The sequence below is a fragment of the Rhizobium sp. CF080 genome (genome assembly GCF_000282095.2).
GTDB lineage: Bacteria > Pseudomonadota > Alphaproteobacteria > Rhizobiales > Rhizobiaceae > Neorhizobium.
Genome location: NZ_AKKC02000002.1, coordinates 55936 through 113606, shown reverse-complemented (window position 1 = coordinate 113606; position 57671 = coordinate 55936). Strand labels below are relative to the sequence as shown.

Here is a 57671-nt window from a genome sequence, read left to right as displayed (position 1 = left end):
GCCGACTGGTGGATGCGGACATGAGCGAAGAGTCGACCCGGCTCAAGGCACTTCAGACCCAGCAGCAACTTGCGATCCAGTCGCTCTCGATCGCCAACACCAGTTCCGAGAATATTCTGTCGCTCTTCCGTCAGTAAGCGGCGCTCTAGGCTAGGAGCGGTTTCGTCCCGCTCTGCTGACGTGAACAGCAAATATTCCGGAGAGAAGACCGCGTCCCGAAAGGGGCGCGGTTTTTCGCGTTTGGCGCGTGGCTTGCGCGAAACCTGCACGGCTGTCGGATAACGCCGTTAAGACTTCATTAACGTCTTGCCAATCCTCAACGGGCTTTGATAACTGTCGAATTAACGATTTGTTAAGAACGACAGACCGCCCGCATCTGTGATGCTGAGTGGCGGTACGCATGATGCCTCTCGTCGTTTCCGGTGAAATACTCCGGATTTCCAGACCATTTGACCGAGGCACGGCCGATGACCAGTATCCTGACCAATACCGCCGCTATGGCTGCCCTGCAAACGTTGCGCTCGATCGACCGCAGCATGGAAGTGACTCAGGCGCGGGTTTCCTCGGGCATGCGTGTTCAAACTGCTGCGGACAATGCCGCCTATTGGTCGATCGCAACCACGATGCGCTCCGACAATCATGCGCTCTCGACGATCCAGGACGCGCTTGGGCTCGGCGCGGCGAAGGTGGATACCGCCTACACGGCGATGGAAAGTGCCATCGACACCGTCGTTGAAATCAAGTCCAAGATCGTTGCGGCCTATGGCGTCGGTTCCAATCGCGGCAAGATTCAGGAAGAAATCGCCCAGCTCCAGGAACAACTGAGGAGTATCTCGGATTCGGCGACCTTCTCCGGCGAGAACTGGCTCCAGGACTATATCAGCGACGGCGGTACGAATGCCCAGGAAAGGCCGGTCGTCAAACAGGTCGTTGCGTCGTTCACCCGCACGGCTTCCGGCGAGGTCGCGGTCAAGACTGTCGACTATACGCTCGATTCCAAGACCGTCCTTTTCGACCTCAATGGCGGCAATCTCGGTATATTGGATTCGTCGGTCGAGTTCGTTGCCGAGAGCGAAGTCGCCGTCGACGTGACCACCAGCAACGGCACGATGGGTGCGACGAACGCGTCCTATGCGGTTTCGTTCCTGACGGAAAGCCAGCTGACGGCTTTGGGTACGGATATGAATACAACTGACGCGAGCATCTATGCCGTCGGCGGTAATTTTTATCTCAAGGTCGCGGAAGGCAAGTGGGCTCAGGTGACGACGACCGATCCGGCTACGGCGCCAGCGGTCACCACCCCTGCGCATGACGACGGTACGACAAAATATTATGTCGCCGTGACCGCCGCGAACAATCTCAACAACCGAAAACTTGGCATGTCCGTCACGACTGTTGATATCAACAAGCTGGATGACTTCGTCGTGAAGATGAACACCATGGTCCCGGGCTCGGCGCCGAATACAGACGCCGTGCTTGATATGATGGAGCGTTTCCTCGACAAACAGCTTCTGGCCATGACCAGCGCGGCTTCGAGCCTCGGCTCGATCCAGAAGCGCATCGATCTGCAGGAAAGCTTCGTAGCCTCTCTGACCGACGTGATCGACAAGGGTGTCGGCCGATTGGTCGATGCGGATATGAACGAAGAATCGACACGTCTGAAGGCGCTGCAGACCCAGCAGCAGCTCGGCATCCAGTCGCTTCAGATCGCCAACACCAACGCCGAAAACATCCTCCAGTTGTTCCGGCAAGGCTAAGAATAGGCGGCGCAGGTCGCTCGGTCGTCGCATGAAAGTCATTCGAACCTGTCCGCGAGGTTCGAGGCGGTGCGGCATCTTCATCCTCGCGCAAGTTTAACTTCCTACCGTTCCGCTAAAGTCCGGCGAAGTGTCTTGTGTTCGCCGGGGACAAACGAATGGCAACCTTGTCGGGATGATACGATGATTGCAGCGGTGACGATTTGCACTTTCGGGAGGCTCATGACGAGCCCCGTACGAAAGGCGATGGCAGGGCAGGGGGATGCACGATGAGTGCTTCGCTCGCCCGCTACCTGAAGGATTTCAGCGAGCCGCAGACCCTGCCACTGCCCTTGCTGGCCGATGGTTTCGGCGATGGCCTTGAAGATGATCTGGCGCTTCCCGCCCTGGTCGAGGAGCCTGTCGACATCGAAGCCGAGCGCGCCGAAGCTTATGCGAAGGGTCATGAAGCGGCATCCGAAGAGCTTCAGCAGCGTTTTGACGAAGAGCGGCAGGCGCTTCTGACTGCGCATGCGGAAGAAATGGCGGCGCTGCGCGAAAAGTATGAAACCGAAGCGGCTGCGGCAATCGCGACCGGCCTTCAGGACATCGCCGGGCTGACGGCGCAGGCGGTCAGCGACCAGACGGCGAGGATCCTGTCGCCTCTCCTCGATGAAGCACTGGTCGCCAAGGCGATATCCGACATGGCGGATATCATCCGGAGTGCCGTGCTTGAGGGCGACGTTGGAACGTTGACGGTGCGCGGCCCGCTGCATCTGTTCGAAAAACTCAAAACTGCGCTTGGAGAGCCTACCCCGCTCCTGCGCCATATCGAAGCGCCTGACCTCGATATTGCGGTCGACATCGGCGAGACCGCCCTTGTGACCCGCATGTCGGCATGGCTGGCGAGTCTGAAGAAGGTATTGGGATGAGCGAAGGCGAAAACCATCACCACGGCAAGAACGAGGTCGTCATCGTCAAGCGACATGGCGGCGCACACGACGAAGGCGCCCATGGTGGCGCCTGGAAGATCGCCTATGCCGACTTCATGACTGCGATGATGGCGTTCTTCCTCGTCATGTGGCTGGTCAACGCCGCCAACGAGGAGACGAAAGCCTCGATGGCGAGCTATTTCAATCCGATCAAGCTGTCCGACGAGACCCCGGCCTCGAAGGGATTGGAAAAGCCGGTCGACGCGGCCGAGGGCCAGGAGAACGGCGAGAAGTCGAAGGTCAAGGCCGAAGGCGACGTCCAGGGCTCCGCGGCGGCGACCGGCGAGGATATGACCTCGACGTCCGGCGACGAGCCCAATTATTCCGAGGCCGATTTCTTCGAAAACCCCTATTCCGTTCTTGCCGAGATCGCTCAGCAGGTCGGCCAGCAGGCGAATGTCAGCGCCAAGGGCGAGGGCGGTGCCAGTGACTCAGGCCCCGCGACCGGTGCCGACGGCGGTCAAGCCTATCGCGACCCCTTCGATCCGGACTTCTGGACCAAGCAGATGCAGACGACGCGCGCCGACGGCCCCGAAAAGGCCGTCAAGACCACGGCGAGCGACGATCCGCTCGCTCAGATGGGGCAGGCGCCGCAATACCAGCAGGTGCCGCAATCCACGGAAGCCAAGACACAGTTGCAGCAGACCCAGATGGCTGTCGCCATTCCCATCCCGCGCCCCGATCCGACGCAACTCGATAAGCCGCAGACGCCTTCGGGCGCCCAGGCCGCCAAACCGGCCAACCTCAACGGGCAGAAGCCGGAAGATGGCGCGAAGGCGGAACAGCAGGCAGAACTGAAGGCTGCCGACGAGCTGAAGAAGGAAATCCAGCAGCAGATTTCCGGTGTCGCCGGCAAGCTGGCGGAGGGTCTTGTCGTGACGCCTGCAGAAGGCGGCCTGCTGGTATCGATCTCCGACCAGACAAATGATCCGATGTTCAACGTCGGTTCGGCCGTGCCGCGTCGAGAAATGGTGCTGGCGATGGAGAAAATCGGCCAGATCCTCAAGGATCGCAAGGGTAGCATCGTCCTGCGCGGTCACACGGACGGCCGTCAGTTCAAGGGTACCGAGAACGACAACTGGCGCCTTTCCATGTCTCGCGCCCACAGTGCCTACTACATGCTGGTGCATGGCGGCCTGGCGGAGGATCGCATCAAGCAGGTTTCCGGATTCGCCGACAGGCGCTTGCAGGTGCCGGCCGACCCGCTTGCCGCGGCCAACCGGCGTATCGAAATCCTGCTCGAGGCGGACGAGGGATAGTGATGGCTGTGGGCATAAAGTCCTTAGTTGCGGCGGGCCTCGTTTTCGGGGTCTCGTTCGCGCCTGTGGCGTCGGCTCAGGATCGTGCGGACCTTGCGCCCTATGCGATGCTTCGGTCCCTGCAATTCGTGCAGGATTCCGTCGTGCTCGGCGATCATTCGGCCGCCGAAATGCAGCGCTTCATGCTGGGGACGATCGATCAGCGCCTGCGGACCGCCGACCCGTCGATCTTCGAAGATCCGCGCAACGTCGATGCCGCACTGATCTACGCCATGAGCGGTGGCAATCCCGCGACGCTCGAATATCTCGCCTCACGCGACGTTGCAGGCAATTTCGATAATCGTGTTGCCGACGGGTTGAGGAAATATCTCGGCGGGCGGGGAACGCTGATCGAAAAAAGCCTGAGCGAAATGGCCAGGGAATATCGGGACGAGAAGATCGGCCCCTACCTCTCCCTGGTCAGCGGAAACGTGATGGTCGCCAAGGATCCCAAGGGTGCCCTGGTCTTCTATGACTGGGCGCGGTTGACGGCGCCCGGCACGATCATCGAGGAAGCCGCGTTGCGCCGGTCCGTCGCGATCACCGTCGATGCCAACATGGTGGAGCCGGCGCTCTCCTACTCCCGCAAATATGCGCGGCGTTTCATCCATTCGCCCTACGCCAGCCAGTTCGCCGACTTCTTCGTGCAGCTGGTCGTCGGTCATTTCGGCGAGATCTCGGAAGACGATATCGACGGAGCACTGGAATTCATGGATGCCGACCGGCGTCGTGAGATTTTCCTGCGCGTCGCGCGTTCTGCCGCAATCGCCGGCAAGAACGATCTTGCCCGCCTCGCCTCCGCAAAGGCCGAAGCGCTCGCCAAAAGTCCGACGCCCGAGGCGCTCGCGAAGCTTTACGGCGGTTTTGCCAATATCCCGACGAAGGACATCGGGGCGGCCATGCAGGCGATAGCTGACGTGCCCGAGGAAACGCTTACACCGCGCGACCGTGCTTTGCGGCAAGCGGCAAAAACAGTGGCGGAGCAAGTCGTTAGCCGGCCGACCGCCGACAGCCTCGCACAAGATAAATCTATCAAGCTGACTAATACAGAAGACGCGAAATCTCCAGTCGCGTTGCCCAGAAATGAGATCGCTGGGCCTGCCTCCGCCACGGAAGGTCCGATGGCCGGCACCGCTGCCAGATTCGATCCGGCCTTCCAGACATTCGTCGATAGCGGTCGTTCGAAATTGAGTGCTATCGACGAAATGCTGAAGGAGGAGAACGCTTCCAAATGATTACTGACATTCTTGGTGGTGGTAAGACTGGCGCAGCCGACGCGGCTTCGTCGACGAAGCAGGGTGTTGCCGGTCGCAAAGGCGATGGTTCCGCCGGTGGCTTCTCCGATGCTCTCTCCGGTTTCGACCGTGATATGTCTTCGCAGCATGCCGATGACGTTCCGGATGAGGACGCTCGCGCCTCCTCTGCGGAAGAGCGCATGACAGGCGACGTGAAGCAGGGCAAGCCAAAGCCGATCATCGATATCAAGCCGGAATCCCTTCGCCGCCCGGCGGAGGAAACGGAGAAATCCGTCGGAGCCTCCAAGTATGAAGCGAAGGAGCCCGAGGAAAAGCAGATGATACCTGCGGAAAAGAAACTTCGCGAAGCCCTGGAGGCTGCGAAAGCCGTTGCGCGCAAGTCGGACGAAGTTCATGGCAAGCGCGCGGCTGCATCCAAGAAGGACGCGACGGCCGACGCGGAGGCGGAGGGTGCCGAAGATCTAGACGTCTCCATGTTGGTCGCGGATGACGCCAAGATCGCTGACATGCTGTCGCTGTTGACCGGCGAAACCAGTGTCGGCGAGATCAGCGCAATGGTATCGAAGAATCCTACCGGGCAGCAGCCGACCAAGCGAACCAAAGGTCAGGAGGGCAGTGGGCGCGAAGTCGATGCCCTCGCCGCGACGGATCCTAAGCACGCGAATGTGCGGGCCGAGGCCGAAGGTGACCCGCTGTCGACGCCGGTGGATACCGAGACGAGTGCCCAGGGCTCGCGCCTTTTCCGTTTCAGCAATGCGCGTGCCGACCAGCATGTCGATATGGCTGTCGGTGGTCGGGGCGAGCGCAGCACTGTGGAATTCAGATCGTCGTCGAACAGCGCCGCGGAAAACGTCACCGTGCTCGACGCACGCCGGTTCCTTGGGCTGGCACCGAATTCGAACGGCGCCAATCTTACGGCCATGCTGTCGGATGATACGGAGTGGGCAAGCGCCATGAGCCCGAGTGCGGCGCTTTCGAATGCTGCTGCACAGAGCAGTACCGGCAACGTCGTGAACACGTTGAAGTTGCAGATGAATCCGCACGATCTTGGCTCGGTGACGGCCACGTTGCGGCTTCACGGCGAAGAACTCAACGTTCATCTGACTGTCGAGACCCGGGCCGCCTATCGGCAGCTCAGCGAAGACAGCGGTGGCATTCTGGATGCGTTGCGCGCCCAGGGCTTTGCCGTCGACCAGGTGACCATCAGCATCGCCCCGACTGCGGATTCCGATGGTACCGGCAGCCAGCAGGGGCAAGCGGGCCAGACCGGCCAGCAAGCCATGGCTGAAGGCGGGCGGCAGGGCCAGGCTGCCGACCGCGGCCAACATCAGAATGGCAACCGCCAGGCCGCTGATCAGGGAACGAGGAATACAAATGATGCGGCATCGGACAATGTGGCGGGCACCGTTCCTGGCGGCGCTCGTCCTGGTCAGCTCTACCTTTGACGCTGGCGCCGGGTCGCTCTTCAGTTCTGGAGGTTGGGGTGCGCAGCAAGGCGCTGCTGCGCCCGCCGGGCCTCCCAGCAGGGCCGCACCTTCCAACGACGCGACTGTGATACGCCGTATGCCCGTCAGAACGCCGGCGAGCAACACACGGTCCACAGCCGCAACTGTCGGTTCCGGCGTCTGCGAGCGAGAAATACAGGCTGCCGCGGCGAAGTATGGCGTACCGGAAGGCATTCTCTATTCGGTCGGTCTTACCGAGACGGGCCGCAAGGGCAGCCTCAGCGCCTATGCCATGAACGTAGAGGGAAAGGCCTATTTTCCGCCCTCGCAGCAGGCAGCAATGACGACCTTTTATGACGCCAAACGGCAGGGCATGAAGCTCATCGATATAGGCTGCATGCAGATCAATCACTATTTCCACGGCGAGAATTTCTCCTCGCCGGAGGAGATGTTCGATCCGAAACGGAATGTGGAATACGCGGCAAAGTTTCTTCGAAACCTCCACGACAAGCATGAGACGTGGACGATGGCGGTAGCTCGATACCACGCTGGACCGAATAACAATCCCGCGCAGAAGCAATATGTCTGCCGGGTGATCAGCAATCTCGTGGCAACGGGCTATGGAGAGTGGACGTCCAACGCGTCTCGGTTCTGCACCAGCTGAGCAATCACGGGTTGAATCTTTAAAATAAAGAATCGCAAAATTGCAGCGATTTGCGTTTATGGCGAAAATGGCCACGCAAGTCTTCTTTTACGATGCGTTAATTTTTCCACCGGAAATTTGTGTCCGAAAATGGTGCACCCACTATATCTAGTGCAAATCGCGGTGCAGTTCTTAATCAACTATTAATTTGTTTGGTTAACTTCACACAGCTTGTCTCGGATTCCGCCGATTCGTACCCATAGACGCATTGAAACACCACAAGTGATTCGGAGGCGGACGAATGATCGTAGTGGTTGATGAGCGTGAGCTCGTGAAAGACGGATACACATCTCTTTTTGGACGTGAAGGAATTCCTTCCCAGGGATTCGATCCAAAAGAATTTGGCGAATGGGTGAGTACGGCGGCTGACTCGGATATTGCCGCGGTCGAAGCTTTCCTGATCGGTCAGGGCGAGCGTGCGCTCGAGCTGCCGCGGGCCATCCGGGATCGGTCCATGGCACCGGTGATCGCAGTCAGCGATCAGCCGTCCCTGGAGGCGACCCTTGCCTTCTTCGACAGCGGCGTCGATGACGTAGTGCGCAAGCCCGTCCATCCTCGCGAAATCCTGGCGCGTGCCGCCGCGATTCGTCGTCGGTTGAAGGCGATCTCGAATTTCACCGACATCGGTTCGATCCGGGTTTTCTCCGACGGTCGCGATCCGGAAATCGACGGCGATGTCTTCGCGCTGCCGCGCCGTGAGCGCCGCATCCTCGAATATCTGGTCTCCAACCGCGGTCGTCGCGTTTCCAAGACTCAGATCTTCAACGCGATCTACGGCATCTTCGACGAGGAAGTCGAAGAAAACGTCGTTGAAAGCCACATCAGCAAGCTGCGCAAGAAGCTGCGCAAGAAGCTCGGCTTCGATCCGGTCGATTCCAAGCGTTTCCTTGGTTATTGCATCGACTGGAACTGATTTTTTTAAGAGGGCCTTGCCGCATATTTTCGGCGGGGAACGTAGGCAGACAGCTTCACGCAAGGCCCACCACTTACTCTCTCCATCAGACAAAAAGGAGATTTCCTATGAGTATTTTCGGCACCATGAAAACGGCAGTCTCGGGCATGAACGCTCAGGCGAACCGTCTCGGTACCGTTGGTGACAACATCGCCAACTCCAGCACCGTCGGTTACAAGCGCTCTTCCACGGCGTTCTCCACGCTGGTTCTGCCTTCGACCCAGGGCTCCTATTCTTCCGGTGGTGTCGAAACCAACGTTCGCTACAGCATCGCTGAACAGGGCGGTATCCAGTACACCACGTCCTCGACCGACCTCGCCATCCAGGGCGAAGGCTTCTTCATCGTCAGCGATCCGAACGGTACTCCTTACCTGACCCGCGCCGGTGCCTTCGTAAAGGATTCCCAAGGCTACCTCAAGAATACCGCCGGTTTCAACCTCATGGGTTATCCCTATGGTTCAAACCCGCCGGCCGCCGTCGTCAACGGCTTCAACGGTCTCGAGGAAATCAACATCAACGACTTCGGGATGGTCTCTTCGCCGTCCACCGCTGGCAGCTTCCCGGCCAACCTGGACAAGGGAGCAGCAATCGTTGCCGCCGGTAGCCTCCCAAGTGACAACGTCGCCGGCAGCGTGATCACCAACAAGAGCTCGCTGACTGCCTACGACCATGCCGGCGCGAAAGTTCTCTACGACTTCTATTATACCAAGACTGCCAGCAATGAATGGGAAGTCACGGTCTACCGTCAGGATCAGGCCACGAACGGCGGCTTCCCATATATTGGGGCGGCTGGCACTGCGGCCAGCGCCATCAAGTCGACCGCAACGCTGAGATTCGATCCGAACACCAACAAGCTGGAGGCTGGCGCTTACACTCCGGGCAGCGCCGGTCCTCCGGTCGTTCTCCCAAGTGGTTCCGACAAGGAAATCGTCATCACCGACCCCACCGACGGTGCAACGCCGGCCCAGGAAATCACGATCGATTTCTCGGATATGACGCAATTCGCAGCCGCCTTTACCCCTGGTAAGGGCATCATCGATGGTAACGCGCCGAGCCCGATCACCGACGTCGAAATCGGTGGTGACGGCCTGGTCACGGCAGTATATCAGGATGGTGGCCGTCGCCCGATCTACCAGGTTGCCCTCGCAACGGTTCCGAGCGTCGACAAGCTGCTCCCGCAGAACGGCAACGTGTATCTGCCGACCAATGATTCGGGGGTCGTCACCATCGGCTTCCCGCAGGCTGGCGCCTTCGGCCAGATCTATTCCGGCGCGCTTGAAAGCTCTAACGTCGATATCGCCAGCGAGCTGACCGAAATGATCGAATCGCAACGTGTCTACACGGCGAATTCGAAGGTCTTCCAGACCGGTTCGGACCTGATGGACGTCCTGATCAATCTGAAGAGATAATCGGACGCATAATCGAGAGAATAAGTCTCAAGAGGTTAGTAAAAAATGTCGCTCGCATCAGCATTGTCTACGGCACAGTCGATCTTCACCAACTCCGGCACGCAGTCGGCCGTCTCGGCGAAGAACATCGCTAATGCACAGAACCCCGACTACACCCGCCGATCCGCAATGGTCGTGACCGGCGGCAACGGGGCCATGATCGACGACATTGCACGATCCCAGAGTGAGCCGCTCCTGCGCCAGACGATCGCAAGCTCGTCGATCGCGAGCGGCCAGCGGACGGTGCTCGACGGCCTCACGGAGATCAAGAACCTGATGGGGGGGAACGACAACGAGCTCTCCCCCGCTAACCTGATCGCGGCTTTCCGGAACGACCTCGATGCTTTCGCCGGAAAGGCGAACGACACCGGCATCGGCATCTCCTTCATTTCGAGCGCACGGGACGTCGCGACCGGCCTCAACACCGCTTCCAACAAGCTTCAGCAGATCCGCAAGGATGCGGACGACCAGATCAAGCAGAATGTTACCGATCTGAACGCGCTGCTCGCGAAGTTCGAGACCGTCAACAATCAGGTCAAGAACGCGGTCGCGAGCGGCACCGATCCGAACGACTCTCTTGATGAGCGCGATGGTCTCGTCAAGAAGATCTCAGAAATCGTTGGGGTCACGTCTTACACGCGCAGCGGCAATGACATGGTGCTTTACACCTCGGACGGCGTGACGCTGTTCGAGACGGTGCCACGCAAGGTGACATTCCAGCAGACCACCGCCTTCGACGCATCGACGACCGGCAACGGTGTCTATATCGACGGCGTGGCGCTCAAGGCCGGGGATTCGGGCAACACGACTGCCAAGGGCTCCATCCAGGGGTATATGCAGATCCGCGACAAGATCGCGCCGACCTTCCAGAGCCAGCTCGACGAAATCGCCCGAGGTCTGATCACCTCGTTCGCGGAAACCGGCCCGACCGGGGCGCTGACCCCGATGACGGGTCTCTTCACGTACAAGGACGGCGCCGGCGTACAGCAGACGGCCATTCCCGCCGCAGGCACGATCGTTCCAGGCCTCGCCTCGAGGATCTTCGTCAATCCGGTGGTCGTTCCGCCTGCAGGCACGCCGGACAAGGTGCGCGACGGTGGTATCAACGGCGCGACCTATATCGTCAACACGGGCGGTAGCAGCTATGCGGACCTCCTCGACAAATACAATGAAAATCTGACCGGCCCGATGAGCTTCGCTCCGGCCACGGAAATCGCCGACGCAGCGGATCTCCTCTCTTTCTCTGCCGACTCCATGGGCTGGCTTGAAGAGCTTCGCAGCACGGCGACTGCCGCTGACGAGACCAAGACGGCCATGCTGTCGCGCAGCCTTGAAGCTTTTTCCAGCAACACGGGTGTCAGTCTCGACGAGGAACTGTCGCTGCTTCTCGATATCGAGCAGTCCTACAAGGCCGGAGCCAAGCTTATGTCGACGGTCGATGATATGATGAAGGCACTTTTGGATATTGCGAGCTGATCATGAAGACCTCTTTCATTTCAACATTGTCTATCCAGACCACGATGCGGAACTCCATCGCCAGCGTTCAGCGCGAGATGGTGAAGGCGAACCAGGAAGCCGTGACCCAGAAGCACGCCGATCTCGGCGTCGCGCTCGGCGCCAATACGTCGCGCGCACTCGATCTTTCCCGCGACATTACCCGCACGGACTCGCTTCTGACCACCGCCGCGCTCGCGACGCAGCGTCTCGAAACCGCCGAACTTTCGCTGAGCAGCATGAACGAACAGGGCTTGAAGATTCAGAGCGCGATCTTGACGCTCGGAAGCTCGGCCGACGAAACGAGCCTTGCGACTGCGCGTCTGGCCATGTCCGACGCGCTGGATGCCTTCACGAACTTCGCCAACACCGCGGTGCAGGGCGAATATATCTTCTCCGGCATCAATTCGGACGTGAAGCCGATGGAGGATTATTTCGCGCCGGGATCGCCGGCCAAGGCCGCTGTGGACGCCGAGCTTACTCAGTACCTTTCGGACAACGCGATCCCGAGCAAGGAACAGATGACGCAGGCCCAGATGAACGACTTCCTGGATGATCTGGAAGCCAAGTTCAATGGTTCTGCGCCGTTGACAAGCCCCCCGCATCCGGCGGCGGTTGCCGGTCAGGACTTCTGGAAGACCTTCTTCTCGGATGCCAGCGACGAGAACATGAAGAGCCGCATCAGCCCGACGGAAGTGGTCGAAAGCTCGACCAATGCCAACAGCCAGGGCATGCGCAACTTTGCCTTCGCATCGATCATCTCTATGGAATATCTGCAGACCGGCATGGACAAGGATGCCCGGGCAGCCGTGGCCACGCGCACTACAAGCCTTATCAACAAGGCGATGAACAGCGAGGGCAGCATTAACCAGCAGCGGACCTCGATCGGTATCTATACCGAACGCGTCTCCAAGGCTGAGGAAAGGTTGCAGGCCCAGAAAGATATTCTGACGACCAGTCTTGGATCGATGGAGAACGTCGATCCGGAAGAGGCCGCAACCCGTCTCAACACGATGAAGACGCTTCTCGAAACCGCATACACAGTAACGGCGAAGATACAGCAGTTGAGCCTAGCCAACTTCCTTTGATGAATAAAGGAAGGCTCGTGACGAAGGATACATGAATGTACCAATTTTCATATGCCGAGATCATGGAGGACGGCGTTGCCAACGCCAAGGATCGCGAACGGCAGGCCCTGGACCGCTCTATCGACCTTCTGATCGCAGCACGCGACGAGAAGGCCTATACGCGCACCACGGTTGAGGCTTTGTTCTATACCCGGCGTGTCTGGATCCGCTTCGTCGAGGATCTGAAACATCCGGACAACGAGCTAGCCAACGAACTTCGAGCGGATCTGATCTCGATCGCAATCTGGATATTGAAGGAATGCGAGAAGATCAGAAATCGTGAATCGACCAATTTCCAGGGTATTATTGAAGTGACCACCATCATCAGGGATGGACTTAAATGAAAAGTACGCTTCGCATCTCTTTGAAATCCGGCGAGCGGATATTCATCAACGGCGCGGTTCTGCGCGTTGATCGCAAGGTCGCGCTGGAATTTCTCAATGACGTCACGTTCCTGCTGGAGAACCACGTTCTTCAGCCGGAGGATGCGACCACGCCGCTTCGGCAGCTCTACTTCATCGCCCAGATGATGCTCATCAATCCGGACGGCAAGGAACAGTCGAACGCGCTGTTCCGCAAGTCGGTGGCCATGCTGCTCACCTGCTTCACCGACGATGAGATGCTGGCGGAACTCAAGCGCATCGACGGCATGGTTGCATCGGGCCGCGCCTTCGACGCTTTGAAGGCAATCCGCGCGCTCTACCCCATAGAAGACCGCATCCTCAACAATCGGGAAATCGCGCCGGCAACTGTCGAGCGGATTCGCAAGGAGATCGCACCATGGCGGTAGACTCGATCAATACCAATAATCCCTATTCCTCCGGCAACGGCGCCGCGGCAGCGTCCGACGCGTCGGCCGCCGGCCTGAACTACGACAACTTCCTGCAGCTCCTCATCGCCCAGATGAAGTATCAGGATCCGACCGATCCGATGGATGCGAGCGAGCAGATTGCGCAGCTAGCCACCTTCTCGCAGGTCGAGCAGTCGGTGAAGATGAACTCGAACCTGCAGTCGCTCATCCAGGCGAACTCGTTCTCGCAGGCCGCCGATATGATCGGCAAGTACATCACCAGCGCCGACGACAAGACCACCGGCCTCATCAAACAGGTGGAAATCTATTCCGATGGTCTGGTAGCGATCACCGAGAACGGTGATAAGGTCCTCGTCCAGCCGGGAATCATTCTTTCGAATCAGGCTCCGGCGGCGGATACCGACACTGGGGACGACTCGGCATGACGCCGAAACATTAAAGCAGACGGAGCCGGCGCAATGAATGAAGCCGATGCCCTTGATATCATGCAGGCGGCGATCTGGACGATCCTGATCGCCTCTGGTCCCGCGGTCCTTGTTGCGATGGTCGTGGGTGTCGTTATCGCCTTTCTTCAGGCTCTGACGCAGATCCAGGAAATGACGCTGACTTTCGTGCCGAAGATCGTCGCCATCATGATCACGATCGGCATTACTGCGCCGTTTATCGGCGGCCAGATCAATCTTTTTGCCAATCTGGTATTTTCGCGGGTGCAATCGGGGTTCTGACCCCGTTGCTGCCCGCTTATTCTTTTTCACTTACCCACCTTCGCGCAAGCTTCGCCCTTTAGGCAGGACATGAACTGGCAGGAGTACTTCCTGCCGCCATCTCATGAAGAGACGGGGAAGTCATGGCGCAACCACCTTCACTATCCATTCCGAAAGTAGCCCCGAGCGGTCGCGATCTCGGATTTGCGGGCGGCATTGTCGCCATCCTCTGCATCCTCTTCCTGCCGATCCCGCCGTTCCTGATCGACCTTGGCCTTGCCTTCTCGATCGCGTTTTCGGTGCTGATCCTGATGGTGGCGCTGTGGATCCAGAGACCGCTGGACTTCTCGTCCTTCCCGACCATCCTGCTTATCGCCACCATGATCCGATTGTCGCTCAACATCGCGACGACGCGCGTGATCCTGTCGCATGGCAACGAGGGGCATGGCGCGGCCGGTAACGTGATCCAGGGCTTCGCGGGCCTCGTCATGTCCGGCGACTTCGTGATCGGGGTGATCGTCTTCATGATCCTCGTCACCGTGAACTTCATCGTCATCACCAAGGGCGCCACCCGTATCGCGGAAGTCGGCGCCCGTTTCACTCTCGATGCCATCCCCGGCAAACAGATGTCTATCGATGCGGATCTCTCGGCCGGCATCATCGACGAGAAGGAGGCGCAGCGCCGCCGTTCCGAGCTGGAAGAGGAAAGCTCCTTCTTCGGGGCCATGGACGGTGCGTCGAAGTTCGTTCGCGGCGACGCGATCGCCGGCCTTATCATCACCGCCATCAACATCTTCGGCGGCATCATCATCGGCTACTTCCGCCATGACATGCAGATCGGCGAAGCCGCCGACGTGTTCGTCAAGCTGTCGGTCGGCGATGGTATCGTCACGCAGATCCCGGCGCTTATCGTCTCGCTCGCCGCCGGCCTCCTGGTCACCCGCGGCGGCACCGCCGGTTCCACCGACAAGGCGGTCGTCGATCAGCTGAGCGGCTATCCGCGCGCCCTTTCGATGTCAGCCGGTCTGATGGCCCTTCTGGCGATCGTCCCCGGTCTGCCCTTCCTGCCCTTCATGGCACTCGGCGGCCTGATGGGTTTCGGTGCCTGGCTCGTTCCGCGCCGCATCGAGGCGGAGAACAAGGCTCGCCGCGAAGACGAGGAACAGAAGGTCGTCCAGACCAAGGAGGCCGAGAAGGATTCGGTCAAGTCGGTTCTCAAGACCTCCGAAATCGAGCTGGCTCTCGGCAAGCAGGTCTCGACCCGACTACTCGGCGCCCATCAGGAACTGGCCTTCCGTGTCGGCAAGATGCGCAAGAAGTTCGCCACGCAATACGGTTTCGTGGTGCCGGAGATCAAGGTTACCGACGACATTTCGATCCAGGAAAAGTCCTATCAGATCCGTATCCACGGCACGACGATCGCCTCCAACGCTCTGCGGGTCGGCGACGTCCTCGTGGTGACCGGATCCGGCCGCAAGCCAAGCATCCCGGGCGACGAAATCCGCGAACCCGCCTTCGGCATGCCGGCTGTGTCGATCCTCGAAACCTTCGCTGAAGACTTGAAGCGTGAAGGCTTCCACCCGATCGACAACGTCTCGGTCGTGTTGACCCACTTGTCGGAAGTCATCCGCAACAACCTGCCCCAGCTTCTGTCCTACAAGGACGTCAAGATTCTGATCGAGCGTCTCGACCCGGAATACAAGAAGCTGGCCGATGAGATCTGCTCGTCGCACATGTCCTATTCCGGCCTGCAGGCGGTGCTAAAGCTTCTGCTCGCGGAACGCGTTTCGATCCGCAACCTGCATCTCATCCTGGAAGCGGTGGCCGAGCTTGCTCCCCATGTCCGCAAGACGGAGCAGATCGTCGAGCATGTGCGCGTGCGGATGTCGCAGCAGCTCTGCGGCGACCTGGCCGACAACGGCGTGCTGCGCGTACTTCGTCTCGGCAACAAATGGGACATGCTGTTCCACCAGGCACTGAAGCGCGACGGCAAGGGCGAAGTGGTCGAATTCGACATCGATCCGCGTACGCTTGAGGAGTTCAGCGAACAGGCGACCAAGGTCATCCGCGAATTCATGGACCGCGGCCTGCCCTTCGTGCTCGTCACGTCGCCGGAAACGCGTTCCTACGTGCGCATGATTATCGAGCGGCTGTTCGCGACCCTGCCGGTTCTTTCCCATGTAGAACTCGCCAAGGGCCTCGAAATCAAAATACTCGGCGCCATTTCGTGATAGGCTGTCCGCAAAGGACGATTCTCACATGATTACCGACCCGCAGGGGACCATTCTTGCACTTTTCCTTGCGTTTTGCCGCATGGGCACGTGCGTGATGGTTCTTCCGGGGCTGGGAAGCGGCCGCGTGCCGGTTCAGGTCCGGTTGTTCGTGGCGGTCGCCCTGTCCATGGCGGTGCTGCCGGTTCTCTGGGATCAGATTTATCCGAAAGCGTCGGAGCCGACGGCCACCTATCTTGGGCTGATCTTTACGGAAGCCTTAATCGGTGCGGTCTATGGAATGATCGCCAGGCTCTATACGCTCGGCATGCAATTTGCCGGCACGGTCCTGACCCTGTCGATCGGTTTCACGGCGCCGGGCGGCCACGACATTTTCGAAGATTCACAGGAAAACCAGCTCACCATTCTGCTGACGCTGAGTGGCCTTCTGCTGCTGTTCATGATGGATTTCCACCATATCGTGTTCCGCGCGCTGGTCGATTCCTACACGGCAACGCCGGTCGGTGCGGTGATCGATCCGCGCAAGATACTGATCACTCTGACCGATACATTGCGTGCGTCGACCATCATCATGTTGCGGCTGGCAAGTCCGTTCCTGATTTTCGGCCTGATGTTCAACGTGGCGATCGGCCTCATCAACAAGATGGCGCCGCAGGTCCCGATCTTCTTCATCTCGACGCCCTTCCTGCTGATGGGAGGGCTTTTCCTTCTTTATCTGTCGATCGCCGCCTTCATTCGCCAGTATGCGGATGGTTTCGCGCCGATCTTCCGATCTTTCTAGGAGAAGGTTATGGCAGGTCCCGTGAAGCGGTCGGACAAGCTCAAGCGTCTCGTGGCGGTCCAGCGGCATCTTGAGGTGATGGCCGAGCACGAGCTTGCGGCGACAACCCGCTATCGTGCCGAGGTCAACCAGTCGATGGAGGAAGTCATCGATGCGATCGGTTCGATGAACCCGGTCCACCGGCAGTTCTCGCAGCATTATTCAGAACGTTTCGGCCGCCTGACGACTAAGGAACGCCAGCTTGCCGGCGTTCAGCAGATCCAGGAGATGAAGGTTCTCAAGGAGCGCACCAAGGCTGATCGCCTGGAAGAGAACATGAAGGACGCCCGAGATCACGAAGACCGCGAAGCGGCCGACGACTCGATCTATGAGCTCATCGATATTACGCTCGCCCTCGAGCAGATCAAATAGACTGGCCAGCCTCCAGCAAGCTTCGAACTTCATAGTCTCGTCATTGCACTGATCGCCGTCTCGAATCGAGGTCGGACGGGATCATGTGCCATTTCAAACTGATGCTGCGCTCTTGCCTCTTCAAGGACGCGATTCGCGGCAGTCATGAAAGGAGCTGACGTGGCGATTTCACCTCCGAGCGATCTGGTCATGGACGTCGTCCGCGCGGCGGACCCGACTGCCGTTCAAGAAGCGCAGGCCAAGCTGAAGGCGAACAAGGCGGCTTTTGCCGCGACCAGCCTTGCCGAAAACGGCAAGGGTTTTGGTGCGGCCATGAAATTCATCGACACGCCCGGCACCGCGGCCGGTCTGGGCAATCCGGAGGCGCCGAAAAAGGTCGCCGAAATGCCGGAGGAATACCGCAAGTTCGAGGCCTCCGTGCTCTCGACCTTCGTGAATTCCATGCTCCCGAAGGAGACCGAAGAAGTCTACGGCAAGGGCTCCGCCGGTGAATTCTGGAAGAGCATGATGGCCGAGAAGATTGCTGACGAGATGTCGAAGAAGGGCGGCGTCGGTATTGCCGAACAGATGTATTCGCAGGCACTCGCCCGTGCGGAACGTCAGGCCACGGTCAATCCGACCACCAATGAGACCGATCGTAGCCGCGCAATGAGCATGATCACCGATTTCGAGCGACAGGTTCTCGGCGTCGGCAAGAAGAGTGAGGCCTGATATGTATCAGATTGGGGCAGAGAATATGGAAGTTGTTTCGAATGATTATCGCATCAAGACCGTGCTTGGCCGGTTGGAGATGATAATCGACAACGAAAATCAGCGGATCGGCCGCGATCCGGAATTCGACCTGAAAGTGTCGAACGCCCATAAGAGCCGCTGCCTTTATGAGTTGACCATGCTGTTCCGCGGCACCGATCCGAAGCAGCTCGCCACCGGCCATATCGATCAGATGCACGGTTTGAAGAGCAAGCTGGCCATCAATGCCCGCCGGGTCGAGGCGCATCTTCATGCTGTCCGCGCGGTTGCAGATCTCTTGAAGAACGCCGCCCGTGACGCGGATGACGACGGTACCTACACTCAAGAACAGTTCACCTACGGCGAGGCCTGATGGTCAAGCTCCTTCTCACAGGTCTATGGGTCTGCATCGTCACGCTTGGGGCGGTGTACTTCTCCGTGCAGATGTCCGCAGCACCTGCGCCGGTCGACGAAGAGGCCAGGCGGAAGGAGCTTCTCGAACTGGTACGCGGCGAATCGATCACCATTCCGATGATCTCGGACGGCGCGATCACCGGTTATTTCCTGAGCCGCGTCTCGTTCATGATGGACAAGGAAAAGATCAAGAACACCAAGCTCCCGATCACGGAACTGACCACCGACGAGCTTTTCACGCTGCTGATCGGGAACCAGATGGTCGATCTCAGCAAGCCCGGCGCCTTCAATATCGAGAAGTTCCGTACGACCATCAAGGATGACTTCAACAAGAAGCTCGGAGACGGGCTGGTGGCGGAGGTCCTGGTCGAGCAGCTCGACTACCTCTCCAAGGAAGATATCCGCAACAATGCCTCGCGCGGCAACAAGAACCCCAACCCGGGCAAGAAGATCGTCGAGGGTGTGAAGATCGAAGATCCGAAAGCTGCGCCCGCGGGTCACTGACGCGCCCCGCCGTGTTATTTGAAGAATATCGGCCGGCCCCAGTGGTCGGCCTTTTTTGTTGCGAGCCTCCTGGAAATGCGGGGATCGCTCGCATTTTACCGATCGATTTAAAGGCGATTTCAGGGCGCGCTGTTAGACCTTGGGGAAGAATAGGTCTTGGCCCCTTGGAGCGCATCGATGAACGCATCCGGAGACTTCCTGGCATCCGCGTCACCCCGGACGCTGTTCGGACAGCGTGTCTGCGATCTCGGATGGAACGCTGCGCTCAGCCTCGTGGAGAGCCTGATCGCGCTGCGCGGCAATCGCACGACGCTTGGCTTCCTGGACGAGCGGACGGCTTTCCGCCAGATGGTCGATCCTGCCTATCGCGGTCAGTTGGGTCGCAGGTTGCTCCTGCCGGGTGGCGGCCGCGCCTTCAGCATCTTCGCCAAGGCGCGGCATGAGAAACCGACTCCGGTGCTTTTTTCGGCCGGGACCTTTGTGCCGGCGCTGCTGAGCTTCCTGGAAAGAGGCCACCGCATCGGCATAGCTGGCGAGGATACCGGACGCATCGAAGCGTTGCGCGAGCATTTCGCCCGCCATGCGCCCTGGCACGACGTGGCGGTGATCGCGCTTGACCAGGACATCTCGCGGCGTTTTGACCTCATCCTCGTCGATGCGGCAAGCCTTGCCCAGGAGCGGCGGATCGAGCGTCGGCTCGCTTCGGTCCGCACCGGACTGGTGGTCATGACCGGATCTGGGCTATCCGCCTTCATCCAGGGCAAGCCGGCGCGCTCGGTGCGCAATTCGACGGCCCCGTCGCCGAAACCGTCTTTCGCCTGACGAGTTAACCCTTTCTTTGCCATGAAATTTTAGACTGCCTTAATCAGAGGGCTGCCCGCGGGATGCCGGCAGCACCAGATTAGCGTGGTCATCCCATGTATCAGTCGGCGAAAATCGAAGACGACCGAAACCCCGAACCGGCAGCGCAGCTCGCCGGCGCGGTTTCCGTGTTCGCGGGATTGCGATCCGCTGCCCTCAGGATCAGCGCTCTCACGCTGGTGGGCGCGGTGTTGCCTCTGCTGTTCGTCGAGACGGTTCCGGATAAATTCAGCGCCGAAACCCGGCTGAAGATCGAGGCGGCAGGCGAGGGCACGATCAACACGGCCGCTGCTGCGCTGCGCTCCAAGGCCAATCTCGACAATGTCATCCGCGCCTTGAATCTCGGTCGCGACAGCGAGTTTGCCGTTGACCGCCCGAGCGTCGTCAGGGTCGTGTCCGATATCGTTTCGGGTGAGGCGATGACCGTGTCAGAGGCAGAAAACCGGCTGCGCGAAAGGCTTTCCCAGGCGATCGTCACCAGTTACGACCGCAGTACCGGCCAACTGATGATCTCCGTCACGGCGGAACAGCCGGATGAGGCGGCCCGCATCGCCAACATGCTCGGCGATACTTTCCACGATGAAATCGCCGTCTCCGGCACGAAGTCCTCCGCACCGGTGGTGGAGAAGCTGCGCCAGACGCTCGAACATGCGCAAGCCGCCCTTTCCGGCTTCATCGCCGAGACGGACGAGCAGAAACTCGCCGAGCTTCGCAGGACCGAGGGCGACGGACAGCAGCTCACGGCGGAGATAAACCAGGCGACGGCGCAGCTTGGCGAACTGAGGCAGAAGGCGGCCCAGGCGTCTGTCATGAAGCTTTCGGATGTGCTGAACAAGCCCTTGCCGGACAGTCTCGAATATACCGGCCTCGACTATCAGCGGCAGAGGCATGTCGAGGCAAAGCTTGCCGTCGACCAGCTTTCCAGCGATCTCGGCCCGCGTCACCCTCGGCTGGCTGCGGCGCAAGCCGCGCTGACGGATGTGAAAAACGACATTCAGGAGGCGCTGAAACAGCTTGGCACCTCGCTTCGCCAGCAGGAAACTGCGGCCGCCAAGCGTCTTGCCGACCTCAAGGCGAAACAGGCGAAAAAGCCCGACGACAAGGAAATCGCCGATTCCGCAGCGCGGCTGAAGACCCTCGATGCTGCGGTCGACGAGGCGCGGCGCAATTATCTCGACGCGCTCCATGGTTCCGAGACCAAGGCATCGACGGCCAAGGTGAGCGTTCTGGTTCCGGCCGCAGCAGCAGCGGCTGCGACCCTTGGTCCTTCGCTAGCCGCAGTTTCGGGCATCGGAGCCCTGATCGGTTTTGGCCTCGGTGTCGCACTTGCCTTCCTGACCCGTCGCAGACGCGTGCAGACAATCTTGGCGGATGAGCTGGATCTCCTGGACGAGCCCGCGCAGATTGTCGATCGGGACCTGCTGGCGGAACACCTGGACGAGCAGGACTTCTTTGGCGAGGATGATCGTCGGATCTATGACCAGCCCGTCTACGAGCCGCAGCAGTCCTGGCGTCCGCGCCATCCGGCTCCGGCCAACGACAGCCCGCTTGCCGATCACATCCGCGAAGTCCTGATGGCCAATCGCCGTCCGGCACAGGAGGTCGAGATCCCTCCGCTGGTCGCGGCCGTCATGGCCGGCCGTCTCGCCGATATGCCTGCCTATGCGCCCTCCTATAACGCGCCTCGTCGCCCGGTTCACTCGCCGGAAGAGATCCGCAAGGCGGAAGAGCTCCGCGAGCTCCGTCGCCATATCGCGGAACTGCGCGAACGGGTGCAGGTGTATTCAGCCCGCCGGAACGCCTCCCGAGGATAACAGACCTGCGACATCGAATCCGCTTGCATTTGCTGTCTGCGACCAGCATAGGGCGTTGGCGGACAAATTCAAAAGATGCTCCATGTATACATTGGAGGCGGTTTCCAGCGGGAGGTGCGCATGGTTGTGGTGATCGATGGTAAAGAGGCGGCAGCATCCGTGATCGCCGCCGTGACCGAGGCATCGGGTTCGCTCGAGAAGGAAACCGGCGTGAAGCCGGGCCTTGCAGTCGTCATCGTCGGCGACGATCCGGCAAGCCACGCCTATGTCAGTTCCAAGAGCAAGATGGCCAAGCAGTGCGGCTTCAACTCGATCCAGCACAGCCTGTCCGAAGACACGACCCAGGAAACGCTGGAAAAGCTGGTGGTTGAGCTCAATGCCGATCCGTCCATCCACGGCATCCTGGTGCAGCTTCCGCTGCCGAAGCACCTGAATGCCGAGCCGGTGATCCTGTCGGTCTCTCCGGAAAAGGATGTCGACGGCCTGCATGTCGTCAACGCCGGCAAGATCGCCACCGGCGACCTGGAGACCGGCCTTATCTCCTGCACTCCGGCCGGCGCCATGCTGCTTGTCAACCGTATACATGGCCGCGACCTTTCGGGCCTCAACGCCGTCGTGATTGGCCGTTCCAATCTGTTCGGCAAGCCGATGGGGCTGCTGCTCCTGGCAGCCAATGCGACGGTCACCATGGCGCATTCGAAGACGAAGGATCTCGCCGGCGTCTGCCGTGGTGCCGATATCCTGGTGGCTGCCGTCGGCCGCCCGCAGATGGTCAAGGCCGATTGGGTGAAGCCCGGCGCCACCGTCATCGACGTCGGCATCAACCGCGTGGCCGCTCCCGACAAGGGCGAGGGCAAGACCCGGCTGGTCGGCGACGTGGCCTATGCGGAAACCGCCGAAGTTGCCGGTGCCATCACCCCGGTTCCGGGCGGCGTCGGCCCGATGACGATAGCCATGCTGATGGCCAACACCGTGATCGCCGCCTATCGCACGGCGGGCAAAACTGCACCCAGATTCTGAGTTCTGGGCGGACGGATTTTTTCATTTGTTCCACGCCGCTTGCGCAGGGGTTGACTCCTCCGCGAGAGCGTTAAATCTCTCCCATGTTGTGAACTCCCGGCAAGGTAGCAAAAGCCGGGACAACGGGAGGATTATTTCATGAAGGCATCATTTTGGATCGGTACGGCGCTGGCAGCGCTCGTAGCCGGTGGCGCTGTCGCCCAGGAGCTGAAATTCGCGCCCGGCCAGGATTCGAAATTTACCTGGAAGAGTTATGAGGATTTCAAGGCTTCCCACGCCAATCTCAAGGGGCAGAGCCTGACGCTTTTCGGCCCCTGGCGCGGCGAGGACGAGGTACTCTTCAACAGCGTTCTAGCCTATTTCAACGCTGCGACCGGCATCAACGGCCGCTATTCCTCCTCGGAAAACTACGAACAGCAGATCGTCATCGACACGCAGGCCGGTTCTCCACCGAACGTCGCCATCATTCCGCAGCCTGGCCTCCTGGCCGATCTTGCCGCCAAGGGTTTCTTGACTTCGCTCGGCCAGGAGAACTCCGACTGGGTCAAGACCAATTACGGCTCGGGCGAAGACTGGATCCGTTACGGCACCTACAAGGGCAAGGACGGCAAGGAGGCCTATTTCGGCTTCCCCTTCAAGGCCGATTTCAAATCCATGGTCTGGTATGTGCCCGAGAACTTCGAGGAGGCGGATTACGAGGTTCCGAAGACCATGGAGGACCTGATCAAGCTCAGTGATCAGATCGTCAAGGACGGCGGCGTTCCGTGGTGCATCGGTCTCGGCTCCGGCGGCGCAACGGGCTGGCCGGCGACCGACTGGGTCGAGGACATGATGCTGCGCACCCAGAAGCCTGACGTCTACGACAAGTGGGTGAGCAACGAGGTCAAGTTCAATGATCCGGCTGTCGTTGGCGCGATCGACGAATTCGGCAAGTTCGCCAAGAATCCAAAATACGTGAGCGGTGGCGTCGCTGCCGTGTCCTCAACCGACTTCCGCGACAGCCCGAAGGGCCTCTTCGGCATTCCGCCGAAATGCTACCTGCATCACCAGGCATCCTTCGTGCCGTCCTTCTTCCCGCCGGGTACGAAGCTCGGCACCGATGCCGACTTCTTCTACCTGCCCACCTATGCTTCGAAGCCGGAACTCGGAACGCCGGTCCTTGGCGCCGGTACGATGTTTGCCATCACCAAGGATTCGCCGGCCGCCAAGGCCTTTATCGAATTCCTCAAGACTCCGATCGCCCACGAGGTCTGGATGGCACAGTCATCGTTCCTGACGCCCTTCAAGGGTGCCAATCCGAATGCTTATGCCAATGAAGTGCTGAAGAAGCAGGGCGAACTTCTGACCACCGCCACGACCTTCCGCTTCGACGCCTCCGACCTGATGCCTGGCAAGATCGGCGCCGGCGCATTCTGGACCGGCATGGTCGATTACGTCGGCGGCAAGGATGCAAAGACCGTGGGGACCGACATCCAGAAGGCATGGGACGGTTTGAAATAAGCCTGCCCCATAGGTTCTCGAATTACGACCGCGCCGGACACCGGCGCGGTACAATCAAAAGCTACGCATAAAACGGTGAAAAGGGGAGAGGGATGATATCGCAGATCGTTTCAGCCGTCGGCGTCGTGATCGCCGGCGTTTTCGTCTGTGCTTTATATTACTGGCTCTCCGATAAGATCCTGCAAGCCGTCTTTCCCGTTCCGGTGGACAATGTCCGCGCCGCCTCGGTCAATCTCAACCGCCGCGCCATGGTGCGTCCCTGGTTGTTTCTCGGCCCAGCGCTGATCCTGCTGCTCGTCTATCTGGTCTACCCGGTGGTCGCGACCTTCATCCTCTCCTTCTACGACCGGTCGGGCGGCAATTTCGTCGGTCTCGCGAATTATCGCTGGGCCATCCAGGACGCGCAGTTCCGCCAGTCCATCTTCAATAACATCCTCTGGCTCGCCGTGGTGCCTGCAGCCTGCACCTTCTTCGGCCTCGTCATCGCGGTGCTGACCGACCGCATCTGGTGGGGCAATATCGCCAAAAGCCTGATCTTCATGCCGATGGCGATTTCCTTCGTCGGCGCCTCGGTCATCTGGAAGTTTATCTACGAATATCGCGGCGGCAGCGAAACGCAGATCGGCCTCCTCAACGCCATCGTGCAGGCCATTGGCGGCTCTCCGCAGGTGTGGATCTCGTTGCCCTTCTGGAACAACTTTTTCCTGATGGCGATCCTCGTCTGGATTCAGACGGGCTTTGCCATGGTCATCCTGTCGGCGGCCCTTCGCGGCATCCCCGAGGAGACCATCGAGGCGGCGGTCATCGACGGCGCCAGTGGCTGGCAGATATTCTGGAAGATCATGGTGCCGCAGATCTGGGGCACGATCGCCGTCGTCTGGACGACGATCACCATTCTCGTGCTCAAGGTCTTCGATATCGTGCTGACCATGACCAACGGCCAGTGGAACACCATGGTCCTCGCAAACCTGATGTTCGACTGGATGTTCCGCGGCGGGGGCGATAGCGGCCGAAGTGCGGTCATCGCGCTGATCATCATGGCGGCCGTCACCCCGATCATGATCTGGAACATCCGCCAGGCGAACAAGGAAATGGGAGGCCATTGAGATGCGCGCAGCAGCAAGCCTCCGTCGCATAGGCCTTCCGCGCCTCGTGGTTCACCTCTCCGTCCTCGTCATCTGCATCATCTGGCTCATCCCGACGCTCGGCATCCTCGTCACTTCCTTTCGCGAAGCAGGCCAGATCACCGCGTCGGGCTGGTGGACGGCCTTCACGGGCGCTGCCGAAACGAGCGCCGCCCGCCTCGGGGAGGCCTCGACCGCCAAGCAGAATGGCGCGACTTACGTCATTTCTGGTTCGGTCTTCGAAGGAGGGAAGGGTGGCACCGTGCGCGCCTTCGGCACCCGCGTTGCCGCTCCGACGGAGTTTGCGGTTGGAAAGGCCGCCGATATCGGCGACGGCGAGACGCTGACCATCAACGAAGACGGCAGTTATACCTATTCCAAGAATGCGCCGTTCGAGGCCGGGCGCGGCAAGCGCGTTTACCTCTCCGTCGCGACGCCGCCATCCTTCACCACTGAAAATTACCGCACGGTGCTGACCTCCCAAGGCATTGGCCAGTCCTTCGTCAATTCGCTGACGGTCGCAGTTCCCGCGACCATTATTCCCATCCTGATCGCCGCCTTTGCAGCCTACGCCCTGTCCTGGATGGAGTTTCCCGGGCGGGCCCTGATCATCGCCCTGGTGGTTGGGCTGATCGTCGTGCCCCTGCAGATGTCGCTCATTCCGCTGCTGAAGATGTATAACGAGATCGGCAGTTTCTTTGGCGTGCCTTCGCGCAGTTATGCGGGCATCTGGCTTGCCCACTCCGCCTTCGGCATGCCGCTCGCGATCTATCTTCTGCGCAACTACATTGCCGGCCTGCCAAGGGAAATCATCGAATCCGCCCGCGTCGATGGCGCCAGCGATTTCGAGATCTTCGTCAAGATCATCCTGCCGCTGTCATTCCCGGCGCTCGCATCCTTCTCGATCTTCCAGTTCCTGTGGACATGGAACGACCTTCTTGTCGCCATGGTCTTCCTCGGCACCGGCAAGGATCAATTGGTCCTCACCGGCGCCCTGAACGCGCTTCTCGGCTCCATGGGTGGAAAGTGGGAAATCCTGACGGCTTCGGCCTTCATAACAATCGTCGTGCCGATTATCGTCTTTTTCGCCCTGCAGCGGTATTTGGTTCGCGGCTTGCTCGCTGGCTCCGTCAAAGGCGGATGATCAACATCGAACGACAACAGGATTTTTGAATGAGCGTTTCCGCAGAAGCTCCCGCAGCACCGGACAAGGACTGGTGGCGTGGGGCGGTCATTTATCAAATTTACCCGCGCTCCTATCAGGACTCGAACGGCGATGGCATCGGCGATCTGAAGGGCATTACCGCCCGCCTGCCGCATGTGGCAGCGCTCGGCGCGGACGCGATCTGGATCTCACCCTTCTTCCCGTCGCCGATGCGGGATTTCGGCTACGACGTCTCGAACTATACGGATGTCGATCCGATGTTCGGTTCGCTGTCGGATTTCGACGGTCTGATTTCCGAGGCGCACCGGCTCGGCATCAAGGTGATGATCGACCTCGTCATGTCGCACAGCTCCGACCAGCATGCCTGGTTCATCGAGAGCCGGTCCAGTCGCTTCAACCCCAAGGCCGACTGGTATGTCTGGGCCGATGCGAAGCCGGACGGCACGCCGCCCAACAACTGGCTGTCGATCTTCGGTGGATCGGCTTGGGCCTGGGATCCGACCCGCATGCAATATTACATGCACAACTTCCTGACATCGCAGCCGGATCTCAACCTGCACAATGCGGAGGTCCAGGATGCTCTGCTCGACATGACCCGTTTCTGGCTGAAGCGCGGCGTCGACGGTTTTCGTCTCGACACGATCAACTTCTATTTCCACGACAAGGACCTGCGCGATAACCCGGCGCTCGATCCCTCGCGCCGCAACGCCTCCACCGCGCCGGCCGTGAACCCCTATAACTTCCAGGAGCATCTCTACGACAAGAACCGCCCGGAAAACCTGGAATTCCTGCGGCGCTTCCGCGCCGTGCTCGACGAGTTTCCGGCGATCGCCGCCGTCGGCGAAGTCGGCGACAGCCAGCGCGGGCTGGAAATCGTCGGCGAATACACGTCCGGCAACGACAAGATGCAGATGTGCTACGCGTTCGAATTCCTGGCGCCCGATCCGCTGACGCCGGCGCGCGTGTCCGAGGTACAGAAAGCGTTCTCGGTCGCAGCACCCGATGGTTGGGCCTGCTGGGCCTTCTCGAACCACGACGTGGTGCGCCATGTCAGCCGCTGGGGCCACGATGTTCTCGATCGCGACGGCTACGCCAAGATGGCATCCGCCATCCTGATGTCCCAGCGCGGCTCGGTCTGCATCTATCAGGGCGAGGAGCTGGGACTGACTGAGGCGGATATCGCCTATGCCGATCTTCAGGACCCCTACGGCATTCAGTTCTGGCCGGAATTCAAGGGCCGCGACGGTTGTCGCACCCCGATGGTCTGGGACAGCCAGGCGCTACAGGCAGGCTTCTCCACGGCGGAGAGAACCTGGCTGCCGATACCGGTCGAGCATCAGCTTCGGGCCGTGGGTGCCCAATATGGCGATCCGGCCTCGGTGCTGGAGCAGTACCGCCGCTTCCTTGCCTTCCGCAAGCAGCACCCGGCCCTTGCCAAGGGCGACATCGAGTTCCTGGCCGAAGACGGTGCGGTGCTCGGTTACAAGCGCCTGTACGGCAACGAGACGGTGCTCTGCCTGTTCAACATGAGCGCGGCGGAGACGGCAAGCGAGCTGCCGGCCGGCGATTGGGAAGTGCTGACCGGCCACGGCTTCGAAAGCGGGCTGGAAGGCAGGCGAGTGGAACTACCGGCCTGGGGGGCGTTCTTCGCCCATCACGCATAACGATAAAGGGGAGGAATCATGGCTGGCGTCATTCTGAAGGATATCCGCAAGGCCTATGGCCAGGTGAAGGTGCTGCACGGTATCGACCTGGAGATCACCCAGGGCGAGTTCGTGGTGTTTGTCGGGCCGTCCGGCTGCGGCAAGTCCACGCTGCTGCGGATGATCTCCGGGCTTGAAAGCATCACCGGCGGCGAGATGTTCATCGACGGCCAACTCGTCAACGAGGTGCCGCCGTCGCGGCGCGGGATTGCCATGGTCTTCCAGTCCTACGCGCTTTATCCGCATATGACGGTCTACGACAACATGGCTTTCGGCATGCGGATCGCCAAGGAAAGTCGGGACGAGATCGACCGCCGCGTGCGTGCGGCGGGAGACATTCTCCAGCTTACACCCTATCTCGACCGCCTGCCGAAGGCGCTATCCGGCGGGCAGCGCCAGCGCGTCGCCATCGGCCGCGCCATCTGCCGCAATCCGAAGGTCTTCCTGTTCGACGAACCGCTCTCCAACCTCGACGCAGCACTTCGCGTCGCGACCCGCATCGAGATCGCCAAGCTCAAGGATTCGATGCCGGACACGACGATGGTCTACGTCACCCACGACCAGGTGGAGGCGATGACGCTCGCCGACCGCATCGTTGTGTTGTCGGCCGGCCGCATCGAACAGGTCGGTGCACCGCTCGAACTTTACGAGCGCCCGCAAAACCTCTTCGTCGCGGGCTTCATCGGCTCGCCGGCGATGAACATCATCCCGGCCACCGTGACGGAGACCGGCGAAGCGACCACGGTGTCGCTGAAGGGCGGAAAATCGGTGCGCGTGCCGGTGCCGACTGCGGCTGCGGAAAAAGGCAAGGCCGCCAGTTTTGGCGTACGGCCCGAAGACTTGTCGATCGCGTCCGGCGAAGACTATCTTTTCGAGGGCCAGATCGCGATCATCGAGGCGCTCGGCGAAGTGACGCTGCTTTACGTCGAAGGATTGGCCGATCACGAGCCGATCATTGCCAAGATCCCGGGCATTCTGCAGGTTAAGAAAGGCGACACCATGCGCTTTTCAGCAGACCTTAAGAAACTGCATCTTTTCAATGCAGAAGGTAGGACCTATGCCATTTGAGGGGTAACGGCCTGTTTACCATGATTTTGCGATTTGCATTTGGAGTTGTCCTGATTTGGGACTCCAAAACTCTCTGTTAAATTTCGCCGGCTAGCTTTCTCCTGTAAAGAAATGGAGGGATGTCGTGAGCGCGGCACCAGGTAACAAAAATCACTTTTTGAATAAGGAAGAGTCTTTCATGTACGACCGGGAAGCCCGGTTCAAGATGGAAGACACGATGAACGCGGCGCGTATCGAATATACGGAAAACGGCGTGATGAACATGGCGCAGCGCCGCTGCGACGTCATCCGCATCTCGATGAGCGGCGCCGTTCTCGGCATCCTGACACAGTATAATCTGCCGAAGCAGTTCTATCTCGATATTCCGGATGCCCGCATTTCCAAGGTCGGCTGCCTGCTGATGCGCACCAACGCCAACAACACGATCGAGGTCCGTTTCCTGTCTCTGCTCACAAAGAAGGAACTGGACCGCATCTTCGTATTCTCGACCCACCCGAACCATCGCGACCGGACGCTGGATATCCGCTCCTGGTAACAAGATTCATGGTTTGAAACAAACAGGGCGGCCATTGGGTTGGCCGCCCTGCTTGTTTGTCTTGTTAACGCACATCGCCTCGTTCACGCAAAGACGCTGGCGCCCATATCTGCCGTGCCGACATGGCGTCGGAAGGGAGCGAAGAGTTCGCGGCCCATGCCGAATTCGTTGTCGGAAAGATCCACGACGACCGGCGTGCGGGCTGCAAATTCGGCGGCATCCACCAGCACTTCCAGCGTGCCGGTTACCGCATCGAGGCGGATCATGTCGCCGTCCTTGATCTTGGCGATTGGCCCGCCGTCCGAGGCTTCCGGGGTGATGTGGATTGCCGCGGGCACCTTGCCCGAGGCGCCCGACATCCGACCGTCAGTGACCAAAGCCACCTTGAAGCCGCGGTCCTGGAGCACGCCGAGCGGCGGGGTGAGGCGATGCAGCTCCGGCATGCCGTTCGCCTTCGGCCCCTGGAAGCGCACGACGGCGATGAAATCCTTGTTGAGTTCGCCGCGCTTGAAGGCGTCCTGCAGCCCCTGCTGGTCGTGGAAGACAACCGCCGGCGCCTCGATGATGTGACGCTCGGGCTTGACGGCCGAGATTTTGATGACCGCCTTTCCGAGATTGCCCTTGAGCATCTTGAGGCCGCCATTCGACTGGAAGGGGGTCTCGATCGGCGCCAGAACCTTGAGGTCGCCGCTCTCATTCGGGGTGGACTCGCGGAAGACGGCGCCATTGGCGTCGAGCTTCGCCTCCACCGTATAGGCTTCAAGGCCCTGACCGAAGACGGTGCGCACGTCGTCATGCACCATGCCGGTCTTCAGGAGCTGCTTGATCAGGAAACCCATGCCGCCGGCGGCGTGGAAATGGTTCACGTCGGCAAGCCCGTTCGGATAGACGCGGGCAAGCAGCGGCACGACATCCGAAAGCTCCGAAATATCCTGCCAGGTGAGCAGGATGCCGGCCGCGCGCGCCATGGCAACGAGGTGGAGCGTGTGGTTGGTCGAACCGCCGGTCGCATGCAGGCCGACGACGCCGTTGACCACCGAACGCTCGTCGATCATCTCGCCGGCCGGCGTGAATTCGTTGCCGAGCGCGGTGATCGCCAGCGCCCGCTTGGCCGCCTCGCGGGTCAGCGCTTCGCGCAGCGGCGTGCCCGGATTGACGAAGGAAGCCCCGGGCATGTGAAAACCCATGATCTCCATCAGCATCTGGTTGGAATTGGCGGTGCCGTAGAAGGTGCAGGTGCCGGGGCCGTGATAGGACTTCGATTCCGCTTCGAGCAGTTCGGCGCGGCCGACCTTGCCCTCCGCATACAGCTGGCGGATGCGCGACTTTTCGTCGTTCGGAAGTCCCGTGGTCATCGGGCCGGCAGGAATGAAGACGGAGGGCAGGTGGCCGAAGCTCAGCGCCGCGATGACGAGCCCCGGCACGATCTTGTCGCAAATGCCGAGGAAGACGGCCGCGTCGAACATATTGTGCGACAGGCCGATGCCGGCTGCCATGGCAATCGCATCGCGCGAGAACAGCGACAGCTCCATGCCCGGCTGGCCTTGGGTGACGCCGTCGCACATGGCCGGCACGCCGCCGGCGACCTGCGCGATGCCGCCGGCTTCCCGCGCCGCCTCGCGGATGATCGACGGGAAGGTCTCGTAGGGCTGATGCGCCGAGAGCATGTCGTTATAGGCGGTGATGATGCCGAGGTTCGCAACGACGTCTCCTGCGAGCGCGTCCTTCTCGGCGGGGGAACAGACCGCAAATCCGTGGGCGAGATTGCCGCAGGAGAGCGTCGATCTGTGCGGACCCCGCGTGGCCGCCCGTCGAACGCGGTCGAGATAGGCTTCGCGATGGGGTTTCGAGCGTTCGACGATACGGGCGGTGATTGCCTCGATGCTGGAATGGGCGGCCATGGTCTTGTCCTCTTGTGCTCAACCCCGGCTTGGGAGGGGCAGGACCTTCGGAAGGGCCCTAAGCCACCGGGATTGCTCGTGTTGAAAAGTCGGCGCTTTAGGGCGCCCAGAAAATCTGCAGCGGTGAGGCGGCGCGATTGAGCACGGCGCGGACCGGCATGTCGGTTTCGTCGGATCCGGCCTTTGCTGTTTCGAGCACGTCCTTCTTGCCCTGGCCTTCGATATGCAGCGCCAGAAAACGGGCGTCCGAAAGGCTGGCGAACGAGAAGGTCAGCCGCTCTTCGCCCGCACCTTCCGCCTGCATGGTCAGCACGCCGCGCGGGCCGGAAAGGTCGAGCGCCCGGGCGAGGTTGTTCCCATGCGGAAAGAACGAAGCCGTGTGGCCGTCGCCGCCCATGCCGAGGATCGCCACATCGAAGGGTTGGCCGATGCTGGAGGTCTTGTCCGTTGCGATCACCGCAGCGTCCTCGATCGAGGGCGCTTCGTAGTAGAGCGGGATGAACTTCGCCGCGGCCGCCTTATCCTTCAGAAGATGCGTCGAAACCAGAAGGTGGTTTGAACGCGGGCTGTCTGCCGGCACGAAACGTTCGTCGACCAGCGTCACCGAAACCTTGCCCCAGTCGATATCGCGGGTCGCCAGCGCCTCGAAGAACTTCTTCGGGGTCGAACCGCCCGAGACAGCGATCGAGGCGATGCCCCGGTCGCGGATCGCGGTTTCAAGCTGTGCTGCAACCTCGTCCGCCAGACTGGCGGCGAGGGCTGCGGCATCGGAGAATTCATGCGTATTCACGGTCATGGCCGTCAACCTTCATGCCATGTGCGGCCGTCGCGCTCGATGAGGGCGATGGCTTGGCTCGGTCCCCATGTGCCGGCGGTATAACCCTGCACCTGCTGGCCGGCCGCTTCCCAGCCTTTGAGGATCGGATCGACCCAGTGCCATGCGGCTTCCACTTCGTCGCGACGCATGAACAGCGTCTGGTTGGAGCGGATCGTGTCGGTCAGCAGCCGCTCGTAGGCATCCGGATTGCGCACCGAGAAGGCTTCCGCAAAGCTCATGTCGAGCGAGACATTGCGCAGCCGCATGCCGCCCGGGCCGGGGTCCTTGATCATCAGCGACTGCTTGACGCCTTCGTCCGGCTGCAGGCGGATGATCAGCTGGTTGGCTGATATGCGGCCGGCGGCGGCATCGAAGATATTGTGCGGAATCGGCTTGAAGGTGATGACGATCTCGGACATGCGGGCTGCGAGCCGCTTGCCGGTGCGGATGTAGAAGGGCACGCCGGCCCAGCGCCAGTTGCCGATCTCGGCCTTGATGGCGACGAAGGTTTCAGTGTTGGAAACGCCGCCTTCGAGCTCATCGAGATAGCCCTTGACCGGGCCGCCCGCGGATGCGCCGGCGCGGTACTGGCCGCGCACCGTCATCTGCTCGACATTGGCCTCGGTGATCGGCTTCAGCGCGCGTAGCACCTTGAGCTTTTCGTCGCGCACGGATTCCGAATTCATGGAGGAGGGCACTTCCATGGCGACAAGGCAGAGGAGCTGCAGGATGTGGTTCTGCACCATGTCGCGCAGCGCTCCGGCCGTGTCGTAATAGCCGGCGCGGCCTTCGAGGCCGACCGCTTCGGCGACGGTGATCTGCACGTGATCGATGTGATCGGCGTTCCACAGCGGCTCGTAGAGCGCATTGGCGAAGCGCAGCGCCATCAGGTTCTGCACCGTCTCCTTGCCGAGATAGTGGTCGATGCGGAAAATCTGCTCTTCCTTGAACACCCGTCCGATCGTGTCGTTAAGTTCGAGCGCCGAGGCAAGATCGCGGCCGATCGGCTTTTCGACGACGATGCGGGTCGATTTGGTGATCAGCTTGTGGTCGCGGATCTTTTCCGAGATTGCACCGAAAATGCCCGGGGCGACGGCGAGGTAGAAAACACGGATGCGCTCCTTGCCGTCCTCGAGCAGCTTCTTGAGTTCGGCCCAGCCCCCATCGGCCTTGGCGTCGACCGAGACGTAATAGAGCCGCTGGAGGAATTTCTGGACTTCCGCCTCGTCGTATTCGCCCTTCTTCAGATGCTCTTTCAGAGCATCCTGGGCGAACTTGCGGTAATCCTCATGTGAAAGCGCACTGCGCGAGGCGCCGATGATACGGGTTGGCTCGGTGAACTGACCCTCGATTTGCCGGTGGTAGAGTGCCGGAAGGAGCTTGCGTTCCGCAAGGTCGCCGGTACCACCGAACACGATACAATCAAAGGCTTCAACTGGGATGATCTGGCTGCTCATCGCTGTTCTTTCGTCCTGCATAGTTGGGTGCATACTTATTCTAATCGATTTAAAAACGCTAGCCCGAATTGGCTTCCGAAGTGTGTTAGGAACCTTGCCTTGTCAGAGCCTGTCCCGCAGCGCAAACCACGTGAGAGCAAGGAAAAGCAGTGGGGTCCGCATGTGACGCCCGCCTGGGAAGGCAGGAATTTTGAGTGCGGCGAGGTGGTCGAGATCCGTCGCCTTGCCGCCGACCATATCAGCATAAAGCTTGCCACAATAGTTTGACAGCATCACGCCATGACCGGAATAACCGCCGATCGACGTGACCCCCGGCATGACTTCGCGCACAAAGGGCTGGCGCGGCATGGTGATCCCGACATTTCCGCCCCAGGCATGGGTGATTTCAACGTCTTTGAGCGCCGGATAGGTGTCGACTATCTGCTTGCGGATGGCATTTGCAGTGTCTGCCGGGTTGCTCGACGTATAGACCTCGCGGCCGCCGAACAGCAGCCGGTTGTCCCGGCTCTTGCGGAAATAGCGTACCACGAACCGCGAATCAGCGACGGCCTCGCCGCCGGGGATGATGCCGGGAAAATCGTCGAGCGGCGCAGTCGCGGCGATGAAGGAGCCGATCGGCATGATATGGGCGGCTGTGACCGGCTCCAGATTGCCGATATAGGCGTTAGTGGCGATCAGGACGCGGTCGGCAGTCAGGGTGCCCTTGGGTGTCCGGACCAGAATCTTGCCGCCCGGTCCGTTTCTTGTTTTTTCGATGCCCGTCGCGCTGGTCATCTCGAAAATCTGCGCTCCCGCCGCCTGCGCCGTGCGGGCAAGCCCGACCAGCAGTTTCAGCGGATGAATATGGCCGGTGCCGGTGTCGCGCACGCCGTAATAATAGTCTTTGGTGCCGAGCCGCTCAGCGGTCTCCCGGCCGTCCATGAAGGAGATGTGCGGATAACCGTAGCGCTCCGCAGCGATCTCGGCGGTCGCCCGGTAATCCTTCTCATGGCCTTGTCTGTGGGAGACGTTCATCTGACCCGGTATGTAGTCGATGTCGATGCCGTGGGCCTCGGCAAAGTCGAGAAGGTGCCGCTTGGCGCTCTCGGCCATGTCGAACAGCGCCTTGGATCGCTCGTAGCCGATCTCCTTTTCAAGATCCTCCGGCGCCCAGCGCTGCCCGGTGCCCATCTGTCCGCCATTGCGGCCGGACGCCCCGTCGCCGAAGCGGTTTGCCTCGATCAGCGCGACGGAAATGCCGGCTTTTGCCAGATTGTAGGCTGCCTGCAGGCCGGTATAGCCGCCGCCGACGATCGCCACATCGACCGATTTCGATCCGTCGAGCGCCGGATAGGTCGGCCGCTCGCGGACTGTTGCCTGATACCAGGAAATCCCCGGCGCGATCGGGCTCTGCCATTCATCCAAGGAGCAGCCCTCACACGTTGAGAAGCAGGAATTCCCGCTCCCAGGGGCTGATAACCTGCATGAAAGTCTCGAATTCGCCGCGTTTGACGCCGGCATAGAGGCCGATGAATTCAGAGCTGAAGACGCCGGCGAGCGCCGGATCGGATTCGAGCAGCGACACGGCTTCGAGCAGGCCGCGCGGCAGTTCGATCGACCCCTCGTTGGCTGTATCCTCGGTCGGCGGTCCCGGCTCGATCGCGTTCATGATGCCGAGCAGGCCGCAGCCGAGCGAGGCCGCGAGCGCCAGATAGGGATTGGCGTCCGAGCTCGGCAGGCGGTTTTCGACGCGGCGGGCGTTCGCATCCGAGACCGGCACGCGGAAGGCGGTGGTCCGATTATCGTAGCCCCAGGCATTGTTGACCGGTGCCGACATGTCGGGCGTCAGGCGGCGGTAGGAGTTCACATAGGGCGCCATCATGGCGAGCGTCTTCGGCACATAGGTCTGCATGCCGCCGATGAAGTGGAAAAACTCCTTGGAAGCCGAGCCGTCCGGGTTCGAGAAGACGTTCTTGCCGGTCTTGATGTCGACCACCGACTGGTGGATGTGCATTGCCGAGCCCGCCTGGCCCTGCATGGGCTTGGCCATGAACGTCGCGTAGATGCCGTGTTTCAGGGCCGCCTCGCGGATGGTACGCTTGAACATGAACACCTGGTCGGCGAGTTCGATCGGGTCGCCGTGGCGCAGGTTGATCTCGAGCTGCGCCGGGCCCTCCTCGTGGATCAGGGTATCGATCTCGAGACCCTGCTTTTCCGAAAAATGGTAGATGTCGTCGATCAGCTCGTCGAATTCGTTGATGCCGGCGATCGAATAGCCCTGGCCGCCGAGAATGGAGCGGCCGGACCGACCCTTCGGCGGATGCAGCGGATAATCCGGGTCGTCGTTCTTGGCGACGAGGTAGAATTCGATTTCCGGCGCCACGACCGGTTTCCAGCCTCGCTCCTCATAGAGCTTGAGGATGTTCTTCAGGACGTTGCGCGGCGTATAGGGAACCGCCTTGCCCTCGGTATCGACGATGTCGCAGATCACCTGCGCGGTTGGGTCGGTTTCCCAGGGCACCACCGCCAGGGTCGAAAGATCAGGCACCAGCTTCAGGTCGCTGTCGCGCGGCTCGTAGCGGAATGTGCCGGTCTCCTCGGGGTATTCGCCGGAAATGGTGTGCCGGTAGAGGGCGGACGGCAGTGCCAGCGAGGTATTCGAGGTGAACTTCGAAGAGGGCATCATCTTGCCGCGCGGCACGCCGGCGAGATCGGGCGTGATGCACTCGATATCCTCTATCCCTCGAGCCCGAAGCCACGCGGCGGCCTCCCGCCAGTCCGCGACGCCTCTGAGCGAAGTGAGCGTCGGCTGGGCAGTCGCGGCTTTCGCCACGGTGCCGGTTGCGAGGGCGGGAGCGGTTTTTTTGCGCGGCATGACACATCGGGGTGAGGTTGATCGAATGTTCCATCATAACCACGGATTGGCGAATGGCGAGGGGGAGACGCCATTGACTTTGAGTTGCCGATCGAAAAAGCAGATATCGAAACAAGGAGCATGCGGTGACGCGGAAATTCGACGTGGTGGTTCTGGGCGCCGGCGGGGCGGGCATGATGTGCGCCATCCGGGCGGGCGGGCGCGGTCGGTCGGTGCTCGTGCTCGACCATGCCAAGGCGCCGGGCGAGAAGATCCGCATTTCCGGCGGCGGCCGCTGCAATTTCACCAATATCCATGCGACTGCGAAGAACTATCTCTCCGCCAATCCGCATTTCGCCAAATCGGCGCTCGCCCGGTACACGCCCCGCGATTTTCTCGACATGGTCGAACGCCACGGTATCGCCTGGCATGAAAAGACGCTCGGCCAGCTCTTCTGCGACGATAGCGCCAAGGATATCATCCGCATGCTGCTGTCCGAGATGAAGGCGGCGAACGTGGTGCTCGAGCTGCAGAAACAGATCACGTCGCTCGAAAAGACGTCCGATGGCTTCCGCATCGCTACCACCGACGGGCCAGTGGAAGTGGGATCCGTGGTGGTCGCCACCGGCGGCAAGTCGATCCCCAAGATGGGGGCCACCGGCTTTGCCTACGATATCGCCAGGCAGTTCGGCTTGAAGATCGTCGAGACCCGTCCGGCGCTGGTGCCGCTGACGCTCGATCCGAACCTGCTCGAAAAGCTCTCGCCGCTCTCCGGCATCGCGGTGCCGGCCGAGGTCCGCCACGGCAGGACGGGTTTTCGCGAGGCTCTGCTTTTCACCCACCGGGGCTTGAGCGGTCCGTCGATCCTGCAGATTTCGTCTTACTGGCGGGAAGGCGACGACGTAGCGCTTGTCATCGAGCCCGATCTCGATATCGCAGCGATGCTCAAGACCGCCCGCAAGGTCAACGGTCGCCAGGCGGCGCAGACGGTGCTGGCGGAAGTGCTGCCGAAACGGCTGGCGCAATTCTTCGTCGAAGCGCGTGGCCTGACCGCTCATCTTGCCGATCTTTCCGACAAGGCGATCGAGGGCCTGGCAGCCTCCATCCAGAACTGGGCGATCAAGCCCGCCGGATCCGAAGGTTATCGGACGGCCGAGGTAACGCTCGGCGGCATCGACACGTCCGAACTGGACTCGAAGACCATGCAGGCCAAGGCGGTGCCCGGCCTTTATTTCATCGGCGAATGCGTCGACGTGACCGGCTGGCTCGGCGGTTACAATTTCCAATGGGCCTGGGCCTCGGGCCATGTTTGTGGGGAGGCTTTGTAGTATAGGTTGATTCAGCACTTGTTAATGTGCGCCAGCCATCCTGCCTTAATGCCAGCTAAATCCTATGGTTTAAAGCGGCATGCGCTTCCTGCCGGTGGCGGCTGAAGCGCCAGAGCAACTTGCCTTGGAGTGCCGTTTCCATGCAGAAATCCAGCCGTGCCCGTGCAATAGCAATCGCTAAGGTTCAGGATAACCAGAAGCTCATTCGTCTCCGTTTTCTGGCGATCGCCATCGGTGCAACGGCTGCGCTCCTCGCGCTTCCGACGCTTTTTTTCTAGGAGCCCCCGCTCTTTGATCTCGCCGTGCGCCTGAATGGCGGCGGTCTTCAGCCACGCTCGCGGAGCGCTGGCATTTTGATTTGCGAACCTCCGGCCTCAGGTTTGTGCGTGCTTCGTGCCTCAATGGCATCTGTATTTTATTACATTCAAATTTAGTAAGTTTTCACTTCCGCCAGCGATACTCGGTCAGTTCTTAGTTGCGGGGAAGCTGGCCTTCATGATCAAAATCCTGCCGTCATCCGTCGTATCCCGGATCGTTCTTCTATGCCTCTTTATGATCTTTGTTGCGGTGATGGCCGTCGGTGGTCTCACCTATACCTATCTGCGCGGCGATATCATGCGCTCGGCGGCGGACGATGCCCGCAAGGCGATACGCACCATGAGCCTGCTTTACGATTTGGAGATGGATGGTGCCAAGAGCGAAATCCGTGACGGCGCGATCATCAGTGTCAGCCAGGGCGAGGGTGCGCTGAAAGATCACGACATGGTCGATCGCACCGCGAGTGCCATCGGCGGTGTTGCGACCCTGTTCGAAAAGAAGGGCAGCGACTATGTCCGGGTCTCGACCAATCTGAAGACGGAAAAAGGCGAGCGGGCCGTCGGCACAAAGCTGGCCGCGGAACACCCGGCGCAGCCGTTCCTGGCGCGCGGCGAGGCCTATTTCGGTCCGGCAGTTTTGTTCGGCAAGGATTTCATGACGGGCTATTTCCCGATCACCAATGCTTCGAATGGCGTCACCGGCCTGCTCTTCATCGGCATTCCGATGGAAGTCTATTTCGCCCATATCGCCACCTTGGGCAAAATCGTCGTCGGCACGTCGCTTGCCGCTCTCCTGGTGGTCGGTCTCGCAAGCCTCTTCGCGCTTCGAATGCTGCTCCGGCCACTCGGCGTTCTGACCGGCACGGTGCGGTCGCTGGCTGAGGGTAATGAGGCTACGGAAATTCCCTTTGCCGAGCGCCGCAGCGAATTCGGTAATATCGCCCGCGCCTTGGAAGTCTTCCGGGATGCTGCCCGCGAGAAACGGCTGATGGAAAGCCGCAGCGCCGAGGATCGCGCCGAAGCGGAAGCCGAGCGCCACCGCAACGACGCCGAAAAGCAGCGTGTCGACCGCCAGATAGATACAGCCGTCAGCGAGCTGGGTGCGGCCTTGGCCCGCCTGGCTCAGGGCGATCTGTCGGGTACGATCGAGACGCCGTTCTCGGGTCGGCTGGAGCAGTTGCGCAGCGACTTCAACGGCTCCATCGTCCGGCTGCGTGATACGCTTTCCCATATTCGCCTAAGCACGCTCTCCATCCAGAAGAGCAGTACCGACCTCAGCCATTCCTCGACCGAGCTTTCGCGCAGGACGGAAACTCAGGCAGCTTCCCTCGAAGAAACGGCCGCTTCCGTCGACGAGATCACCGCGACGGTTCGTTCATCGGCCGAACTCGCCCGCGAGGCCAACCAGGCCGTGGCGCTCACCAAGAAGAGTGCCGACAGTTCGGGCAGCGTGGTCAGCAACGCGGTCGCGGCCATGGGACGCATCGAGGAAGCTTCGGGCAAGATCGAGCTGATCATCGAGGTGATCGACGACATCGCCTTCCAGACCAACCTCCTGGCGCTCAACGCCGGCATCGAGGCGGCCCGTGCCGGCGAGGCAGGTAAGGGTTTTGCTGTCGTGGCGCAGGAAGTCCGGGAACTGGCGCAGCGTTCCGCCGGAGCCGCCAAGGAGATCAAGGACCTGATCACCCAGTCGAGCCGGGAAGTCGGCGCCGGTGCCGGCCTCGTCCAGCAGGCGGGTGAGGTGCTGGCGGCGATCAGCCGGCAGATCACTGGCGTCAGCCAGCATGTGGAAATGATCGCCACAGCCAGCCAGGATCAGTCGGCCGCACTGCAAAACATCAACAATTCCGTCAACCGTATGGACCAGATGACCCAGCAGAACGGCGCCATGGTCGGCGAAACCGCCGAATCCAGCCGACGCCTTGCGGGCGAAGCGGATGCCCTGCTTGAACTGGTCCAGCAGTTCCGTATCGATGCGGACGGTCGCTCCGGTTACTCTCGCGCTGCATAAGCTGTGCCGGTCGATCGACCGGAACCAATCTTGGGGGGTGGCAGCGATGCCGCCCCTTGTCGTTTTACGTCTGCCGGTAAGCCGCAGCAGGCCGAACCAGCGCGGATAGGGGTCGAGCCTCCGGCAAGCCAATGGATCGTGAGGAACAACCACGATCGCCACCGCCGGGACATCCGCGCGGTGGTCGATCGGATGGTGAAGTGCGTCCGGGCCTACGGTCCGCACTCCGCCGGCCGACAGCCCAAACGCGTCTTCCGGTCACTGCACCCGGTTGGTGACGATGACAGGTATCATCAGGTCGCCCCAATGACCGTCGCCGCCGTGATGCCGGGCGGAGCGGACGAGTTCGACAGAAACCCCGGCCTCGACCGCCTTCATGATCGCATGGTTGAGGCGATGCAGGTCGTTGGCAAGCGTGCGGATTGCTGCCTGCTGCTCGGGCGTCATCGTCGTCGACTGCTCTTCTGCGCGTTCCTTGACGTGGGTCTGGATGTTCATGATGGTTCTCCTCTTGTTGATTGGCGGCGGGTCGTATGTAAAAATCTGTCATTGCATCCTGGTATGTAAATACGGCCAGACTCACCTAGACGGTTTTGATGTGACTGAATTTACATAAGAGAATGCTGCGCTGCCAGAAAAGATGCAGAATGATCGACTTCAAAGGGGTTAGGATGTCTTGTCTTTCACAAGGGCGTCTGTGAAGATGTCAAAATAGTAAAGTCAGATGACCTTCGAATTTTGTAAAAATGGTGACAAATGGCGGAGCGAAAGATTTTTGCCGGCCCGCGGGTGCGGCGGGTGCGATTGGGGCTTGGCCTGACCCAGACCGCCATGGCCGAAGCGCTCGGCATTTCGCCTTCCTATCTCAACCTCATCGAACGCAACCAGCGGCCGCTCACCGTCCAGCTCCTCCTGAAGCTCGCCTCGGTCTACAAGGTCGATCTCGATGCGCTGCAGGGCGAGGGCGGCGGACTTGCGGCGCGGCTACGCGAAGTCTTCGCCGATCCGCTGCTGGCGGGTGAAATCCCCGGGGACCAGGAAATCATCGAGGTGGCGGAGGCGGCCCCCAACGCGGCGCTCGGGCTGATGAAGCTCTATCGCGCCTATCGCGAGCAGGCGGCCAGGCTTTCCGATCTCGCCGACCTCCTCACCCGCGAGGGTCACGAAACCTCGATCGCGGGCACGCGGCTGCCGATCGATGAGGTGCGCGAGACGTTGGAGCGTCGCCCCAACTTCTTCGCGCGCATCGAGGATGCGGCGGAAATCTTTGCGGCCAGGCTCGGGACCGGCGACGAACTGCCGGGCGCCTTGAAGGCCTGGGCGAAGAGCGAGCACGGCATCGTGGTGCGCACGCTGCCCGTCCATGCCATGCCAAACCTGCGCCGGCGCTACGACCGTCATTCGATGCGGTTGTTTCTGTCGGAACGGCTGTCGCCCTTCGATCGGACCCGTGAACTCGCCATGGAAGTGGCGCTGCTGGCGCTGGACCAGGAGATCGCCGCCGAACTCGATGACCTCAACCTCTCCACCAACGAGGCGCGGCGTATCGGCCGTTTCGAACTCGCCCGCCATGCCGCCCATGCGCTGATGATGCCCTACGGTGCTTTTCTGACGGCCGCCCAGCGCGCGCGGTATGACCTCGACGTATTGCGCTCCCGTTTCGACGTGTCGTTCGAACAGGTCGCCAACCGCCTGACGTCGCTCGTGCGCTCCGGCGCGCCGGGCATTCCGTTTTTCCTGATGGAACTCGACCATGCCGGCAATGTCCTCCGCCGCGCCGGCGCCCAAGGCTTCCCGCAGGCCCGTTTCGGGGGGCTCTGTCCGAAGCTTGGGCTTCATGCCGCCTTTCTCCAGCCGGGCCAGGTCCTCGTCGATCGCGTCGAGATGCCGGATGGCGGCACGTTCCTGACGTTGTCGCGCACCCTCGAAGGTCCTCAGGCGGGATTTGGCGAGCGGGTCCGGCGCACCGCCATCCTTCTCGGCTGCGATCTCTCGAATGCCGGCGACACCGTCTATGGCGAAGCACTGCCCGGGACGGCGGCCACGGTGCTTGCCGGCACTGCCTGCCGGCTCTGCGAAAGACAGGGTTGCCTCTCCCGAGCCGAGCCGCCGGTGACTAGACCTCTCGGTCTAGATGAAATGGTGACAGGCCTCAGCGCCTTCGATTTTCAATGAGTTTTGCGGCGGCGCACATTCCCCCTTGTGGGGTGTAAAATTACTTTTTACTCTCACGGAAAATATAAGGGAATTTAGGCGTGATTTGATGATTGCGCAGAAAAAAACTGGAACAGGAGAGATCATGAAAAGTCATTTGCTCAGCCTTGCCGCCGCGGTTGCTGCGACGGCCTTCGCCGCGACGGCTGCTCTGGCCCAGGAGCGCGAAGTCCGCGTCTATAACTGGTCGGACTATATCGATGAGACGATCCTGGCGGATTTCACCAAGGAGACCGGCATCAAGGTCATCTACGACGTGTTCGACAGCAACGAGATGCTGGAGACCAAGCTTCTCGCCGGCGGTTCCGGTTATGATGTCGTCGTTCCGACCGGGCCTTTCCTCGCCCGCCAGATCCAGGCCAAGGTTTTCCAGAAGCTCGACAAGTCGAAGCTGCCCAACCTTTCCAACCTGTGGCCGGTGGTTTCCGAGCGGCTCGCGAAATACGATCCCGGCAATCAGTATGCCGTCAACTACATGTGGGGCACGACCGGTATCGGCTACAACGTCGACAAGGTGAAGGCAGCGCTCGGCAACGTGCCGATCGACAGCTGGAGCGTTCTCTTCAAGCCGGAAAACGCCGCCAAGCTGAAGTCCTGCGGCATCAACATCCTCGATGCCTCCGACGAGACTTTCGCGATCGCGCTGAACTATCTCGGCAAGAACCCCGACAGCAAGGACACCAAGGATCTCGAAGCCGGCGGCGCCGTCTACAACAAGATCCGCAAATCGGTGAAGACCTTCAACTCGTCGGCCTATATCGATGAACTCGCCAACGGTGACAGCTGCATCACGATCGGCTGGTCGGGTGACGTGCTGCAGGCCAAGACCCGTGCCGAGGAAGCCAAAAACGGCGTCAACATCGAGTTCATCATTCCCAAGGAAGGCACGTATATGTGGTTCGACAACCTCGCGATCCCGGCGGACGCGAAGCATGTCGCCGAAGCGCATGCCTTCATCAACTACCTGCTGAAGCCGGAGGTCATCGCCAAGGCCTCGAACTACGTCCAGTACGCCAACGGCAACCTGGCTTCGCAGAAGTTCCTCGACAAGGAAGTGCTGGAAAACCCCTCAGTCTATCCGCCGGAAGACGTGGTCAAGAAGCTCTTCACCATTTCGCCATACGGGCCACGCGAGCAGCGGGTCCTGAACCGGGTCTGGACGCAGATCAAGACCGGTAGCTGATCAAAGGCGGGGCAGACGGAAACGTCTGCCCCGATTACTTTTGGGGCTGCCATCGGGCGAAATGGGGTAAGGGCATGGCGAAATCTCTTGGGCCGGTTAAACGCAAATTTTCTCCGTGGACCGATCCTTCGGCGGTTCCGTTCATCCGTTTCGAAAACATCACCAAGCGGTTCGGCACCTTCACCGCCGTCGACAACCTGACGCTCGATATCTACGAGCGGGAATTCTTCTCGCTGCTTGGCCCCTCCGGTTGCGGCAAGACGACCCTGATGCGCATGCTCGCCGGCTTCGAGGAACCGACCGAAGGCCGCATCCTGCTGCAGGGCAAGGATATTTCCGGCGTGCCACCCTATCGCCGCCCGACCAACATGATGTTCCAGTCCTACGCGCTTTTCCCGCATATGACGGTGGAAAAAAACATCGCCTTCGGCCTGGAGCAGGACAATCTCCCGAAGGGCGAGATCGCCACCCGCGTCGAGGAAATGCTGAAGCTCGTCAAGCTGGAGCAGTTCGCCAAGCGCAAGCCCAACCAGCTCTCCGGCGGCCAGCGCCAGCGCGTCGCACTTGCCCGCTCGCTCGCCAAGCGACCCAAGGTCTTGCTGCTCGACGAGCCGCTCGGCGCGCTCGACAAGAAGCTGCGAGAGGAAACCCAGTTCGAGTTGATGGACCTCCAGACCAAGCTCGGCCTCACCTTCCTGATCGTCACCCATGACCAGGAAGAGGCGATGACCGTGTCCGACCGTATCGCGGTGATGGATAAGGGCCTCATCATGCAGGTGGCGACGCCGGCCGAGATCTACGAAGCGCCGAACAGCCGCTACGTCGCGGATTTCATCGGCGATATCAACATCCTCGAAGGCACGGTTGCCGAGACGGGCAGTGCGCTCGGCGCACCGGGGACAGTCAGGATCGATTGCGATGGCATCGCCGTCTCTGTCGAGCAGGAATGCCAAGCGGTGAAGGCCGACAAGGTCGCCTTCGCGGTCCGGCCGGAAAAGGTTCGCATCTCGCCCGACCAGCCGTCCAATACCTCGGTCAATGCAGTCTATGGCGAAGTCTGGGATATCGGTTACCTCGGCGACTTCTCGGTTTTCCTCGTCAAGCTTGCGGATGGCCGGGTGGTGCGTGCGGCGCAGGCCAATGTCTCCCGCCTCGTCGACCGACCGATCACTTTCGGCGACATGGTGTGGCTCACCTGGCCGCTCGATGCCGGCCTCGTGTTGACGCGCTGAGCGGGGGACGAGGAGATGGCAAGCGTTTCCGAAACCCACCCCGCCAACAAACCCAATCCTGCCCGTTGGCTGGTGGTCGCGGTGCCGTACGTCTGGCTGCTGCTGTTCTTTGCGGCGCCCTTCCTGATCATCTTCAAGATCTCGCTGTCGGAGACGGCGATCGCCATGCCGCCCTACACGCCGCTTTTTGACGGGTTCGGCGCAATCGGCGATTTCGTCTCGGAACTCGACTTCGACAACTACCTCTTCCTGACCGACGACCCTCTCTACATCGAAGCCTATCTGTCTTCGCTGCGCATCGCAGTGATCTCCACCTTCCTTCTGCTGCTGATCGGTTATCCGATGGCGCTCGCCATGGCCCGCGCGCCGACGATGCTGCGCCCGACGCTGGTCATGCTGGTCATCCTGCCGTTCTGGACCTCGTTCCTGATCCGCGTCTATGCCTGGATCGGCATCCTGAAGCCCGATGGCCTGCTGACGCTGCTGTTCCAGTCGGTCGGTCTTCTCGGCGCCGACGATCAGGTGCAGATCTTCCGCACCGACTATGCCGTCTTCATCGGCATCGTCTATTCCTACCTGCCGTTCATGATCCTACCGCTCTATTCGGCGCTGGAGAAGATGGACAACACGCTCCTGGAGGCGGCGAGCGATCTCGGCTGCCCGCCCTGGAAGGCGTTCTGGAAGATCACCTTCCCGCTGTCGCTGCCGGGCGTCATCGCCGGTTCGATGATCTGCTTCATTCCGATCACCGGCGAATTCGTCATTCCCGACCTGCTCGGCGGGGCCGACACGCTGATGATCGGCAAGACGTTGTGGACGGAATTCTTCGGCAATCGCGACTGGCCGCTCGCGTCGGCCGTGGCGGTGATCCTGCTGATCATGCTCGTCGTGCCGATCATGATCTTCCAGAACCAGCAGAAGAAGGTGACTTGAGATGAAATCATCCCGTTTCGACGCCACCGTCCTCACCCTCGGATTCGCCTTCCTCTATATCCCGATCATCATTCTGGTGGTCTATTCCTTCAACGCCTCAAAGCTGGTCACGGTCTGGGGCGGGTTCTCGTTGCAATGGTACAAGACCATGTGGTCGAACCAGGGCCTGATGGATGCTGCCTGGGTGACGGCGCGTGTCGGCGTCATCAGCGCGACGCTCGGCACCGTGCTCGGCACGCTTGCGGCGCTTTCGCTGGTGCGCTTCACGCGCTTTCCGGGCCGGATGCTGTTTTCCGGGATGATCTACGCGCCGCTGGTCATGCCGGAAGTAATCACCGGCCTGTCGCTGTTGCTACTGTTCGTCGCCGTCGGCATCGATCGCGGCTTCTGGACCGTCATCATCGCGCACACGACCTTTACCATGTGCTACGTGGCGATCGTCGTGCAGTCGCGGCTGCTGACCTTCGACCGCAGCCTCGAGGAGGCCGCGCTCGATCTCGGCTGCCCACCGGTCAAGACCTTCTTCAAGATCACCCTGCCACTGATCTTTCCGGCCGTCATCGCCGGCTGGATGCTGGCCTTCACCCTGTCTCTGGACGATCTCGTCATCGCGAGTTTCGCGACCGGTCCCGGCGCCACGACGCTGCCGATCAAGATCTATAGCCAGGTCCGGCTTGGGGTCACGCCGGAGATCAACGCGATCTGCACCATCCTGATCGGGCTGGTCACCATCGGCGTCATCATCGCCTCGATCAGCACCAAGCAGGCGGAGATGCGCCGTATTCGCGACGAACATGCCGCGATCCGCGGCACGACCTGACGATTACTCGCCGCGCGGTGGCAGGAAGATATAGATGAGCAGCCAGGCCGGCAGCACGATGACTGCGCCGAGCACGATACGCGGCACCGACCAGATATAGGCGTTTTCAACCCCGACCCGGATATCGTCGGGCGTCAGGTGCAGAAGCGCCAGTAGCGCCGGCATGGTGATGCCGAAGAAGCTCAAAACCGCGCCCATGATGAGGCAGGCGAGCAGCACCTTGCACAGGTTGATCAGGAAGCGCGACACCAGATAACCCCCATCCGGTTGATTCGGCTTATTGTACGGGCTTAACCGGGGTTTGCGAAACCGGCCAGATGACAGGATTGGGCCAGGAGCCGCCGATGAAGACCGTCAGTGGCACGGCATTGGCCCCCATTGCCACCGGCGCGACGGTCGCGGAGAGCGCGAGGCTGTTGTTGATATAGGGAATGACGCCGGAAAGCGTCAGCGTCTCCATTGAGCCGGTGATCTTTCCCTCGCGGATATCCGCCGAGCCATCCGCGAGATTGGCGGATATGTCGATATGGTCGAATTCCAGACTGCCGCTACCGGCCTCGCTCAAGGGGAAATAGGGTTTCTGCGCTGCAAGCTGGCGCACGCCCGCAAGATTGACGCCTGAAAGCGAACCGCGTTCTGCCCTGAAGCGCAGGGTGCCCTTTGCATTGCGCCATGCATCCGGTTCGAGTGGCCGGTCGACGTCGAGCGCCAGATCAAGCGATCCGCGCGCCGCCGGAAGGGGGCCGGCAAGGCCGAGTTCCTTGACGATATTGCCGAAATCAGCGTCCTGTATGGCAAGACGCAGCGCCACGGCTCCGGCCGTTCCGCCTTTTACCGTGGCGATCCGGCCGGTCAGCCGGCCCGTCTCGAAATCGCTGTCGGCAATGTCGATGCGCGACTGGTCGCCGACATTCATTATACTCACGGCCGCCTCCGTAAGCTGGAAACGCCCGAGCGTCGCCTGTTGGGCGGAAAGCCTCAGATCGAGTTCCAGGCCGGCGAGATGGCCGTTGCCCTGGCTGGTGTCGCCCATGGCGCGCGGCGCTATCGCGGCAAGGGCCGCGGAAAGGTCCATCCGGTCGAAGGCGAGCGTACCAGCGAGCCTCGGCGCTCTGTCCGGTGGCAGCATGAGATCGAGTATGCCGGTCGCCTTGATGTCGTTGAGACCGAGGGACAGGTTGTCGAAACGCAGGATGTTGTCATTGGTGACGAGCCGGGTATTCAGCGAAAAGCTCTTCAGCCGTTCGACACCGGCCAAGTTCAGCCCGGACCAGCGCATCACCGCAGAAAGATCGGGAACCGTCAGTTCGGCATCGCCGGAAAGAAACGCATGCGCGGCAAGATTGGCGACGCCTCGGAATTGGCCGTGAAAGAGAGCGGATGCCATCGTGCCCGAGAGATTGCCGCTTTTGCCCGAAAGCAGCAGCAGGGGTTGCGTCGAGCTCATGTCCAGCGTTAGCGCCTGGCCGTTGAGATTGGCATCTGCCTTCAGCTCCAGGCCGCGTGACAGCCAGGGCCAATCGAGCGTGCCATTGATCGACTGGAACCGCGTGACCCGGCCGCTGGCGACGTCGGAGATTTCGAACACTCCGTTGCTGATGCGGACATCGCCTACGCGCGCATCGTCATCCGCCGTCAGTACCTGGCCGCTGCTGTCCGGTCGTGCGTCGCGCACGGCGCGACTGAGCAGCCCGTCATTCGCCCAGTCGAGCCTGCCGTCCGCTTCCCTGAGAACGTAAATCTTCGGGTCCGTGAGGCGAAAGTTCTTGAATTCTGGCTGTCCGACCAAGGCCTCCAGGAGATCGAAGGAGGCCGAAAGCCGAGCGACCCGGCCGAGCACGCGCTCCCCGGCCTCCGCCTGCTTTCGGATGGTGATCTCCCTGAGCGTGATCCTGGGTTCGGGCCAGAAGCGGATATCCGGTGTCCCCTCGATCGTCACGTCGTGGCCGGTCCATTCGGCGACGGCCCGCTCCATGCTTTCGCGCACCACGGTCGATGAAATCAGGAACGGTGCGATGATCTGGAAAAGCGAGAAGAGGCAGAGCGCGATGATGGCGCCGATCAGAATACGGCGCGGCCGGCGGCCCAGCGGGCGCCCCAGGTTCTTCCGCAGATTTCCGATCGGGTTGTTGAGCATGATCCCCACGCGCATATAGGAAATGCGGCCCCCGCGCAAACCCGTGAAACGCCCCGGCGGTCCCTTTATCATGCGGTGCAACATGCTATACAGATCGATACGTTCGGCCTTGAAGCTTGGGCGCGGATGGGAACGGGACGCGCCCCTGATTCCAATGCGGGCAGGGTCCTCTGGGGTGGAGGAATGGGAATGGGGAACGAACAGCCGCTGTGGAGCCCCTCGAAGGAAGCGGAGCAGAAAATCCCGCTTTATCAGTTCATAGGCTGGTGCGCCGAGCGCTTTGGCAAAAGCTTTCCGGACTATGATGCATTCTATGCCTGGTCGATCTTCGAGCGCGCCGATTTCTGGTCGGCGGTCTGGGATTATTGTGGCGTCAAGGGCGAGCGCGGCGCACTTGCGCTGATCAATGGCGACGACATGCTGGCCGCCCGGTTCTTCCCCGATGCGACGTTGAATTTCGCCGAAAACCTGCTGTCCGGAACCGGCGCCGGAGACGCGCTGATCTTCCGCGGCGAGGACAAGGTGAGCTATCGCTGGTCCTGGGACAAGCTCCGTGCTGAAGTCTCGCGCCTGCAGCAAGCCCTTAAAACACTCGGCATCGAAAAAGGCGACCGCGTCGCCGCGATGATGCCGAACATGCCGGAAACCATTGCATGTATGCTGGCCGCCGCCTCGATCGGCGTGATCTGGTCCTCCTGTTCTCCCGATTTCGGCGAACAGGGCGTGCTCGACCGTTTCGGACAGATCGGCCCAAAACTGTTCATTACCTGCGATGGCTATTGGTATAACGGCAAGTTCCAGGATGTCGCCGCCAAGGTGAAGGCGGTCTCCGACGTGCTAAAGACGCCGGTTCTGGTCGTGCCCTATGCGGGCGACGCGCCGGCACTGGCCGCATCGCTTGCCGACGGCCGCACGCTTGCCGATTTCACTACGCCTTTTGAGGCGAAGGCCGTCGAATTCGAAGCGCTGCCTTTCTCGCATCCGCTCTACATTCTTTTCTCGTCCGGCACGACCGGCGTGCCGAAATGCATCGTCCATTCGGCCGGCGGCACGCTGCTGCAGCACATCAAGGAACATCGTTTCCATTGCAGTCTCGAGCCCGGTGAAAAGCTGTTCTATTTCACCACCTGCGGCTGGATGATGTGGAACTGGCTGGTGTCCGGTCTCGCATCTGGCGCCACGCTCTGTCTGTTCGACGGATCCCCTTTCGCTCCGGATGGCAATGTCCTATTCGATTATGCCGAAGCGGAGCGCTTCGCGGTATTCGGCACATCGGCGAAATATATCGACGCGGTGCGCAAGGGCGGCATCGTGCCGAAGGAGAGTCATGATCTCTCGGCACTCCGTTTGGTGATCTCGACCGGATCGCCGCTGTCTTCGGAAGGCTTCTCTTTCGTTTATGAGGGTGTCAGGAGCGACGTGCATCTTGCCTCCGTCTCGGGCGGCACGGACATCGTCTCCTGTTTCGTGCTCGGCAATCCGCTCAAACCCGTCTGGCGCGGCGAGATCCAGGGGCCGGGCCTGGCCTTGGCCGTCGATGTGTGGAACGACGACGGCAAGCCGGTGCGCGGGGAAAAGGGCGAGCTTGTCTGCACCAAGGCGCTTCCGTCCATGCCGATCATGTTCTGGAACGATCCCGAGGGTAAAAAATATCGGGCGGCTTATTTCGAGCGCTTCGACAATGTCTGGTGCCACGGCGATTTTGCGGAGTGGACGGAGCATGGCGGCATTGTCATCCATGGCCGATCGGACGCGACGCTCAACCCGGGCGGCGTGCGCATCGGCACCGCCGAGATCTACAATCAGGTCGAGCAGATGGAAGAGGTTGCGGAAGCCATCTGCATCGGTCAGGACTGGGACGACGACGTGCGAGTCATTCTCTTCGTCCGCCTCGCCAATGGACTGCAGCTCAGCGACGATCTCGTCAAGGCGATCAAGGCCCGCATCCGCACCGGCGCTTCGCCGCGCCATGTGCCGGCCAAGGTCATCCAGGTCGCCGATATCCCGCGCACCAAGTCCGGCAAGATCGTCGAACTGGCAGTCCGCGACGTCGTCCATGGCCGGGCCGTCAAGAACAAGGAGACGCTCGCCAACCCGGAAGCGCTGGATCTGTTTGATGGACTTGCCGAATTGAAAAGCTGAATGGCTGGTATGCGGATGAGGCCGCATGTATCGCCATGGTACAGATCCAACATAAATTCCAGAAACTGGACGCTGTTAACGGCCCATTAAGCCGCTTTGATCAAAAGTGGAGCAACATGGTTTCGTCTCGTGTATGAAATACGCCTAGCCGCGAGCTTTCATAGACATGACGTCTCCTCCGACCCTCGTTGGACAGCATTAAACTTCAAAGGCAGCTTCGGCTGCCTTTCTTTTGAACCTGAATGCAACTTTAAACTGTTATTTCTTCCAGTTGCAATTGATCGGCCTGCAGCCTGGAAACCTGAAACATGTCACGCGGCGACGAGGCCGAAACCGGGGTCATAATCCCCGCATCAGTTGGCAAGCACCCGCGGTGAAGGGAAGGTGATTTCCACCAGCGTGCCTTCGTTCGGCGCCGAGGTGATGGCGAAGGCGGCACGGTTTGCGTCGACCATGGCCTTGGTCAGCGGCAGGCCGAGCCCGGTGCCATCGCCGCGCTTGTGCGAAGCGCCCGACACCTGGCGGAACGGCTTCATGGCGAGTTCCAGTTCCGAGCGGGTCATGCCGATGCCGGTATCGCGGACGCGAAGCACGACATTGCCGTTCGTCTCGTAGGCGGTGGACACCACGATCTGCCCGCCCGACGGCGTGAAGCGGATGGCGTTCGACAGGATGTTCAGCACGATCTGCTTGATCGAGCGCGGATCGGCCACCACCTGCGGCACGGCATGCGAGAGCGCCGTGCGGATGATGACGCGCTGGCCGTTTGCCTGGGGCTGTACCAGAGAAACAGCTTCAGACACCGCCTCGTTCAGGCCGACGGCGACGAAATCGAGCTCCATCTCGCCGGCCTCTATCTTCGAAATGTCGAGAAGGTCGTTGACGATATCGAGTACGTGCCGGCCGGATCGGCTGATGTCGTTGGCATATTCCACATAACGGGCGTGGCCGATCTGCCCGAAGCGTTCGGTCGCCATCATGTCGGCAAAGCCGATGATCGCGTTGAGCGGGGTGCGGATCTCATGGCTCACATGCGCGAGGAACTCGCTCTTGTGGGCGTTTGCGGTTTCGGCGGCGCGCTTGGCGGTGCGCAATTCGTCTTCGGTGCGCTTCCATTGGGTGATGTCGCGGATGACGGCGCAATAGCCGTTCGAGGAGGTCAGCTTGCCGATCGTCATGAACAGCGGCAGAAAGCCGCCGGACGCCTCGCGGCCGATCACTTCTCGGCCGTCGTTGAGGACGCTGGCGACGCCGTGGCCGGCAAGGCCTGCGAGATAGTCGAGGATCGCTCGCTGGCTCTCATGGGCAAACAGCGTGACGAAGGGTTTGCCGTTGATCTCTTCATTATCGTAGTTGAAGAGCGCGCTCGCGGCCCGGTTCAAGGAGCGGATATCCCCTTCAGCGCCGATGATCACCACACCGTCGGTGGCCGTTTCCAGGATGGCGCGCAGTTCCGTCACCTCGACCTGCAACTTGGCGAGCTGATCGGCAGGGCGGGGCGCACGCAACGGAATCACGTCCGCCGCTTCTCCGCCTTCGCTGGAGGTCTGCGTCTCGGCGACGACCGGCATCAATGCCAGCATGAGAACGGTCGAATTGTCCCAGCGGACGGATTGCAGCCGCGCCGTGACGGGCACCAGCGCATCGTCGGCGCGCACCACGACCATGCCGCCGGCTTCCGTCGTCTTGCCCTCGAGATCCTGGCGCTGCAGCAGCGCATCGAGACCGCCAACTTCCGCCAGCTCGCTCACCGAGGCATAGCCGGTGAGCCGCAGGAATTCCGGATTGCCGTGGATCAGCAGGTCCCCGGCATGAACCAGGAGAGCCACGGGCATCTGGTCGACGATCTCGGCGGAAAGGCCGATCCGCTCGCGGACCGGGATCATCTGGCTTAAAAGTTCGCGATCGGAAAGCTCCGGATGCGGGTCGGCCGGTTCTTCCGCAACCGCTTCCTTATCCGCGACGGGCTCTATCGGGGCGTCGGCAAAGGCCTCGTTCGCGTCCTGCGCGAAGGCGATGGCCTCCTCCTCGGAAATATCTTCGGCTTCGGGAGCAACCTCCGCTTCGGGAGCGGTTTCAATTTCGGGCATGGCTTCCGCCGGAGCTTCGATCGCGTCTTCCGAAACGGGATCGAAAGGCTCTGCGCTTACCGTCTCGTGCTCGACCGCAGCTGGTTCGACTGCGGTCGGTTCGCTCTGTTCAACTGCGGGGGCTTCCGCTTCAGTCGGAATCCCCGGCGTCTTTTCCTCGTTGCGGCGGCCGACGAAATTGTCGAGCTGGCGGGCGATCTCGCGGAACGCCGCCTGTTCGATGGGAGTGAGCCCGTCGCGCCGGTTTGAGCGGCGCTCCTCGAGCTGGATGACCTTGTCGGAATGACGGCGGCCGGCATTTTCGACGATGCGGAGAGCCGGGCGTTCGCCCGCCGGCCAGTCGAGCAGCGAAGGGATCTGCCGGCCGGACATGGATGACTTCGGCTCGTCCTGCGTGACCGGCTCGGCCAGCAGGTCTTCGGAAGGCGCGGCGTCCGCGGAAATGTCTTCGGCGGCAGCCGGCTGCTCGGCGTCTTCGGCGATCTCCGGTTCCTCGGATATCACGGCCTCGTCCGCTGCAATGGCCTCCGCAACCGATTCGTCGCTCGCGGGGCCTTCGATGATTGTATCTTCGCCGGCGCCAACGTCAGGAGTGTGCTCCTCGATCTCGACGATTTCCGCCGGTACATCGGAAGTTTCTTCCTGCCAAACGGAAAGATTGTCGTCCGCCGCCAATTCCAACGCATCGACGGGCATCTCATAGGCTTCGGAAACGCTCTCCGCTTCCTGTTCGACGACATCCTCCGGCACGGCCCGGGTCAGCGTCAGCCCGACGGCATTCGGATCCTCGGCCGCATCGCTGATGCGAACGATGCCGAATCCGCGAAAACCGTCGAATTCGCGGGTGCGGGTATAGGTCGGCAGTGCCGCGAGATCAACCGGCACGACCAGCGAGGTGCCCTCGATCGGCCACCAGATGGTCTTGCCGGACCAGGTGTCGCGCTTGTTGAGCAGTTCGGTGATCTTGCCCTCGGGGTCGAGATGGAAGAGGGCCGCGAGATCGGTAAAGGCCATGCCGTTGATATCGGCGGCATGCGGGCCGACGGCATCGGCAAATTCGGTCGAAACTTCCCGGAATCGCCCTTCCGAATCGATCTTCCAGACGAAGCGGGTTGCGCGTCCATCGCGGCGGAAAACGAAACCGGCCGGTTCCCGTGCCGCGATTTCAGCATCCGGAGGGTCGATTGCAGGCGCGGCTTCCATGAGCGGCGGTTCGGCGACCAAGGGTTCCGCGGTCGCGGTTTCGGAAACGAGCTCTTCCGCCGTCTCGATCGCCTCGACCGAGGAAACAGCCTCGGCTTCGGCGATGGGCTCTGCTTTTTCAGACGCGGCCTCTTCCACCATTGCCCCGGAAGCGGCGGCCTGAACAGGAGCGAGATTTTCACCGGTTTCCAGCAGGATCTCTTCTTCCGGTTCTTCCGTGTCCTCGATTTCCGACACGGCGGCGATCACATCGGCAAAACCGTCGGCCGAGATGGCCTCGACCGTCAAGTCCTCGGCGCTGTCGCCGGTGGCCGGGGGGGCAGCTTCCATAACGATCCCGGCGCTGGCCTGGTCGTCTTCCGGGGTCGCCGGCGCCTCATCGCGCGGCTCGTAGCCGTTCGCGGCGGCGGCGCGGCCCTGTTCGGTCTCGACCGTGAACAGGAGATGCAGGGCCGGTTCGCTGGACAGTTTGCCGATGGCAGCCGGCAGGTAACCTTTGGCAGTCGGGATCGGGCGCTTCACCAGGCGGCTCGGATCGGCGCCCGCCATGGTCGTCATCATCTTGGCGGTCTGGGTGGAAACACCGAGCCCGGCAAATTCAGCCGAAGCGGCGAGTATCTCACCGTTTTCGTCGATCACCGCCATATGCGTGTCGGGGTCGTCGAAGCCTTCGATCATCCGCGCCGCAGAGGCGGAACCCGAAAGCCTCCCCTTTTCGCCCGGCGCGCTGAACAGCACCGCCGTTTCGCCCTGAACCTGGACAAGCTCGCAGACCGCCTGCACGGGGATACGCTGGAACCCGGAAGCGACGCGGATCGTCAGGTTGCGGATGTCGCCGACTTGGTCGAGCTGGCGCGCCGCCGCTTCGATCTGGCGGAAGGCGATATCGACGTGGTTAGGCCCCTGGTCCAGGAAATCGTAGATGGAACTGAAGCCAAAAAGATCGGCGCCGCGTCCATTTGCCCAGAGAGGGTTTTTCATGTCCGGAGAAAACAGCACGATCGCTTCGCCCGCTGCAAAACGATCGCGGACGCGCTCGTGCACGGCAATATCGATGAACGGGTATTGGACTGCGGACATAGGCAAAACCTACAGGGCGTTTGTGACCGGACTTCTACGTAGTTTAACGGATTGTTAATAACCTTCCGCTGCCTTCGGGTCGAGAGTGGCGCTCCCCAAACCGTCGATAGGGTTAATTCCGGGAATCATTTTATTGTGCAGCGCACAATGATATTGCAATGCACAACGAGATGGTCTATATAAGAGGCATGACATCTTCGGTTCTGCCGAAGAAATCGCCAACGAGGACCTAAAACGATGGCATACAAGACCGACGATATCTTTTCCTTCTCCGCTTTCGATCCGTCCAAGATGACCGAAGGCTTCCGCGACTTCGCCGAAAAGGGTGCCACCCAGTCTCGCGAAGCTTATGCTAAGATGAAAGCCGCTGCCGAGGAAGCCACCAAAACGGTGGAATCCACAATGCAATCGGCTCAGTCCGGCTCTGTAGAGCTCGGCCTTAAGACGATTGACGCTCTGCGCACCAATGCTGAGATCTCGCTGGCCCACATGGAAAAGCTGCTCGGCGTGAAGTCCTTTGCCGAACTGATCGAACTTCAGACCGGCTTCATTCGCAAGCAGGCTGAAATCACGGTTGAACAGGCGAAGTCCATGCAGGACACCGCCCGCAAGATCGTCGAAGACGTGACGAAGCCCGGCAAGGAAGCCGCTGAAAAAGCCATGACGACCTTCAAGGCTGCCTAATTCCTGAGCTTGATTTCAAGGAGAAGGCCGGAGCATGCTCCGGCCTCTTCTATTTGCGGGAAAGGACTTGCAAAAAAAGTCCGATCGCCGTATGTGACCCCCCAACGGCGCTCAAGGGCGCTTGTGCGGTTGTAGCTCAGTTGGTTAGAGCGCAGGTTTGTGGCACCTGAGGTCGGAGGTTCGAGACCCCCCAACCGTACCATTTCTCAAAATCACGAATTTTGTTGAAATCTGATGGTACCTGAGTGCCTTAGGCACCGGTGCATGTATTTGCAGGCTCACCAGCGCAGCAGGCGCGGCCCCATGAGCGAGCCGAGAATGCCCGTCAGCAGGATGCCGAGCGAATACCAGATGAGCACGAAGGGCATGCCGTTCTCGGTGCAGAACCAGGAATAGACCCAGGCGCCGGCAGCACCTGCCGCGATGCCGGCGATAAAGCCGGTAAGCCTCAGCTCCGTCGGCGCGCCGCGTCTAAGCACCCAGATATTTCCAGCAAATACCGGAAGCGCGAAGAGGAAGATCAGCAGCGGGCAATGCAGCGCCGAAGATCCGAGGATCATCTTGGGGTAGGTATCGACAGGTGACATTATCAACTGGATCACCGCGACCACCGCCATCGTCACGACGATGGCTGCCGCAATCTGGAAGAACCGTCCTTGGGAGCCGTCGGGCCGGGCCAGATGATAGGCGGCTAGGAAAGCGGCGATCGCCAGAAGGGCATTGTAGGCGGACTTGATCCAGAACGCCGGCAGCATCAGCGCTTCAGCCATGTCGATGCGCAGGCCGAGGATCGCGAGCATCAGCACCAGCGACACGGCGAGCGCCGGCAGGATGCCGATCGCGAACCGCCTCTCCAGCGCGTGTCGCGGCACCGGCTTCAGATCGCCCACCAGGCTGTCGATGATGTTGTCCGTCTTTCTCACTTTCCGCCTCGCAATTTCTCCGCCAGCGCCTTGAGACCTCTATGAATGCCGACCTTGACCGCTGATTCCGACTGGCCGATACGGCTTGCGGTGTCTGCCACCGACTGACCCTCGATCTTCACCTGGCGGATCAATTCCCGCTGTTTCTCCGGCAGGCCTTCCAGAAGTCGCTCGACATCCATTCGAGCGGTCAAGGCCTCCTCGTTGTAATCGCTCTCGACATCCTCGCCGAGCTCCGTCTCTGCCATAATGCGGCCGCCGCGGCCGCGATGGTGGTCGATCAGCTTGTAGCGGGCGATCGAGAAGAACCACGCCGTGAACGGCCGCTCACGATCGTAGGTCCCCCGGCGGGAATGCAGCGCCAGCAATGTCTCCTGGACAAGGTCTTCCATGTCCGCCTTCGTCGCAGCAGCCATTCGGCGGCTGTAATATCCGATCAGCAGGACGCGCACCGCGTTGAGCAAACGCCGATAGGCTGCCTCGTCCCCGTCAAGGGAGAGAAGCATCAGGGCCTTCAGGGCTTCTTCCGAATGGGCG

General features: G+C 60.8%; 51 protein-coding genes and 1 tRNA gene (2 of these 52 only partly in view). 41 read left to right on the top strand and 11 right to left on the bottom strand.

Annotated elements, in window-relative coordinates; translation table 11 throughout:
- The 30 genes from PMI07_RS01740 to PMI07_RS01595 form a co-directional block, all read left to right on the top strand.
- A protein-coding gene (locus PMI07_RS01740; protein WP_007751526.1) for a flagellin crosses the window boundary here: on the top strand, positions 1-137 show its final stretch. The gene continues 1132 nt to the left of window position 1, outside the view; the window shows 137 of its 1269 coding nt (coding positions 1133-1269); its start codon lies beyond the left edge, outside the window; its stop codon occupies positions 135-137.
- Positions 138-467: 330 nt separating this feature from the next.
- Positions 468-1757 (top strand): flagellin, encoded by a 1290-nt coding sequence (locus PMI07_RS01735; protein WP_024163483.1) that lies wholly within the window; start codon positions 468-470, stop codon positions 1755-1757.
- Between the two features lie 269 nt (positions 1758-2026).
- The gene (locus PMI07_RS01730; RefSeq protein WP_007751513.1) at positions 2027-2668 is read left to right on the top strand and encodes a hypothetical protein; all 642 of its coding nucleotides are present in this window, start codon (positions 2027-2029) and stop codon (positions 2666-2668) included.
- Positions 2665-3987 (top strand): MotB family protein, encoded by a 1323-nt coding sequence (locus PMI07_RS01725; RefSeq protein ID WP_024163482.1) that lies wholly within the window; start codon positions 2665-2667, stop codon positions 3985-3987. Before PMI07_RS01730 ends, PMI07_RS01725 begins: the two co-directional genes overlap by 4 nt.
- Positions 3988-3989: 2 nt before the next feature.
- On the top strand, positions 3990-5261 hold the full coding sequence (motC, locus tag PMI07_RS01720; RefSeq protein WP_024163481.1) for a chemotaxis protein MotC: 1272 nt from the start codon (positions 3990-3992) through the stop codon (positions 5259-5261).
- Positions 5258-6727 (top strand): flagellar hook-length control protein FliK, encoded by a 1470-nt coding sequence (locus PMI07_RS01715; protein ID WP_007754527.1) that lies wholly within the window; start codon positions 5258-5260, stop codon positions 6725-6727. Before motC ends, PMI07_RS01715 begins: the two co-directional genes overlap by 4 nt.
- A gap of 118 nt (positions 6728-6845) precedes the next feature.
- Positions 6846-7391: a transglycosylase SLT domain-containing protein gene (locus tag PMI07_RS01710; RefSeq protein WP_007754526.1), complete on the top strand. Its 546-nt coding sequence runs from the start codon at positions 6846-6848 to the stop codon at positions 7389-7391.
- Positions 7392-7671: 280 nt separating this feature from the next.
- Positions 7672-8343 carry a winged helix-turn-helix domain-containing protein gene (locus tag PMI07_RS01705; protein ID WP_007754525.1) on the top strand — a complete coding sequence of 224 codons (672 nt, stop codon included), beginning with the start codon at positions 7672-7674 and terminating at the stop codon, positions 8341-8343.
- A gap of 107 nt (positions 8344-8450) precedes the next feature.
- A complete protein-coding gene (locus tag PMI07_RS01700; RefSeq protein ID WP_024163480.1) occupies positions 8451-9791 on the top strand; it encodes a flagellar hook protein FlgE in 1341 nt (446 codons plus the stop codon).
- A gap of 45 nt (positions 9792-9836) precedes the next feature.
- Complete coding sequence (gene flgK, locus PMI07_RS01695) at positions 9837-11306, top strand: flagellar hook-associated protein FlgK (protein WP_007756116.1); 1470 nt, start codon at positions 9837-9839, stop codon at positions 11304-11306.
- Between the two features lie 2 nt (positions 11307-11308).
- A complete protein-coding gene (locus PMI07_RS01690; RefSeq protein WP_007756115.1) occupies positions 11309-12412 on the top strand; it encodes a flagellar hook-associated family protein in 1104 nt (367 codons plus the stop codon).
- A 35-nt stretch (positions 12413-12447) separates the two neighbouring features.
- On the top strand, positions 12448-12795 hold the full coding sequence (flaF, locus tag PMI07_RS01685) for a flagellar biosynthesis regulator FlaF (protein ID WP_007756114.1): 348 nt from the start codon (positions 12448-12450) through the stop codon (positions 12793-12795).
- Complete coding sequence (gene flbT, locus PMI07_RS01680) at positions 12792-13241, top strand: flagellar biosynthesis repressor FlbT (protein WP_007756103.1); 450 nt, start codon at positions 12792-12794, stop codon at positions 13239-13241. The genes flaF and flbT overlap by 4 nt, the downstream gene beginning before the upstream one ends.
- Positions 13232-13687, top strand: a complete 456-nt coding sequence (gene flgD / locus PMI07_RS01675; protein WP_007756100.1) for a flagellar hook assembly protein FlgD — start codon at positions 13232-13234, stop codon at positions 13685-13687. The genes flbT and flgD overlap by 10 nt, the downstream gene beginning before the upstream one ends.
- A gap of 33 nt (positions 13688-13720) precedes the next feature.
- On the top strand, positions 13721-13987 hold the full coding sequence (gene fliQ, locus PMI07_RS01670; RefSeq protein WP_007756098.1) for a flagellar biosynthesis protein FliQ: 267 nt from the start codon (positions 13721-13723) through the stop codon (positions 13985-13987).
- A gap of 122 nt (positions 13988-14109) precedes the next feature.
- Positions 14110-16197 (top strand): flagellar biosynthesis protein FlhA, encoded by a 2088-nt coding sequence (flhA, locus tag PMI07_RS01665; RefSeq protein WP_024163479.1) that lies wholly within the window; start codon positions 14110-14112, stop codon positions 16195-16197.
- 28 nt (positions 16198-16225) lie between these two features.
- Positions 16226-16978, top strand: a complete 753-nt coding sequence (gene fliR, locus PMI07_RS01660) for a flagellar biosynthetic protein FliR (RefSeq protein WP_007754997.1) — start codon at positions 16226-16228, stop codon at positions 16976-16978.
- 9 nt (positions 16979-16987) lie between these two features.
- Positions 16988-17389, top strand: coding sequence for a hypothetical protein (locus tag PMI07_RS01655; protein ID WP_007754994.1), 402 nt, complete (start codon positions 16988-16990; stop codon positions 17387-17389).
- Positions 17390-17548: 159 nt separating this feature from the next.
- Positions 17549-18100: a rod-binding protein gene (locus PMI07_RS01650; protein ID WP_007754993.1), complete on the top strand. Its 552-nt coding sequence runs from the start codon at positions 17549-17551 to the stop codon at positions 18098-18100.
- A gap of 25 nt (positions 18101-18125) precedes the next feature.
- Positions 18126-18491 (top strand): hypothetical protein, encoded by a 366-nt coding sequence (locus tag PMI07_RS01645; protein ID WP_037085347.1) that lies wholly within the window; start codon positions 18126-18128, stop codon positions 18489-18491.
- Positions 18491-19036 carry a hypothetical protein gene (locus tag PMI07_RS01640; RefSeq protein WP_007754981.1) on the top strand — a complete coding sequence of 182 codons (546 nt, stop codon included), beginning with the start codon at positions 18491-18493 and terminating at the stop codon, positions 19034-19036. The genes PMI07_RS01645 and PMI07_RS01640 overlap by 1 nt, the downstream gene beginning before the upstream one ends.
- A gap of 177 nt (positions 19037-19213) precedes the next feature.
- The gene (locus PMI07_RS01635; RefSeq protein ID WP_024163478.1) at positions 19214-19858 is read left to right on the top strand and encodes a hypothetical protein; all 645 of its coding nucleotides are present in this window, start codon (positions 19214-19216) and stop codon (positions 19856-19858) included.
- A gap of 95 nt (positions 19859-19953) precedes the next feature.
- Positions 19954-21711, top strand: a complete 1758-nt coding sequence (locus tag PMI07_RS01630; protein WP_024163477.1) for an LPS biosynthesis protein — start codon at positions 19954-19956, stop codon at positions 21709-21711.
- A 120-nt stretch (positions 21712-21831) separates the two neighbouring features.
- Positions 21832-22731: a bifunctional methylenetetrahydrofolate dehydrogenase/methenyltetrahydrofolate cyclohydrolase FolD gene (gene folD / locus PMI07_RS01625; protein ID WP_007756836.1), complete on the top strand. Its 900-nt coding sequence runs from the start codon at positions 21832-21834 to the stop codon at positions 22729-22731.
- Between the two features lie 138 nt (positions 22732-22869).
- Positions 22870-24231, top strand: a complete 1362-nt coding sequence (locus PMI07_RS01620) for an ABC transporter substrate-binding protein (RefSeq protein WP_007756834.1) — start codon at positions 22870-22872, stop codon at positions 24229-24231.
- Between the two features lie 92 nt (positions 24232-24323).
- Positions 24324-25337 carry a sugar ABC transporter permease gene (locus tag PMI07_RS01615; RefSeq protein ID WP_007756833.1) on the top strand — a complete coding sequence of 338 codons (1014 nt, stop codon included), beginning with the start codon at positions 24324-24326 and terminating at the stop codon, positions 25335-25337.
- A gap of 1 nt (position 25338) precedes the next feature.
- On the top strand, positions 25339-26499 hold the full coding sequence (locus tag PMI07_RS01610; RefSeq protein WP_007756827.1) for a carbohydrate ABC transporter permease: 1161 nt from the start codon (positions 25339-25341) through the stop codon (positions 26497-26499).
- Positions 26500-26528: 29 nt separating this feature from the next.
- Positions 26529-28184, top strand: a complete 1656-nt coding sequence (locus PMI07_RS01605; RefSeq protein ID WP_007756826.1) for an alpha-glucosidase family protein — start codon at positions 26529-26531, stop codon at positions 28182-28184.
- 18 nt (positions 28185-28202) lie between these two features.
- Complete coding sequence (gene ugpC, locus PMI07_RS01600) at positions 28203-29291, top strand: sn-glycerol-3-phosphate ABC transporter ATP-binding protein UgpC (RefSeq protein WP_007756825.1); 1089 nt, start codon at positions 28203-28205, stop codon at positions 29289-29291.
- A gap of 178 nt (positions 29292-29469) precedes the next feature.
- A complete protein-coding gene (locus PMI07_RS01595) occupies positions 29470-29826 on the top strand; it encodes a hypothetical protein (RefSeq protein WP_007756824.1) in 357 nt (118 codons plus the stop codon).
- 83 nt (positions 29827-29909) lie between these two features.
- Here the strand turns inward: PMI07_RS01595 and edd are convergent, their stop codons facing one another.
- The 5 genes from edd to PMI07_RS01570 form a co-directional block, all read right to left on the bottom strand.
- Positions 29910-31727, bottom strand: a complete 1818-nt coding sequence (gene edd / locus PMI07_RS01590; protein ID WP_007756822.1) for a phosphogluconate dehydratase — start codon at positions 31725-31727, stop codon at positions 29910-29912.
- 97 nt (positions 31728-31824) lie between these two features.
- The gene (gene pgl / locus PMI07_RS01585; protein ID WP_007756820.1) at positions 31825-32523 is read right to left on the bottom strand and encodes a 6-phosphogluconolactonase; all 699 of its coding nucleotides are present in this window, start codon (positions 32521-32523) and stop codon (positions 31825-31827) included.
- A gap of 5 nt (positions 32524-32528) precedes the next feature.
- The gene (gene zwf, locus PMI07_RS01580) at positions 32529-34001 is read right to left on the bottom strand and encodes a glucose-6-phosphate dehydrogenase (protein WP_007756818.1); all 1473 of its coding nucleotides are present in this window, start codon (positions 33999-34001) and stop codon (positions 32529-32531) included.
- A gap of 102 nt (positions 34002-34103) precedes the next feature.
- Positions 34104-35405: an FAD-binding oxidoreductase gene (locus tag PMI07_RS01575; protein WP_007756817.1), complete on the bottom strand. Its 1302-nt coding sequence runs from the start codon at positions 35403-35405 to the stop codon at positions 34104-34106.
- Positions 35406-35415: 10 nt separating this feature from the next.
- Positions 35416-36855: a glutamine synthetase family protein gene (locus tag PMI07_RS01570; RefSeq protein ID WP_024163476.1), complete on the bottom strand. Its 1440-nt coding sequence runs from the start codon at positions 36853-36855 to the stop codon at positions 35416-35418.
- Positions 36856-36980: 125 nt separating this feature from the next.
- Here PMI07_RS01570 and PMI07_RS01565 point away from each other — a divergent pair, with 125 nt between their 5' ends.
- From PMI07_RS01565 to PMI07_RS01560, 3 genes are all read left to right on the top strand, one after another.
- Positions 36981-38162: an NAD(P)/FAD-dependent oxidoreductase gene (locus PMI07_RS01565; RefSeq protein WP_007759418.1), complete on the top strand. Its 1182-nt coding sequence runs from the start codon at positions 36981-36983 to the stop codon at positions 38160-38162.
- 140 nt (positions 38163-38302) lie between these two features.
- The gene (locus tag PMI07_RS35275) at positions 38303-38440 is read left to right on the top strand and encodes a hypothetical protein (RefSeq protein WP_007759420.1); all 138 of its coding nucleotides are present in this window, start codon (positions 38303-38305) and stop codon (positions 38438-38440) included.
- Positions 38441-38657: 217 nt separating this feature from the next.
- Positions 38658-40493, top strand: a complete 1836-nt coding sequence (locus tag PMI07_RS01560) for a methyl-accepting chemotaxis protein (RefSeq protein ID WP_007759422.1) — start codon at positions 38658-38660, stop codon at positions 40491-40493.
- Between the two features lie 258 nt (positions 40494-40751).
- Here PMI07_RS01560 and PMI07_RS01555 read toward each other — a convergent pair whose 3' ends face one another.
- Entirely contained in the window at positions 40752-40991 is a 240-nt protein-coding gene (locus PMI07_RS01555; protein ID WP_007759423.1) for a hypothetical protein, read from the bottom strand.
- 258 nt (positions 40992-41249) lie between these two features.
- On the opposite strand from PMI07_RS01555, the gene PMI07_RS01550 reads away from it, so the two are divergent.
- The 5 genes from PMI07_RS01550 to PMI07_RS01530 all read left to right on the top strand — a co-directional run bounded on the left by PMI07_RS01550 (position 41250) and on the right by PMI07_RS01530 (position 46875).
- Complete coding sequence (locus PMI07_RS01550; RefSeq protein ID WP_007759425.1) at positions 41250-42668, top strand: XRE family transcriptional regulator; 1419 nt, start codon at positions 41250-41252, stop codon at positions 42666-42668.
- Positions 42669-42792: 124 nt separating this feature from the next.
- Positions 42793-43890: a polyamine ABC transporter substrate-binding protein gene (locus PMI07_RS01545; protein ID WP_007759427.1), complete on the top strand. Its 1098-nt coding sequence runs from the start codon at positions 42793-42795 to the stop codon at positions 43888-43890.
- Between the two features lie 74 nt (positions 43891-43964).
- Positions 43965-45122 carry an ABC transporter ATP-binding protein gene (locus PMI07_RS01540; RefSeq protein ID WP_007759431.1) on the top strand — a complete coding sequence of 386 codons (1158 nt, stop codon included), beginning with the start codon at positions 43965-43967 and terminating at the stop codon, positions 45120-45122.
- Between the two features lie 15 nt (positions 45123-45137).
- Positions 45138-46055: an ABC transporter permease subunit gene (locus tag PMI07_RS01535; RefSeq protein WP_007759434.1), complete on the top strand. Its 918-nt coding sequence runs from the start codon at positions 45138-45140 to the stop codon at positions 46053-46055.
- 1 nt (position 46056) lies between these two features.
- A complete protein-coding gene (locus tag PMI07_RS01530; protein WP_007759435.1) occupies positions 46057-46875 on the top strand; it encodes an ABC transporter permease in 819 nt (272 codons plus the stop codon).
- Between the two features lie 3 nt (positions 46876-46878).
- On the opposite strand, the gene PMI07_RS01525 is transcribed toward PMI07_RS01530, so the two are convergent.
- Both PMI07_RS01525 and PMI07_RS01520 read right to left on the bottom strand, forming a co-directional pair.
- The gene (locus PMI07_RS01525; protein WP_007759438.1) at positions 46879-47124 is read right to left on the bottom strand and encodes a hypothetical protein; all 246 of its coding nucleotides are present in this window, start codon (positions 47122-47124) and stop codon (positions 46879-46881) included.
- Positions 47125-47152: 28 nt separating this feature from the next.
- On the bottom strand, positions 47153-49084 hold the full coding sequence (locus PMI07_RS01520) for an AsmA-like C-terminal region-containing protein (RefSeq protein ID WP_024163475.1): 1932 nt from the start codon (positions 49082-49084) through the stop codon (positions 47153-47155).
- 117 nt (positions 49085-49201) lie between these two features.
- Between PMI07_RS01520 and PMI07_RS01515 the strand changes: the two genes are divergently transcribed.
- The gene (locus PMI07_RS01515; RefSeq protein WP_007759442.1) at positions 49202-51154 is read left to right on the top strand and encodes an acetoacetate--CoA ligase; all 1953 of its coding nucleotides are present in this window, start codon (positions 49202-49204) and stop codon (positions 51152-51154) included.
- Positions 51155-51507: 353 nt separating this feature from the next.
- Here the strand turns inward: PMI07_RS01515 and PMI07_RS01510 are convergent, their stop codons facing one another.
- On the bottom strand, positions 51508-55527 hold the full coding sequence (locus PMI07_RS01510; protein WP_024163474.1) for a PAS domain-containing sensor histidine kinase: 4020 nt from the start codon (positions 55525-55527) through the stop codon (positions 51508-51510).
- 237 nt (positions 55528-55764) lie between these two features.
- Between PMI07_RS01510 and PMI07_RS01505 the strand changes: the two genes are divergently transcribed.
- Positions 55765-56211 (top strand): phasin, encoded by a 447-nt coding sequence (locus PMI07_RS01505; RefSeq protein ID WP_007759727.1) that lies wholly within the window; start codon positions 55765-55767, stop codon positions 56209-56211.
- 125 nt (positions 56212-56336) lie between these two features.
- Positions 56337-56413 (top strand) — tRNA-His (locus PMI07_RS01500).
- A 76-nt stretch (positions 56414-56489) separates the two neighbouring features.
- Here the strand turns inward: PMI07_RS01500 and PMI07_RS01495 are convergent.
- Positions 56490-57134 carry a DUF1109 domain-containing protein gene (locus tag PMI07_RS01495; RefSeq protein WP_007759729.1) on the bottom strand — a complete coding sequence of 215 codons (645 nt, stop codon included), beginning with the start codon at positions 57132-57134 and terminating at the stop codon, positions 56490-56492.
- Positions 57131-57671 carry the 3' portion of a sigma-70 family RNA polymerase sigma factor gene (locus PMI07_RS01490; RefSeq protein WP_007759730.1) on the bottom strand. The gene runs 8 nt beyond the window's last position, so the window shows 541 of its 549 coding nt (coding positions 9-549); its start codon lies off the right edge, out of view; its stop codon occupies positions 57131-57133. Before PMI07_RS01490 ends, PMI07_RS01495 begins: the two co-directional genes overlap by 4 nt.

What these genes read in the sequence shown, in the direction of transcription:
- PMI07_RS01510 (WP_024163474.1), bottom strand. Translation starts at nt 55,527, where the DNA reads ATGTCCGCAGTCCAATACCCGTTCATCGATATTGCCGTGCACGAGCGC.
- PMI07_RS01730 (WP_007751513.1), top strand. Translation starts at nt 2,027, where the DNA reads ATGAGTGCTTCGCTCGCCCGCTACCTGAAGGATTTCAGCGAGCCGCAG.
- PMI07_RS01550 (WP_007759425.1), top strand. Translation starts at nt 41,250, where the DNA reads ATGGCGGAGCGAAAGATTTTTGCCGGCCCGCGGGTGCGGCGGGTGCGA.
- flgD (WP_007756100.1), top strand. Translation starts at nt 13,232, where the DNA reads ATGGCGGTAGACTCGATCAATACCAATAATCCCTATTCCTCCGGCAAC.
- PMI07_RS01615 (WP_007756833.1), top strand. Translation starts at nt 24,324, where the DNA reads ATGATATCGCAGATCGTTTCAGCCGTCGGCGTCGTGATCGCCGGCGTT.
- PMI07_RS01630 (WP_024163477.1), top strand. Translation starts at nt 19,954, where the DNA reads ATGTATCAGTCGGCGAAAATCGAAGACGACCGAAACCCCGAACCGGCA.
- PMI07_RS01540 (WP_007759431.1), top strand. Translation starts at nt 43,965, where the DNA reads ATGGCGAAATCTCTTGGGCCGGTTAAACGCAAATTTTCTCCGTGGACC.
- PMI07_RS01700 (WP_024163480.1), top strand. Translation starts at nt 8,451, where the DNA reads ATGAGTATTTTCGGCACCATGAAAACGGCAGTCTCGGGCATGAACGCT.
- PMI07_RS01725 (WP_024163482.1), top strand. Translation starts at nt 2,665, where the DNA reads ATGAGCGAAGGCGAAAACCATCACCACGGCAAGAACGAGGTCGTCATC.
- PMI07_RS01655 (WP_007754994.1), top strand. Translation starts at nt 16,988, where the DNA reads ATGGCAGGTCCCGTGAAGCGGTCGGACAAGCTCAAGCGTCTCGTGGCG.
- folD (WP_007756836.1), top strand. Translation starts at nt 21,832, where the DNA reads ATGGTTGTGGTGATCGATGGTAAAGAGGCGGCAGCATCCGTGATCGCC.
- zwf (WP_007756818.1), bottom strand. Translation starts at nt 34,001, where the DNA reads ATGAGCAGCCAGATCATCCCAGTTGAAGCCTTTGATTGTATCGTGTTC.
- pgl (WP_007756820.1), bottom strand. Translation starts at nt 32,523, where the DNA reads ATGACCGTGAATACGCATGAATTCTCCGATGCCGCAGCCCTCGCCGCC.
- PMI07_RS01715 (WP_007754527.1), top strand. Translation starts at nt 5,258, where the DNA reads ATGATTACTGACATTCTTGGTGGTGGTAAGACTGGCGCAGCCGACGCG.
- flaF (WP_007756114.1), top strand. Translation starts at nt 12,448, where the DNA reads ATGTACCAATTTTCATATGCCGAGATCATGGAGGACGGCGTTGCCAAC.
- PMI07_RS01535 (WP_007759434.1), top strand. Translation starts at nt 45,138, where the DNA reads ATGGCAAGCGTTTCCGAAACCCACCCCGCCAACAAACCCAATCCTGCC.
- PMI07_RS01515 (WP_007759442.1), top strand. Translation starts at nt 49,202, where the DNA reads ATGGGGAACGAACAGCCGCTGTGGAGCCCCTCGAAGGAAGCGGAGCAG.
- PMI07_RS01635 (WP_024163478.1), top strand. Translation starts at nt 19,214, where the DNA reads ATGAACGCATCCGGAGACTTCCTGGCATCCGCGTCACCCCGGACGCTG.
- PMI07_RS01605 (WP_007756826.1), top strand. Translation starts at nt 26,529, where the DNA reads ATGAGCGTTTCCGCAGAAGCTCCCGCAGCACCGGACAAGGACTGGTGG.
- PMI07_RS01640 (WP_007754981.1), top strand. Translation starts at nt 18,491, where the DNA reads ATGGTCAAGCTCCTTCTCACAGGTCTATGGGTCTGCATCGTCACGCTT.
- PMI07_RS01560 (WP_007759422.1), top strand. Translation starts at nt 38,658, where the DNA reads ATGATCAAAATCCTGCCGTCATCCGTCGTATCCCGGATCGTTCTTCTA.
- motC (WP_024163481.1), top strand. Translation starts at nt 3,990, where the DNA reads ATGGCTGTGGGCATAAAGTCCTTAGTTGCGGCGGGCCTCGTTTTCGGG.
- PMI07_RS01705 (WP_007754525.1), top strand. Translation starts at nt 7,672, where the DNA reads ATGATCGTAGTGGTTGATGAGCGTGAGCTCGTGAAAGACGGATACACA.
- ugpC (WP_007756825.1), top strand. Translation starts at nt 28,203, where the DNA reads ATGGCTGGCGTCATTCTGAAGGATATCCGCAAGGCCTATGGCCAGGTG.
- PMI07_RS01530 (WP_007759435.1), top strand. Translation starts at nt 46,057, where the DNA reads ATGAAATCATCCCGTTTCGACGCCACCGTCCTCACCCTCGGATTCGCC.
- PMI07_RS01690 (WP_007756115.1), top strand. Translation starts at nt 11,309, where the DNA reads ATGAAGACCTCTTTCATTTCAACATTGTCTATCCAGACCACGATGCGG.
- PMI07_RS01710 (WP_007754526.1), top strand. Translation starts at nt 6,846, where the DNA reads ATGCCCGTCAGAACGCCGGCGAGCAACACACGGTCCACAGCCGCAACT.
- flgK (WP_007756116.1), top strand. Translation starts at nt 9,837, where the DNA reads ATGTCGCTCGCATCAGCATTGTCTACGGCACAGTCGATCTTCACCAAC.
- PMI07_RS01735 (WP_024163483.1), top strand. Translation starts at nt 468, where the DNA reads ATGACCAGTATCCTGACCAATACCGCCGCTATGGCTGCCCTGCAAACG.
- PMI07_RS01620 (WP_007756834.1), top strand. Translation starts at nt 22,870, where the DNA reads ATGAAGGCATCATTTTGGATCGGTACGGCGCTGGCAGCGCTCGTAGCC.
- PMI07_RS01610 (WP_007756827.1), top strand. Translation starts at nt 25,339, where the DNA reads ATGCGCGCAGCAGCAAGCCTCCGTCGCATAGGCCTTCCGCGCCTCGTG.
- PMI07_RS01520 (WP_024163475.1), bottom strand. Translation starts at nt 49,084, where the DNA reads ATGATAAAGGGACCGCCGGGGCGTTTCACGGGTTTGCGCGGGGGCCGC.
- PMI07_RS01555 (WP_007759423.1), bottom strand. Translation starts at nt 40,991, where the DNA reads ATGAACATCCAGACCCACGTCAAGGAACGCGCAGAAGAGCAGTCGACG.
- PMI07_RS35275 (WP_007759420.1), top strand. Translation starts at nt 38,303, where the DNA reads ATGCAGAAATCCAGCCGTGCCCGTGCAATAGCAATCGCTAAGGTTCAG.
- PMI07_RS01505 (WP_007759727.1), top strand. Translation starts at nt 55,765, where the DNA reads ATGGCATACAAGACCGACGATATCTTTTCCTTCTCCGCTTTCGATCCG.
- fliR (WP_007754997.1), top strand. Translation starts at nt 16,226, where the DNA reads ATGATTACCGACCCGCAGGGGACCATTCTTGCACTTTTCCTTGCGTTT.
- edd (WP_007756822.1), bottom strand. Translation starts at nt 31,727, where the DNA reads ATGGCCGCCCATTCCAGCATCGAGGCAATCACCGCCCGTATCGTCGAA.
- PMI07_RS01595 (WP_007756824.1), top strand. Translation starts at nt 29,470, where the DNA reads ATGTACGACCGGGAAGCCCGGTTCAAGATGGAAGACACGATGAACGCG.
- PMI07_RS01570 (WP_024163476.1), bottom strand. Translation starts at nt 36,855, where the DNA reads ATGCCGCGCAAAAAAACCGCTCCCGCCCTCGCAACCGGCACCGTGGCG.
- flbT (WP_007756103.1), top strand. Translation starts at nt 12,792, where the DNA reads ATGAAAAGTACGCTTCGCATCTCTTTGAAATCCGGCGAGCGGATATTC.
- flhA (WP_024163479.1), top strand. Translation starts at nt 14,110, where the DNA reads ATGGCGCAACCACCTTCACTATCCATTCCGAAAGTAGCCCCGAGCGGT.
- fliQ (WP_007756098.1), top strand. Translation starts at nt 13,721, where the DNA reads ATGAATGAAGCCGATGCCCTTGATATCATGCAGGCGGCGATCTGGACG.
- PMI07_RS01545 (WP_007759427.1), top strand. Translation starts at nt 42,793, where the DNA reads ATGAAAAGTCATTTGCTCAGCCTTGCCGCCGCGGTTGCTGCGACGGCC.
- PMI07_RS01645 (WP_037085347.1), top strand. Translation starts at nt 18,126, where the DNA reads ATGGAAGTTGTTTCGAATGATTATCGCATCAAGACCGTGCTTGGCCGG.